The sequence below is a fragment of the Streptococcus cristatus genome, assembly GCF_001588905.1.
Taxonomy (GTDB): Bacteria; Bacillota; Bacilli; order Lactobacillales; family Streptococcaceae; genus Streptococcus; species Streptococcus cristatus_N.
This window is the reverse complement of sequence record NZ_LAWH01000008.1, coordinates 1-51,483: the sequence shown is the minus strand read 5'-3', so window position 1 is coordinate 51,483 and position 51,483 is coordinate 1. Positions and strand designations below refer to the sequence as shown.

Genomic DNA, 51,483 nt, shown 5'->3' with positions numbered 1-51,483 from the left:
ATCAGCTTTTACAGCCCTACTCAACTGTGCGGAGGTGGGACGACGAAATCGAATTCTAACCAATTACCGATTTCTGTCCCACTCTCTTTTTTCATTCTAACTCCCCTTGACCTCAATCTTGAGTCTGCTTTGACGACCATCCTCACGGCTGGCGCAAAGGTAAAAATTCAATTCTTGCTGACCTGTGAAAGCCAAGGTTGATAAGGTCAGCTCTTTGTTGCTCTCGCCCGAAGCAAAGCTCACATCCCAGATTTGATCCTCATAAGCCGTTCCGTGCGTTCCTGTGCCAGGCTCCGTAACCAGTCGAATCTGCTCCGCCTGCTCCAGCCCATCTAAACGACGTAGACTAATCTGAGTCAATTGCCCCCCGATTACTGTGTCCGCTGCTTGTGAAAGTACCAAACCAGAAGGTCTCTTCTCTTCCTCCATAATCGCTGGTGTCCTGTACACGCCCAGCTTACTCAACAGTGGCAAGGCTTGAAAATCCGTCAAAATCAAGCGCAAGTAACGAGCCTCGACCATTTCACCCAAAAGTAGACGCTTATGGCCAATCGTATGACCACGGGCAAAGACAGCCCAGTCATCCTCTTTCTTCACTTCTAGAATAAAACCTGCGATCCGTTGCCCTTTGGCAATCGGTTCTCTGATTTCTAGCAAATTAAAAGTGCAACTGCGACCGAGGTCAATCTCTAAGACATAGGAAGTTTCCTCCGCATTCGGAGCCCAGAAGGTCTCCCTTTGGCCGTCCGTCAGATTGCTTGCTGGATAGCCTGCCCTTTCACTGCTACTTGTGACTTCAGCTTCCGCAGCCAAGTCTTCATCGTAAAGGCCAGAAATCACCTGATGGAATTCCTGCAGGCGCTGGACATCAACTTCCGCCAACAAGCCCTCCTTGGTCGGAGGCACATTGAGCAAAAGCGGTGTCCCCCGCCCCACCGAAGCCAGATAAATATCCAGCAAATCCACTAAGGACTTGGGTTGCTGACTTTCATGATAAAACCAACCCGAACGCAGGGAAACATCTGCTTCTCCGACAGAATAGTGCGTACCTTCTGGATCGCCATGGCAAAGATAGACAGGCGGTGTCTGCTCACTTAGCTTTTCTGGCCGAATCTTCTGCCACAAGGGATCGCCAGCTCGACCACTTTCATTGCCAATCCAACGCAATTCAGTCGCCTCAGTTGAGAAAATGACAGCGTCCTTTTGATAGCGACGAATGGTTTCAAACCAAGCTTCAAAATCATAGGTAAGCTTTTGCGCACCTTCGCCACGCGCCCCATCCATCCAGATTTCTACAAATTTTCCTTTATTACCATAAAGCGGATTGCTCAAGATTTCTTCTAATTGCTGCTGATAATATTCATTGTAGGCTTTTTGAGTATCTACATGATAGAGCGGGCTGTGGGCATCCCAAGGCGAAAGATAAAGCCCCAAATCCATATCATACTGACTGGCTGAGCGGGAAATCTCAGCCAAGAGGTCACCCTGACCATCTCTCCACGGACTGGCAGCTACCGTGTAGTCTGTATAGCGGCTCGGATAAAGAACAAAGCCATCATGATGCTTGACCACGACAATAACCCGTTTAAAACCTGTTTCTTTCAGAACCCTGATCCACTGGTCTGTATCTAGTTTAGTCGGATTGAAACGCTTGGGATCTTCTTGACCATTTCCCCATTCCTGCTCGTAAAAAGTATTGATGCCAAAATGGATAAAAGCGGCCAATTCATCTCGATGATAAGCCAACTGAGCCGCCGAAGGCAAGGGACCAAAATCCGCAATCTCTTCCAATTTTTTCATATGTCCCGCTATTCCTCATTTCTTCCTAGTCAATCTCTTCTCTAGCTCCACTATAGCAAAAAAAGAGGACGCTAACAACGCCTCCTTTTTGACTTCCTAAAAAGCTACTCTTTCTTCTATAATTTGTGGAAGACTGAAAATCCTGACCTAGTCCTTGCAAATCCTTTTACTGATCTCTCAGAATTTCAAATTCCTTTGAGTGCCTTTAAGATCCCCTAGCATGATAATGTTGACAAAAAACTCAGTCAAGGACAATCAACGACTTAATGGTCTTGCGTTCATTCATATCTTTATAAGCTTGATCGATCTCTTCTAGATTATAGCTGGAAGTAAAGACGCGACCTGGATTGATATCGCCATCAAGAACTGCTTTCAATAAGAGTTGTTTGTCGTAGGTTGTGACAGAGGCTGCGCCACCCGCCACTGTGATGTTTTGTGCAAAGGTGGAACCAAGGGCACGATTATTATAGTGGGGAACACCAACAAAGCCTAATCGGCCGCCGTTGTGAAGGACTCCAAGCGCTTGGTCAACAGCTGCTTCTGTTCCGACACATTCGAGCGCAGCATCAGCTCCGCCACCGAGGATTTCGCGCACCTTGGCAATGCCTTCTTCTCCACGTTCAGCAACAACAGCTGTCGCTCCTGATTCAAACGCCATCTTTTGCCGGTCTTCATGACGGCTCATGAGGACGATTTGGGAAGCACCACGCATCTTAGCGGCGATAACAGCGCATTGCCCAACAGCGCCATCACCGATGACGACTACCTTGTCACCTGCTTTAACATCCGCCACACGCGCTGCATGGTAGCCTGTCGGCATGACATCAGCCAGCGACAAGAAGGACTTAAGCATCCCTTCTGAATAATCTGACGGCTGACCCGGAATTTTCACCAAAGCCCAGTTGGCATACTTGAAGCGCATATATTCTGCTTGCACCCCATCTGACCAGTTATTGCCAACATGCCGGTCACAAGTCCCGTCATATCCTGCCCGGCAAGCGTCACAGTCCCCACATCCATGGGTAAATGGAGCAATGACAAAATCGCCTGCTTTCACAGTCATTACTGCATCACCGACTTCCTCGACAATCCCGATCGCCTCGTGTCCACTGTTCATGTGCCCAGGTTTCACCTGCTCATTTCGATAACTCCAGAGGTCAGAGCCGCAGACACAGGTACGAACAATACGGATAATGGCATCATCTGGATCTAGAATTTGCGGATGAGCCATTTCTACTAGTCCAACTTGACCAGCCTTGAGATAAACTGCTGATTTCATTGCATTTCTCCTTGTGTTTTACTAACTATATTATATCACTTTTCAGATAGATAAACTAAAAAAAGCCAAAAGAGCTTTGGGGACATTTTCTTCTCCAGCAAGCGCTCAATCCCTACCTCATCGCTTTTTAAAAGTTGCTTTCTTAGTCCTCACTAGCTAAGGGCAGACTCCAGTAACAGCCGCTGAATCCATCAAAATGACCTCTAGCGTGACTCTGCTAGAGGTCTGATTCACCTTGCTGATATGGGAGCAATCAGTTTATTCCATTCGGAACTGACTAACAATGATTGTTGATTATTAAATTTTTAATTCCTTTAAGCGCTAATGATTTTCTTTTATCTTAGCATTAGAAATATTAATCACAAAGCAACTATCGGTTAACATCTCGAAGACTGAAAACCATCTAAAAGCTTCTACTTTCTATCCCACTGTCATAATCAGATAGGCTAAGCAGGCCTACCCAATGATCTAACCAATAGTCCAGTAAAGCAACGACTTATATGTTACAAATAAATATATCAGCAAAGCAAATCGAATGCGAAATTAAGTTTTTCCTTTCCCTATCTTTACTTATATTATACTCCTCTCCACAAAAGATTGCAAGCGTTTACAATAAAAATTAAAAGTTTTTGCATAATTTTATAACGAAAAAGAGCCGAAACTATCAGCTCTTCACCCTATTCAAACAAGCCATAGTAGTCCGCTATGGTCATCTTGGCTTTTTCTTCTTGCTTGAGGTCTTGGATGATCTGACCTTCCTTCATGACAATCAGACGGTTGCCGTATTTGAGAGCATCCTCCATGTGATGGGTAATCATGAGGGCTGTCAGCTGGTCTCTGCGGACAAAGTCGTCAGTCAACTCCATAAGGGCCACACTGGTCTTGGGATCCAGCGCTGCTGTATGCTCGTCCAAAAGAAGGAGTTCCGGACGCTTGAGAGTCGCCATGAGCAGACTCAAAGCCTGTCTCTGACCACCAGAGAGAAACTCAATCGGCGTATCCAGATGTTTTTCCAGACCATTGCCAATCTTATCAATGGTCTCCTGAAACTCCTGCCGATAGCTATTCAGCCGACGAGGGACTAGGCCACGGGATTCGCCACGAAACTTGGCAATCAGCAGGTTTTCCGCCACTGTCATCCGAGGAGCCGTTCCCATCTTGGGATCTTGAAAGACTCGCGACAGATATTTAGCTCTCTTTTCAGGTGAAAAGTTGGTCACATTTTCGCCCAAGATATAAATGCTACCGCTGCTCAGAGAGAGCGTGCCGGCAATCACATTAAAAAGAGTTGACTTCCCTGCTCCATTGCCGCCCAAAATTGTGATAAAATCATGCTCATGAATCTCCAGCGACACATCGTTTAGGATGACCTTTTCTTCATCAAAGCCGTTATTGACCCGCTTGCTGGCATTTTTTAATTCTACAATCGCTGTCATTTGCTTAACTTAGCTCCTTTAAAGAATGTATTTTTCAAGGTCGGAATCATGAGGCAGATCGCCAAGATAACCGCACTGTAGAGACGGAGATAGCTCGTGTTGAAGCCAAGAGCAATGACACCCCAAATCAGAAACTGGTAGGCAATGGCACCAACCACAATGGTAATCAGACGTTCAGCCAAGGTCAGGCCCCTAAAAAGGACTTCCCCGATAATCAGACTGGCCAATCCGACGACGATAACCCCAATCCCGCGGGACACATCTGCATAGCCCTCCTGCTGGGCAATCAGAGCACCAGACAAGGCAATGACGCCATTAGACAAGATCATGCCCATCAATTCCATGCGGCCAGTATTGATACCGAAACTACGCGCCATATCAGGATTGTCCCCGGTTGCGATGTAGGCCTGTCCCAGCTTGGTATCTAGGAAAAAGAGCAGAGCGACAATAACCAAACTGACAAAAATCAAGCCTGTCAGGAGATTATTGATTTCCCCAGAGAAGGGCAAAAAGTCCTGAATCTGTCGAGTTCCCAGCAAACCTAGGTTGGCCCGTCCCATGATCATGAGCATGATGGAATGACAAGAGGTCATGACCAAAATTCCTGACAGCAGGGTCGGAATCTTGCCCTTGGTATAGAGAAGCCCAGTCGCCAAACCTGCCAGACAGCCCGCCAACACCGCAGCTGCCGTTGCCAAGAAAGGGTTCACCCCCTTGGTAATCAAGGTGACAGCTACCGCCCCACCTAAAGGAAAGGAACCTTCCGTCGTCATATCTGGAAAATTCAAAATCCGAAAAGTCATGAAAATCCCCAAACCTAAAATGGCCCAGACCAGACCTTGTGAAATAATGGAAAGAATCATCTTATTGTCCTAACTAAATTAAAATCGTATTCTATTTTAACACAAAAAAGCAGCCAATTTCAATGCCGAAATACCGACAGATAAATTGACTTTCCTAGGTAATTACTGAACGACGGTCATTCGACCTGTAGCAACGTCATATACTGCTCCTGAGATCTCTACATCATCTGGGATTAGGGGTGATTGGCGAAGAAGCTCCACGTCTTCCCGCACACTTCCCTCCACATCTGTAAAAGGAAGGAAATCCTGACCGCTAACATCAACGCCCAGCTCTTGATTGAGAAAAGCAGCAAATTCTTCATTTTTGAAAGTCTGTGCACCGCAATCCGTATGGTGCAAGACTACAATTTCCCGCGTACCCATCTGCTGCTGAGAGATGACCAGCGAACGAATCATGTCCTCCGTCACCCGACCGCCAGCGTTGCGCAAGATATGAGCATCTCCCAGCGCCAAGCCCAGAGCCTGAGCCACGTGTAGCCTAGAGTCCATGCAGGTCACGATTGCCACCTTGGTCTTGGGCTTAATCGGCAGGTGGGAGGTTCCATGCAGGTCCACATAGGCTTGATTGGCCTTCATAAAATTTTCAAAATAGGACATTCTTTCCCCTTACTAGAATTTATTTGATAGTCAAACCATTTCCTACCATCTTATCATCTTTTGAGACTTTTGTCAGTTTTCGGATCTAGATAAAGCAAAAATGTCCGTTTTTTATGAAAAAATAAAAGAAAAATGCAAGAAAGGTGCGGAAATTCATCCACACCTTTCTATGAACCTTTTGCGATATAGCGGCTGAGTGAGCCTGCAAAGCTTTGAAGATTGAGACTTTGAACATAGATTTCCCCAGTGCCTCGGAAGGTGTTGACAACTCCTTCTCCCGTTCCGATCGACTGCCAGAAACCATTTTCCAGATGGATATTATAATCCAAGGACTGACTCCAAGCTACGACATGAGCATTATCAATGGTTACTTCTTGGTTATTTAGTTCAATTTTCCTAATCGATCCATAGGCATTGGCCAAGAGAGTGCCCTGACCTTGAGTCGTCATGACGAAGAGGCCACCTTGACCGCCAAATATTGCCTTGCCAACAGACTGGCGCTCCATCGTATAGTAAGCTGTACCGTCCAGAGCTAGAAAGGCACCGTCATTGAGCCGGTACTGCTTTTCTCCCAGATAAAGGGGAATAACTTGGCCGGGAACTTCTGGTGCTAAAGCTAGAAAACCGTTATCGGACTGGGCGACAGCTTGGGTGATGAAGGTACTTTCACCCGACACCATGGAACGGCCGACTGCCTTGACAAAGCGTCCCAAACCCGAACCGTTAGCATTGAGCTGAGTGTTCAAGGTTACATTAGGCGTGTGATAGACCATACTGCCACGCTGGATAAAGACTGTCTCTCCTTGATTGAGGTAGAGGTCAACGAGTGGAAATTGCATGTTGCTATCCATGGAAAATTGCATAAGAGTTCCCTCCTTGTTTTTAAGAAAATTATAGCAATAATAAAATATTTTTGCAATCTAAAACAAAGAAAATCATCCAGCAAAGACTTTTTTCAAGACTTCCCCAATTGTTGTCACACCGATGACTTGGATATTGTCTGGCACCTTGAGGCCGTTCAGAGAGTTTTTGGGAGCATATATCTTGGTGAATCCTAGCTTCGCTGCTTCGTTGATGCGCTGCTCGATGCGATTGACTCGACGGATTTCACCAGTCAGGCCAATTTCACCGATAAAGCACTCTTGAGGATTGGTAGGCAGATCCTTGTAGCTGGAAGCAATGGCTACCGCCACCGCCAAATCAATCGCTGGCTCATCTAGTTTGACACCTCCAGCTGACTTGAGGTAGGCATCCTGATTTTGCAGGAGGAGCCCCGCCCTCTTTTCCAGAACTGCCATGATGAGGCTGGCTCGGTTAAAGTCCAGTCCAGTCGTGGTTCGCTTGGCATTGCCGAACATGGTCGGTGTCACCAAGGCCTGCACCTCTGCCAAAATTGGCCGCGTCCCTTCCATGGTCACGACAATAGAAGAACCTGTCGCGCCATCCAGTCGCTCTTCTAGAAAGACTTCACTTGGATTGATAACCTCAACTAGCCCGCCAGATTGCATCTCAAAAATGCCAATCTCATTGGTTGAGCCAAAGCGGTTCTTGACTGCTCTCAAGATACGGAAAGTGTGCTGGCGTTCGCCCTCAAAATAAAGCACGGTGTCCACCATGTGCTCTAGCGTTCGAGGGCCGGCCAAAGTCCCTTCCTTGGTCATGTGGCCAACGATAAAGGTCGCGATATTATTGGTCTTGGCCAGTTGCATGAGCTCGGCTGTCACCTCGCGAACCTGAGAGACAGAGCCTTGAACACTGGAAATTTCCGGCGACATCACCGTCTGTATAGAGTCGATAATCAGAAAATCTGGCTTGATTTTCTCAATCTCCGTGCGGATGTTTTGCATATTGGTCTCGGCGTAGAGATAAAATTCACTGTCAATATCACCGAGGCGCTCCGCCCGCAGCTTAATCTGCTCAGCTGATTCCTCCCCACTGACATAAAGGACGGTGCCCTGATGAGAAAGCTGAGTGGACACCTGCAGAAGCAAGGTAGACTTCCCGATGCCGGGATCCCCGCCAATCAGGACCAAACTGCCAGGCACGACTCCTCCACCCAGCACACGATTGAACTCGTCCATTTCTGTCTTTGTCCGGTTGACATCAATCGAAGTGACCTCAGCCAGCTTCATGGGCCGGGTCTTTTCGCCTGTCAAGGAAACACGGGCATGCTTGACTTCTGAGGCCTCTACCTCCTCAACAAAAGAAGACCAAGAGCCGCAGTTGGGACAGCGGCCTAGGTATTTGGGCGAATGGTATTCACAATTTTGACAGACAAAGGTCGTCTTTTTCTTAGCGATGATAAACCTCTTTCTATATCTCTATCTCACACTCAATCACTTGGCAAAAATCAATTTGCTCATTTGGCACAAACTGACGGATCAGCATGCGATGGGCTACAAGGACTACTGTCTGGTAATCTCGATACTTTGCCATACAGTCTACAAAACGAGCCTTCATCTCCTCAGCCGTCTCATACTGAATAGGACTACTGGGGAGCAAGGCACCATTATTTTCTAAAAACAGGCTTCGAGCTTTTTCAAAGTTCCCTCTTCCCGTTTGATAAACCTGCCATTCGTGTAGCAAAGGCTCCACTCTCAAAGGAAGGCCAGTGGCACAAGCCACATAAGATGCCGTTTCTAAAGCTCGCGTCATTGCAGAAGACACCAGCAAATCAGCTGAACGCAATAAAGGATGCTGGCAAAGTTCCTGAGCCTGCCGTCTTCCCTGCTCAGATAAAGGCGCCAAATCCAGACCAAAGCCAGTATAAGAACGCTCCTCTAACTCATGGTAATCAGGCTCACCATGGCGCACAAAGATCACTTTCATCTCAATGCCCAGTAGAGCCAAATCCGCCGGTCCGCACACCGTTGGCTTCATCCCCATCCGCCATCAGAAATGGTGCGAAGACTGCCTGCACAATGCGGTCACCCACTTCCAGTACAACCTCTTGGTCCGTGATGTTCTGCATCTGAGCAAAGATATGGCCTTCATTTCCAGGATTGCCATAGTAGTCGCCGTCGATGACCCCAACGGAGTTAATTAAAACCAGGCCTTTTTTACGAGGATTGGACGAGCGGTCGTAAAGATAAAGCACCTCGCCCGGCTGCATATAGGCCTTGACACCCGTCGGAACCAGCTTAATCTCCCCCGGCGCAATGATGGTGCGCTCTGCTACTTTCAAGTCGTAGCCCGCTGCGTGAGCCGTCTCTCTCTTGGGTAATAAATCTTCATTTGGAAAGCTGGAAACCAGCTCGAATCCACGAATTTTCATACAGTCCTCTTTTCTATTTTTACTGTCCCTATTATACTAAATTCGCAAAAAACAAGCAAAAAAACCGCCGATTGGCGATTCTCCCTAGTATAGGCCTCTGATAATCTCTCCATCCTCTAGGTAGGTAAACTGCTCCGTCAAATCTGACGTGAAAACCTGATACATTTCCTGAAAGCTCACGGCCAGCGAGTAGCGGTCAAGGTCTTTGCGGTCAATCCAGAATACCTCGCCTTCTTCGGATGAGACCAGTTCTCCCTCAAAACGATTGGTCTTGTAAAGAAAAACGATATAGCGCTCATCTTTTTCAGTGTAAAACTGCTTGACACCACACAAGCGAGGCTCATAGATCGTCAGGCCCGTTTCTTCCTTGATTTCCCGTATCACTGATTTGACAAAGGACTCACGATGTTCAACATGACCGCCTGGAAAGCAGAGGCCGGTCCAATCATCATTTACTTTGTTTTGCACTAAAATGCGGTCTCCATCATAAACCATACACATATTTGTTAAAATAACTCGCTCCGCTCTTGACATCTCTGCTCCTCCATCTACCGACTGATTCGCTCGGCCTGCTGTGATTCATTATAACATAAAAGGCATCAAATTGATGAAAATCCAGATTTCTCAGCCCTTCCAGCAAAAAAACCGCCGATTGGGCGGTTCTTATAGGGAGATTATTATGAAAAAGAAAAGTTTTAGGATTTCATCAAATAAAGTTAGGAGGTCTTCATTTGATGGTTATATTATATAAAGCTTATCTTAAAATTAGCTAAAAATAATTTTAGATTTTATAATTCTTGCAAAAGATATTGAAATAGCTCTAAGTTGCCCTTTTCTTCGTTGATCAAAAACTCTGGATGCCACTGAAGGCCGATGATACGACTGCCATCCACAGCCTCAATCGCTTCGATGGTATTATCCCTTGGGTCAAAGGCAGTTGCTCGGAAATTAGGCGCCAAGTCCTTGATGCTTTGGCGATGGACAGAATTAATCTGGCTGGCCTGACCAAATAACCGCTCCACAACACTGCCTTTCTCTGTACGAATGGAGTGCGAAGTCCCAAATGGTTGCCCCTGCCAATGATTGTCAATCTGCTGATTAAGCGTGCCACCAAAAGCGACATTGACCAGCTGCAGACCACGGCAGATGGCCAAGACCGGCTTATCCTGACGAATAGCTTCCTTTAAGAGTGCCAGCTCAAACTCATCCCGAGGCAGATTGTAATCATCGCTATCGATGGCCTTTTCCTCTCCATAAAACTGTGGATGAACATTTTGACCGCCTGATAGAATGAGCTTATCAATGGTTTCTATATAGTCCTTGACCAGACTTTTATCCCCAACAGGAATCACCATGGGCAGACCGCCGACCAGCTTGATGCTTTCGGCAAATTTGCAAGATACAGATGAATGAATGTTTTTGCCCGCCTGATCCACTGGACAAAGATTAGCCGACACTCCAACAATTGTTCTGCACATAGATGATCCCTCCTTAACTTGATATAGAATATCTTACCATTCCACCTCTTAGCCGTCCAATAGTATTTTTTAAAGCTGGCCATAAAAATTTTTTATGTCAAGAACAGTTTTCCACAAAAAGGAATCTAGTAGCGACAGACAAGAAAAAATCAGCAGAAGTCCGCTGATTTCATTTTTCTAATTCAAGCATAACACTGACTGCGGCCAAGGCATAAAGCGGGGCAGTTTCAGCCCGCAGGATACGTGGACCTAGACCAGCGGAGACAGCCCCTGCTTGGCCAAAAGCTGCTATTTCATCTGGTGAGAGACCGCCCTCTGGTCCAAAGATAAAGAGCACTTTTGCGCCGGCTGCTAAGCCCGACAGAGCTCGGACCAGAGCTGCAGATTCTCCTGTTTTTGCCGATTCTTCATAAGCCACGATGATGCGGTCAAAGTCTGCCAAGGCCACCAGAAAATCTGCCTTTTTATCAAAGAGCCGAACCTCAGGAATCAGATTGCGCTTGCTCTGCTCCGCTGCTCCCTGAGCAATTTTCTCTAGCTTTTCGCTCTTTTTGGCTAGCTTTTTGCCATCCCACTTGGCCACCGACCAGTCCGCTGGAAAGGCCCAGATAGCATTGGCTCCCAGCTCCGTTGCCTTTTGGGTGATAAACTCTAACTTATCACCCTTGGGAAAGCCTGAAGCAATGGTCACTTGAACCGGCAACTCGGTATTGTCCGCCAGCTCCTCCAAAATTTCCAAACTCTGCTGGCTGGGATCCAACACCTGAGCCAGCCGTTTCACACCATCATCAAAGACCAGTGTGACTTGGTCGCCCTCTTTAAGCCGCATGACTGAAAACATGTGCTTGGACGTGTCCTTATCCGTGACCACCAGAGGAGACTGAGGAATTCCTTTTATAAAATACTGCTGCATCTAACCACCTATCACGCCTGAAATGTCCTGCGTTTTCTTAAAGACACAGGCATTCCATTCACCCTGAATCATATGCGTTTCAAGGAAAAATCCTGCCGTTTCTGCTGACTCGCGCACCATTTCCCACTTCTCAGAAATAATCCCACTCATAATCAGATAGCCCTCATCCTTGACCAGACGGTAGGCATCCTCTGTTAGATGGATGAGAATATCGGCCAAAATGTTGGCAACAATGACATCCGCCTCAATTTCTACGCCTCGGAGAAGATCCCCCGGTGCCACATGGATGTTCTCCATACCTGGATTGAGCTCAATATTTTCCTGGGCTACGCGTACTGCCACCTCGTCTAAATCATAGGCGTAGATGTCCTTAGCCCCCAAGAGAGAGCTGGCAATGGAGAGAACGCCGCTGCCCGTGCCTACATCCAGCACCGTTTCTCCGCCCCGCAAGACCTGCTCCAGTGCAAAGAGGCTCATCTTGGTCGTCGGGTGAGTGCCCGTACCAAAGGCCATGCCAGGATCCAGCTTGATAATCTTCTCACCAGCTGTCGCCTCGTAGTCCGTCCAGGACGGCACAATGGTCAAGTCATGGGTAATCCGAGCCGGCTCAAAGTATTTCTTCCAGTTGTCTGCCCAGTCTTCCTCAGCCAATTCCTGCCGAGTCAGCTGAATATCGCCCGTCTCCAAGCCAAAGCCATCCAGCTCAGCTAGTCGCTCATTGGCCTTGGCTGCAACAGCCTCTATATCCACCGAATCTGGGTAGTAGCCGGTAATCTTGACCCGCTCGCTCTGCTCAACTTCTGGAAATAGCTCGCCATACTGGTCAACCTGCCCCAGATAATCTGCGCTGTCATCAATAGCCACGCCCTGACTGCCCAGCTCAATCAGAATATTCGAGGCTGCTTCTTCCGCCTCCCGCTTCACTCCAATCGTTAATTCCTGCCACTTATCCATTTGATTTTCCTTCTCCATAAATTTGTTTCAAGACATTGTCCAACTTTTCTATTTTACCTGTCATATCCTGTTGTTTTTGTCTATTCTCTTTACCTTTTTGATAAACTACACTACCAGATAGAAGTGCAATAAAAAGGGAAAGAATATATAAAACACCTTGTGAGTTAATTCTTGTTAATTCAATAGCAACTATTGGGAGGTTAAGTACTTCAATTTTAAGCAAATTATTTCCAGTAATTTTTCCAAACAATCCAATCACTATAATTAAAATAAACAGCAAAGAAAGTCCGACTAGCCAAGAAATTGTACAGGATGATTTATCTTTATTTGACATTTTGTAATAACTATAACCATAGAAAGACGCAATAACAAAAAAGATAAAGTATAAAATATATCTAAATTTGAATATACAGAATTTAGTATCAAGTAAGCTAGTCAAGCTATCTCCGAAACATTTTTCAAGTAATACTACTAGCATAATCAAAAAAATAGTTAACATAACTAAAATTAAGATAGATTGCCAAATAGATGATTCATATGTCTGACTATTATCTTCCTGAAATGGAGTATATAACTTCTTGTTATCTCCCTGACGTTCCTCAGCATTGTTTGACATTTTATATTTCCTCTCTAATTAATAACTCAACATACTTACAATAAGCTTCTGCTACTATAGGATTATAGGTTTTGTTTTTATTTCTTTTACCGATAAAAAGATATTCTCTAGGTCCCATGGAACTTATATTTTCATAATGATACTTAAGCAAGAACATGGCAAAGAGACGTACGATTTTGGTATCAAAAACCCCTAGTGTGCTGATTTTATTTTCCTTCAGCTCCTCTGTCTCTAACACTTGGAACTGAAAAAACTTTGTTTTTTTGCTCTTTTTAAAAGACTCTTTTTCTTCCATCTGATACTTGCCACTAAGAATATAATCATCTAAATGTTTAGTCATAACATTACTAAACCAAGCAAAAGAATATTCTTCAACTGCTTTATCTTGTGGTAAGAATCTCAATGTTGCTCGTACCGTCTGTGCATGATCAAGAGTCAACTCATAGGTTGATGCAACTTCAAATAGTTTTTTACGCCATTCAGATTTAGAATCCAGCGAATCACTTAAATCACGATTTGACACCAGATACGTTACAAAAGCTGCAACTACTGCCCCTATAAAGGCAGCTAAAATTTCATTCATAATGCTCCTCTCACATTATCTTCCATACTTTTTGCTAATTAGTGTATAGCCTTACTAGGTAAGTCCTAGAAATATAGATTACTATATATCCTCCTAATACCTCGGATAAGGATAAAAGTCTGTCTCAGTCAAATCAGCTCTGCCATTTTCAAAAGCCTCAGCATTCCAAGCTAGCTCAAACTCTGCTGCCTCTGGATCTGCTAAGAAGTCCATGAGTGCATCGAGTCCAGACTCAGCTGTTTGGGTTAGAAAATCTACGAAATAAACCAGAAACTCCCGCGACAGACCCTTCTTAGGCTCGTAGGGCAGGGCTGCCAAATAGTCCTCAGCTTCAAAGTGAGACTTGGCCGGATTGTAGAAAAGCACAGCTTCCTCAAAGTAAATATCCTCAGCCGAGGCATTCCCCTCAGCATCAACCGTCTCAATAGCGCCGGGATTTTGCACCTCAAGGAGGAAGGCCACTTCCACTGCGTGATTCTTCTTGTCCCAGTTAATCTCATAGTCAAAAGGAAAGCTCTTCTCCATTTCCTCGTCCAATATCTCCAAAAAACCGTACTTAGCCATGATTTCCTCTTTTCATTGTGATAAAATATTACTATCTACAATAGTAACACAAAACGCTAAGAAAAACACTTGCAGAAAGGAAATCTTATGCCAGAAAACCTCGCCCTACGCATGCGACCGACCAGCATTGATCAGATCATCGGCCAGCAGCATCTGGTCGGCCCAGGGAAAATCATCCGTCGCATGGTTGAAGCCAACCGCCTGTCCTCGATGATTCTCTACGGGCCACCCGGCATCGGCAAAACCTCCATCGCCTCAGCTATTGCCGGCACAACCAAGTTTGCCTTTCGGACCTTTAACGCCACCGTAGATAGCAAGAAGCGCCTGCAGGAAATCGCTGAAGAAGCGAAATTTTCCGGTGGACTGGTACTCCTGCTGGATGAAATTCACCGCTTGGACAAGACCAAGCAAGACTTCCTGCTGCCGCTATTAGAAAGCGGTTTGGTCATCATGATTGGGGCGACGACGGAAAATCCTTTCTTTTCTGTCACTCCCGCTATTCGCAGCCGGGTTCAGATATTTGAGCTTGAGCCCCTCAGCAACGACGACATCCGGACAGCCATTCAGCTAGCCTTGACGGATAAGGAGCGAGGATTTGATTTCCCAGTGGAGCTAGACGATGAAGCTCTGGATTTCATTGCTATCTCTACCAACGGAGACCTACGCTCCGCCTATAATTCGCTGGATCTAGCCGTGCTTTCTACACCAGAAGATAGCAAGGGCATCCGTCACATCACGCTCGATGTCATGGAAAACAGCCTGCAAAAGAGCTATATCACCATGGATAAGGACGGGGACGGCCATTACGATGTCCTCTCTGCCCTGCAGAAGTCCATCCGTGGCTCCGATGTCAATGCCAGTCTCCACTACGCAGCTCGCCTCGTTGAGGCAGGAGACTTGCCTAGCCTAGCTCGACGCTTGACCGTTATTGCTTACGAGGATATTGGCCTGGCAAATCCTGACGCACAAGTCCATACCGTTACAGCTTTGGAAGCTGCCCAACGGATCGGCTTTCCTGAAGCCCGTATCCTCATTGCCAATATTGTTATTGATCTGGCTCTATCTCCCAAGTCCAATTCAGCCTATGTGGCCATGGACAAGGCCTTAGCTGACTTACGAAAGAATGGAAACCTGCCTATTCCCCGCCACTTACGCGACGGCCACTATGCCGGCAGCAAGGAATTGGGCAATGCAAAGGACTATCTCTACCCTCACTCCTATCCTGGCAATTGGGTCAAGCAGGACTATCTACCTGACAAGATAAAAGATGCCGATTATTTCACTCCCAATGAAAATGGCAAATACGAGCGAGCCCTTGGATTGACCAAGAATAAGATCGATGACTTAAAAAAATGATGGCATCGTTTGCAAAAAATCACATTTTTCTCTTGAATTTTTCAAAATTTATGGTATTATAATTATAGAAACGCTGTGGTGTACGACTTCACACTTAAGTGTTGACCGACTATTTTTTGTATTATTAGGGAAACAAAAGACTTCTAACAGCGTGCAAGCCGTGTCACGCGGAAGCAGCTTCAGTTAGAGCGAGTTGCCCACCTGCTTAATTGCGCGGGTTCAATACAAATCGTGAAGGTCCGGCACCAATACAGCTTTTTCTCTTGCCTCCTTAGCTCAGTTGGTAGAGCAGTAGACTCTTAATCTATGGGTCGCAGGTTCGAGCCCTGCAGGGGGCATAGAAAGTATGACTAAGAAAGCCTATTCTGTAGGCTTTTTTACTTGCTCTGAAATCATTCTGCCCCATCATTTGCCCCACATTTTTTATGAGCAATCTTTGCGAACATCTCTGATTTGAAAATTTTCTCCTCTAAAGTATGAGCCTATACTTCCACTAACCTTGAAATATCTCGATTCCCTAAAATTTTTGCGATAACTCCAAGGTCAACATCTTTGGAGCATAGAGAGCTAGCCTTTTGTCGTGATAATTGGATAAATGTTCAACTCATTTAAGAGAACACTCAAAGCTTTATTGACACTTGCAATGTCTGGTACCAAGTGAATATATCCATAATGCTGAAAAATCATTTTATACCTATTCTTGATTCCTAGCTCTTTATTAGCCTTCTCCTGTTCAATTTTTAGGACTTGTAATATCTTAATACATTCTTCGTCTATCGGTACCATCCGAATAGACGTTTTGTTTTTTGGAGGGACAAATTTATGAGAAAGGGTATTAAACCTCCTATATGTTTTTAGCAGTCCTCTGTCAAAATCAACTTCATTCCAAGTTAACGCTATTAACTCTCCAAACCTCATGCCTGTTTTTAATAGAAAATAGACGATATAAGGAACAATTGAACGTTGGTAATCAAATTTTCTCTTTACTGCTAAAAGTAAATCCAGATAGTCCTTTTCTGTATGTAAATATTTCTCTTCTGTCATCTGTTGTTCTTTGGATGAAAATAACTCGACATGTTGTGTAAAATCATCTATTAGAACTTTGTCTGCAATTGCCATTTGGATGCTCTGATGAATTCCAGTATTTAATCTACCAAGAAAATTTCTACCAACTGTTTGCCCATACTTATTCATTATTCTTTGGTATTCACTCGCACGAATTTGAGTGACTTTTTTATTTCCAAATAATCTTTCAATTGTGTTTTTACGGAGAAGATATTTTTTCTTTGTCTCTTCCGACCTACTACTCGGTAGAATTTTTAGTTCAAGCCATTCTTGATATAGATCGACAAGAGAAATATCTCTAGAAATTCTTTTCCCTAAACGAAGTTCTTGCAGAATCGGTTCAGCTTCTGACTCTGCAAGTTTTTTTGTTTTAAAACCGCTATTATGAGCAACAGTTTTTCCTTCGTTACGAATTTCATAGGTCCATAAGTTACTATCTCCTCGCTTTCGATAACGAACACTTGCCATATTACGCCACCTCTGTTCCTAGAATCTCATTTACAACACTTTTTGGAACAACCATCAAACGTTTGCGATTATAAAATGTATAGCCTCGTGATACAAGTAATTCTCTTGCCTGATGAATGATATCATTCGCTGTATGAGGGCGATAGCCCATTTCAATTAATTCTTTGTTACTAATTAAATTATTATCCATAGTTATCCTCCTTAATTATTTTCTAAATTCAGAAACTCGCCTACAAGTAGTTTTAATTCTATATTTAATTTAGGGAGATTCTGTATTAATACTTCTTTTAATTCTTCCGCAAATTGGTTCGTTTCTTCTCTCAATAGTTTGCGGACTCTTGTTTTTTTCTTTTTGATGCTGTCTGATTTTAAATTTGGAAAAGCTAATGATAACAGTTCAGGATTGTTGAGAAAGATAATTGTAAAGGCTCTTTGATCCACTCGAATATGATCTAGCTTATAAAACCCGAAATTATCAAGTCTACTCATAATATCTTGGACCATCTCCTCACCAATCGCTTTGGTTCTGAGTTGGAACTCTAGTCTCCACCAAAACGGATTCACATCCAAATCTAGCTTCTCTTCTCGCTTGTGAGCAATGATTTCTTTATTCTTATCATATAACCTAACTTGTACATTACTACCGCTAGAACCCCAATATTTCGTCTCTAATTCGCCCCCTCGACCATAGAAGACCTTATGTGTAACACCACCTTTAATATGTTGCAAATTAACGATTTCAGGCCTGTTGAAAATGTCAAATGCCAAATCAAAACGAGACAAACGTACCGTCAATGAATTCAATCTGGCAAAGTACATTAATTGCCTCCATACTTTCATTCCATCAAATTCTTTTAAAGTGTTAGGATTGAAATCAATCCGAATCAATTGTTCACCTCCATAAGTGGATAATTGAAAAAATATAATATTGATTGAATCATACTCATTAAGATCCTTAGCTAAAGCAAAGACATCATCTCGCACGTTATCATGTATTTCAAATGCGTCAACTCTTGTACTTATTGCCTGTTTCAGATTTTTGAAAATTCGTCTTAGGGAACCAGTGTCTGTATCCCAGATAACCGTTAATCTATCAATACTGACATCTAGTCGCTGTACTAATTCTCCTACATCACATCGTTCTTGAATGCTTCTTAAATCTTGTAAAGAAACCAACAAAATTGTCCCCCCTTCTTTTAGATTTTTTAGGTCTCAGAAACACCGTCAAATCAACGTTTGCTCGTTCCGTCGTTCTTTGGACGTTGTCCTAAGTGTACCTTTTTGCTGGCTGTTAGAATAGCCAACTTTTGCTTGGCTAGAAATTGTCTGGACGGCAGTCTTCGGGACTTCGCCTGACTTCCCGTCAGGCTCGCCCTTGTCCTTGTCCACACAATTTCTAGCTCTAAGGCTTCGAATAGTCATAAGTCATCGTCTCATCCTCAACTTCCTCCTCACTCACTGTCCCTAAACTTACGAGCTATTTTTTTGTATTATTTATAACTTATTTATAAGTTATAAATATATTTTATAAAAAATATTTTAAATAGTCAACTAAAAACTTGATTTGTAAGTTTATAGGTGATAAAATAAGTTAAAAATAAAAGAATAGGAGTTTTCCATGACCTTTATTATTCAAAATTTTGGACCCAATTTGGCACGCCTACGCATAGAAAAAGGAGTAAGTCAAACTCAACTAGCTGAAGATTTAGGAATTGGTAAACAGTCCATCTCTGATTACGAAAAACAAAAAAGCTATCCTACCTTTGCAAATTTGGATAAGATAGCAGAATATTTTAATGCAACTCCAACCCAACTCTTTGGAACGAGTAAAGAGATTGAGTTAGAAAAGAGTGTTCTTGAATCTAATGAATACTCTGATAAAGTAAGTGAGATTTTAAAAGCTGTCAAATACATCGAAGATTTTCTAGAAACTGATGGACAGTACTTAGAGGATTTACTTTACTTAACAAGAGGCAACCAACTATACACAGAAGATGGAGATGAGTTGTATATTGATCCAACTTCTCAGAAAAGAACACTTCATAACCAATATGAACCTGGTTTTATTGTAGCAAGGGATAAATCTCCACTAGAACTCTTAATTGAAAATAAGGAATTGTTTGATAAATAGAAAAAGCGAGGATAACCTCGCTTCAGATTGAAGTTAAAATCTTTAGAAGACACTTTTATAAGGACTTTGTCTTCAATCTGTGAAAAGGAGTGAAAACTCCTTTTCTTTTTGTAAGTCAGACTGAAACTTCCAAATTGTTTATTTATTTTATTGACATTTTCTATAAAAATAAGTACAATAGTTTTATTAGCAAACTATACTATACTATATAGAGGGTATTGAAATGAAATTTTCTAATCGTTTACTGCTATTCCTTGCAGGAGTTGTTTTTGTCCTTTTAGGACTTTTCCTATTTACAAACCCAGTAGCTAATCTTGTTGCTTACAGCTGGTGGATTGCATTTAGTTTACTGGTTTCTTCTATAGCAGCTATTTTAGGCTATTTCTCTGCACCAAAAGAGCTTCGCTCACCTGTTTATCTTTTCCAAGGATTTGTTAGTCTTCTCTTAGCTCTTTACCTCGTTGCTTATGGCTTTTTGACCCTGCCGGTCGTCATTCCGACCATTGTAGGAATTTGGTTAATTGTAGAAGCCATTATTGCTTTCTTTAAAGGCAATCGTATAGGATTGATTTTCCCTATTATTGGTAGCAATATCACGTGGGTAGCCTTGCTTGAATTTTTACTAGGTCTAGTGATTCTGTTCAATCCAGTGGCTACAGGTGTCTTTGTCGTTTATGTCATTGCCTTTGCATTTTTAGTTACTGGCTTCACCTACATTATTGAGGTCTTTCGTAAATAGTCTAGTTGCTATTTCTATCGCATTCAAAAAAGCTGGGAAATCATATTCTCAGCTTTTTTGTCTCTTTAATTATCACTTTTTCGCATTCCATTCTGCGTAGAATTGCTCCAAGTATTCTTCCAAAAAGTGATGGCATAGTGCTCTAGCATTCGATAAGTTGCAATAATAACCGGTCGAGAACGGGGCATCGACTCAATCATACCGAAAATAAAAGAGCGAATGTTATCTGCAAAAAGAAAGCTTAGATTCTTTGCGATTTCAACAAAAAAAGCACTGTTTGTACTGACCCCAAAAAGTTAGACAAGTAATTTAAGTGAAGGATTTAGTTCTGTATTTCACAGGACTAATGTAAGTGGCTCATTTGGACTATCCTCCTGTTTTGTTTTGTCACTTACAGTATAGTCCTTTTAGGCTTTTCTTGTATTTTGAGTTTAACTAGCACCACGGGTATTATTTTTCCTTTTACTTACCAGATAGAAGTTAAAACTTAATTGAAAAGAACCATTTAATTTAACTAATGAGAGAAATTTTCGAAAAAAAATTAACAGACTGAAGAGACTGAGGTAATTAGGAATCGGTAAACAGTCCATCTCTGATTACGAAAAACAAAAAAGCTATCCTACCTTTGCAAATTTGGATAAGATAGCAGAATATTTTAATGCAACTCCAACCCAACTCTTTGGAACGAGTAAAGAGATTGAGTTAGAAAAGAGTGTTCTTGAATCTAATGAATACTCTGATAAAGTAAGTGAAATCTTAAAAGCTGTCAAATACATCGAGCATTTCCTACATACTGATGGACAGTACTTAGAGGATTTACTTTACCTAACAAGAGGCAACCAACTATACACAGAAGATGGAAAAGAGTTGTATATTGATCCAACTTCTCAGAAAAGAACACTTCATACCCAATATGAACCTGGTTTTATTGAAGCAAGAGATAAATCTCCACTAGAGCTCTTAATTGAAAATAAGGAGCTATTAGATTAAATAAAAAAAGCGAGGATATCCTCGCTTTTCTATTGTAAAATCTTATTCTTCAGTTCTTCCGGTTGCTTAGTTGCATTGAACTCAACTCGTTTTGTTGTTCCATCTTTCTCAGTATGATAATAACTTGAATGTTTCAACACCCATTCTTTATTACCAATCATCAAACACTCCGCCTGTAAGTTGGTACATGAGGTAAATGTGTCCAAGGTTTTTACAATTCGCGCCACATAAAGTTATTTAAGCATATCCTTTTCTTTCATTACCATTTTCTGTTATAATGTATTGTATTTCTAAAGTAGAAAGGTATTAATATGACAACTCTTATTAAGCATAAACGTGTAGAATTTTCAGAACTATTTTATGACCTAGTGTTTGTTTTTGCAATTTCAAAAGCAACTGCTTTAATTCACCCTCTTCATAGCGGTGTTGTGGCTTGGGATTCTTTACTTGATTTCTTCATCTCTGTCATGGTTATCATCAATTCCTGGATGATTCAAACCATTTATACCAATCGCTATGGAACAAACTCGTTATTTAACATGGTAATCATGTTTATCAACATGGGACTTATGCTCTTTATGTCCAATATGATTGGATACAATTGGAAACAATGGTTCTATTATACCTGTTGGGCTGTTGGTACATTGACCCTTACCTTATTTTTTCAATATTTGGTTGAATTTTTTAGAAAATCAACCGATAATACTGATCGGGAAAGTATCAAAGGTTTTCTATGGTTAACAGGTCTAGGAAGTTTAGGAGTCTATCTGGCAGCTCTTTTTCCTATTTACGTTGGAGTCTATATCTTTATTGCTAGTATTCTGCTAACATTTATTGTGCCAATTTTCTTGATTACTAAAGATGAGCATTTCCAGGTAAATCTTCCCCATTTAATCGAGCGCGTCTCCCTTCTTGTGATTATTACGTTTGGAGAGATGGTTGTTGGGCTAGCTAGCTTCTTTACAGTCGAGAATTTCTCGATTTATTCGGTTCTCAATTTCGTTATCATGCTTTCCCTGTTCTTGTTTTATTTTGGCGAATTTGACCATGCTATTGATGAAGGATCTAGTCAAAAGGGATTATTTGTAATTTATAGTCACTATCCTATTTTCATCGGGCTTATGTTGATGACAGTTTCGATGGGTTATCTCCTGAATCCCGAGGCTAATCTTCTCGTTGCAATCAGCTTCTTTTATATCGGAATTGGCCTCTTCCAAGCTGCTGTCCTAGCAAATGGGCCCTATAACAAAAACTATCTTCGCTATCCGAGAAGTTACTACTGTGCTCAAGCGACACTCTATCTGGCTGCCTTGATTCTCTCTTTGCTTTCCGCTTCTAATCCTATAACAGTGTTGAGTATTGCAACCATTTTTACTCTAGCTATAGCCATTCATTTTATTTATTTTTATGTGACACAGAATAAAAAATATTCCAAATCTAACTGGGGGTTCTTTTAATGAGTTTATAGCATTAAAAAAGCCTTGGTTTTCCAAGGCTTTTTTTTCATTAATTTGTTTTTCCATTTTATCCTCCGATTTGAACTCGCACTGACATTTATTTATAACAACACTATATATCTAGTATGGCATAATCATTAGGTATTATAGATTTTCAAACCAAATGTGAGTCATTCGTTTTTGCCCCACTTTTGCCACGTTTTTAAAGCCTGACAGTGAAAACACCTAAAAGTATTTCCCTAAAATCAGCTATATTTCAACACTTTTGTTTATTTTCAATATGAAAAGTTCTTACAAATTCATGCAGGGGGCATAGAAAGTATGACTAAAAAGCCTTGGAATCCAAGGCTTTTTCATTATTTTACAAGCTTTCGTCCCATTATCCGTACAATAAAAAGGCTTCAAACCATTGTTTTGGATCAATAGTTTGAAGTCTTTTTTACTTTATTGTTTTCAAAAAAGTTGTACTTTCTTTGATGTGTCCTACATCATGCCGCCCATCATGCTTGGATCCATAGCTGGTGCTGCTGGCGCAGGTTCTGGCTTATTGGCCACAACAGCTTCTGTTGTCAAAATCAAGCTAGCAACTGAAGCGGCATTTTGCAGGGCTGAGCGCGTCACCTTAACTGGGTCAATGATTCCAGCTTCAATCATGTTCACCCATTCGCCAGTCGCTGCGTTAAAGCCTGTACCAGCTTCAGAGTTTTTCAGGCGGTCGATGATGATAGAGCCTTCAAAACCAGCATTCAAAGCGATTTGACGGACAGGCTCTTCCAAAGCGCGGAGGACGATGTTCCGGCCAGTCGCTTCATCGCCTGTTAAGTCAAGGTCAGCTACTGCATCTAATACGCTAACAAAGGCTGTACCACCACCTGACACGATCCCTTCTTCTACTGCGGCACGAGTCGCATTAAGGGCATCTTCAATGCGGAGTTTCATTTCTTTAAGTTCGGTTTCGGTTGCAGCACCGACCTTAATCACAGCTACACCACCGGACAATTTAGCCAGACGTTCTTGCAATTTTTCTTTATCAAACTCAGAAGTTGTACTTTCGATTTGCGATTTAATAACGGCCACACGGTTAGCAATGGCTTCTGGATTACCAGAGCCTTCCACAATCACAGTGCTATCCTTGTCAACAGTTACTTTAGAAGCTTGTCCAAGCGCTTCAATGGTCGCATCTTTGAGCTCCAGACCAAGGTCTTCTGTAATCACTGTACCACCAGTCAAGATGGCAATGTCTTCCAACATAGCCTTGCGACGGTCACCGAAACCTGGTGCTTTAACAGCCACGACATTAAAGGTACCACGAATCTTGTTAAGAACCAGTGTTGGCAGAGCTTCACCATCCACATCATCTGCAATGATCAAGAGCGGACGGTTGGTTTTCAAAATACTTTCCAACAATGGCAAAATCTCTTGAATGTTAGAAATTTTCTTGTCTGTAATCAAGATATAAGGGTTGTCCAGATCAGCCACCATTTTTTCGCTATCCGTCACCATGTATTGAGACAGGTAGCCACGGTCAAACTGCATTCCTTCTACGACATCCAGCTCTGTTTCCATCCCTTTGGACTCTTCGATGGTGATAACGCCATCGTTGCCAACTTTTTCCATAGCTTCAGAGATGTACTCGCCGACTTTCTCGCTGCGAGAAGATACGGCAGCAACCTGAGCAATTGCTTCCTTGTTAGAAACTGGAATCGCAGTTTCTTTCAGAGCGCTGACAGCAGTCGCAACTGCTGCTTCAATTCCGCGGCGGATACCGATTGGGTTGGCACCCGCAGTCACGTTTTTAATCCCTTCTCGGACGATAGCTTGGGTCAAGACAGTAGCAGTCGTTGTTCCGTCTCCAGCGATATCATTGGTTTTTGAAGCCACTTCTGACACTAGCTTAGCACCCATATTTTCAAAATGGTCTTCCAGTTCGATTTCCTTGGCAATGGTCACACCGTCATTGGTGATGAGGGGTGAACCAAAAGATTTTTCCAAAACGACATTGCGACCTTTAGGGCCCAAGGTTACCTTGACAGTATCTGCTAGAATATCCACACCACGAACCATTGCGCTGCGTGCATCTGATGAAAATTTAATATCTTTTGCCATTTTTAAACCTCTTTCTTAGATTTTTACTCCACAATTGCAAGAATGCTTGCTTCCCCAACAACCAAGAATTTCTCATCTTGATCTTTGACTTCAATGCCAGCATGACTTTCAACTAAAACCTTATCACCTGGCTTGACACTTGGTGCAACCAACTCTCCGTTCAACGTACGGATTCCTTGGCCAACTGCAATAACTTTTGCTTCTTTTGTCGCGTCCTGTCCTGCACCAGCAATGACAAAGCCACCAACTTTCTGTTCTTTTTCTTCTACTTTTAAGACCACACGGTCACCTAATGGTTTTAACATCTTTTTCCTCCAAAGATTGAATTTTAGCACTCTATGACATCGAGTGCTAATCTATAGTTATTATTTTATCACTTGGTCAGAAATAGTCAAGAAAAAACTTTGCCGAATGACAAAGTTTTTGGGGAAATTAATTGGAAACATTATTGAGCTAACTTCAGTTTCTCTTCAAAATCATCAATCACTTTTTGCAGATTTAGTCTACCCTTGTAGATGCCATAGCCAAAGACCAGCATGACAAGAATTCCCAAAATAGCTAAGATGACTCCTACGATAAACAGAAGCAGATTAGTTCGATGAAAGAGATAAATCAGGACAAAACCGATACTGGCAATGGTAAAGAAAAGACTAAACCAGCGTCCGAGATTTTCAATCATATGCTTCTGGTATTGAATTTCTGTTTCATAGCCTTGAATCAATTCTTGTTCTGTCATGATTTTTCCTCTTTTTCTTAATATTGGAGACCTGGGTTAAAGAAGCCAGCCAGTACTCCAAGAAAGGCGATAACAACCAGAATGAGCATCACTTTGATTGGAGAAAGGTTCTTCTTGGCCATGAGCCACCAGCAAAATACGATAAAAACAGCTGTTAAGAGACCTGGGTAAACACCGTCTAATTTATCTTGTAAGACAAGGTAAGGCTCTTTTTCACCCGGATTGGTCAATTGGAAGGCAGTTTTGATAGGTACCCAAGTTGCTGCAACAGCACCGATAACCATTCCGCCGACAATCCCAACAGATTTACGGATAGCTTGCCCTTGTTCTCCTACTAGAAATTCAACGGCCTTGTCTCCCAATTCATAGCCTTTAAAGTAAGCGAAACGCATACCGAAATAAGCCAGCAGATTCCAAACTAGGATATAGAAGATGGCACCGACAGGTGAGCCTCCATTTGAAAGCCCCATTGAAATCCCTAAAATAACTGGAATCAAGGTTCCAACGATCAGAGAGTCACCGATACCAGCAACCGGCCCCATCAAGCCAGCCCGAAGTCCGTTGATGGTTTCGTCATTTACTGCTTCTGCACCATTGGCACGCGCTTCTTCCAAACCAGCTGTGATCCCAACGACCAGAGTACCCAGCTGAGGTTCCGTGTTGAAGAAGGCTGTATAAGTGTGCATAGAACGCGCTTGCTCTTCTTTTGTATCGTACAATTCTTCCACGATTGGTAGCATAGAAGTCAAGTAACCAAAAGTCTGCATGTGCTCTTGAGAGAAGCAGGTCAAGTGACCATAGTACCAGTGGTGGAATGATTTGGTCAGTGTTTTTTTAGATATTTTTTTAGTTGCCATCTTAGATATCCTCCTCGTCATCATCGTCAAAATCACCTACTGCCACAGCACTAGCTTTGACATTTTTCGCCATCTGTACTTCATAGAAGAGCAGGGCAAAGATCAGTGATACAACTGCACTAGACACAAGGTTGAGGCCAAGTGAGGCAGCCAAGGTAAAGCCAACGAAGAATGGGACAAAGTCTGTCACTTTTTCAACGATTTGTTTCAAGAGAATCGCAATACCGACACATGGGAGGAGAGAACCTACTGTGAAGAGGGTTTTCATTGGTAGACCATCCATTGGGAGGGCATCTTTCAGAGCTGTAACAGCATCAGCACCGTAACGGCAAAGAATCAGTGTTGGCAAGAAAGAGAAGAGGAAGTGGGAAACCCATGGCAGATACCAGTCAACCGCATACAATTTTTTGTATTCTCCCTGTTCGACCGCTTTCCAGCCCATGTGTTGCCATACCAAGTTCATTGTTGCTGTTCCGTAGAAGAGAACAGTTCCCAGCGTACCAACCAGCACACCCATTGATTTTGCAAAGTCAGCAGCCTGCTGAGCATCTGAAATCCCTTGTGACTTGATCGCAACCATTGCCAAAGGAATACCGATATAAGAAACTGCACGGACATCGGCAGAAACAGTACCGCCAGGGGTTACCAGTGCGATATACACCAACTGCATGGCTACCCCACAGATAATCCCGAGGCTCACATCTCCTAAAATTAAACCACAGACGAGTCCTCCGACAAGCGGACGTCCAAGTGTATAGTTACCAATACTTGAGCCACCCATACCCGGCATAGAAGACAAACTAGCAAAGATACCGAGGATTGCGGCTTGCAACCAAGAAATTGTCATAATCTTTCTCCTTTAAGTAAGATCGAGCAGTAGCAGGAGCTCGGTTCCAACTCCTTCAAATAGACCTTGCTTGGCAAGGCTATCGAAAGTCCAAAACCGTGTCCCGCTTAACTTCTGCCCCTGTTTAAAAACCAAATTTAGATTTGAAATCGCTCCAGTAACCGATGGAAACATCTGGAAGCAGCTGGAATTTTACCTTGTAGCCTGCTTTTTCAATCGCTTCGATCGCTTCAGCTTCTTCTTGTGTGATGGATTGATTGTTGCCCAGCTTGACAGCTCCTGGACGGTCATTGGCTGGTCCGACGATGATTTCTTTGACATTACCTGGCACAAAGCCTTGGTCCACCAAGATTTCTTTCATATCAATCGGATTTTTGGTAATCAAGAAATAACGGCTGTCAGATTCGGTTACCTTGCCAGATTTTTCCTTGAAGGCTTCCTTGGTCCAAACGAAAGTTTTCTTGTCAGAAGCCCCTTTGTAGGCTTGAATCAAAACTTTGTTGCTGGCTGCTGCATCATTGATTGCAATCAGCCCATCACAAGGATATTCCTTAGCCCAGCGAGTGACCGTTTGACCGTGGATCATGCGGTCGTCAATCCGTACAAATGTTACTACCATTTTAAATCTCCTATCTAAGTTAGTAAATGAATAACTTTTTAAATGTCGTCATCTTCCTCATCGTCATCTGATGAGACTTCAAACTCCTGTAAGGCTGCTGTCGCTTCTGAAAGAATCGTCTGTGCAAGATCTTTGCCTTCCAGCATATCCTTCATCACAAGGCCAGTGAGCCCCATCGTCAGATTCAGCCCTCCAAGAATGACTGTCGAATCTAATTTGCCTAACTCTGCTAGGACACTAGCCGCTGTGGTCAAAGGACTGCCTCCTACAATATCGGCTAAAACCAAGACTGAATCATCTGCTTCTAAACCTGCCAAGGCTTGGCGGAAATCAAGAGCAAAATCATCTACTGATTTTCCCTCTTTCAGACCCACGGCGATGATTTGGTCTGTTTTATCACCAGCAAACATCTTCAAGGAGCTTTGTACGCCTTCAGCTAGCCCCCCATGACTGACCAGTACAAGATATTTCATCTTTCCTGCCTCCTTATTTTCTTGATTCTATTGTACACAAAATGAAATCGCTTCCCTATTGTCAAATGTCACTTTGAAAAGATGACAAATGTGAGTTTAGATGTGACAAATGTCATATTGGTCTAGTCACCCGTGGCTTTTTTTCTAACTTAATTAGAAATAAAAAAGAAAGCAGAAAATTATCTGCTTTCTATTTCTATTTGAATGCTCGGCAAGGCACTGTCAATCTCTTGATTTCCCAGAGCTTCCTTAATCAAATAATCAAGCCTTTCCAAGGTCTGCCGATCGACTTCTTGTCCAATATCTATGATAGAACGCTCCATCATACTATTTAGCCTCTCAGAAGTCAGAGAATCCAAGCCGAAGTCATCTGCCTGCAAGATTTTTCTGGTTTGCTGACTTTTCACGACAGAGGGCAAGACTGATGTTCCCTGCGATTTTTCAAACAAGGTCTGCTGGCTCTCTTTGTCTTGTGACAACAAGAGCATAAATTCCCAAGCCAGCTTCTCTTGCTTAGTGTTGGAAGACATGCCAAAGAGGGAAGTCTTGACCTGCGTTCCCATCACCTTGCTATTGGCTGTTGGCATCGGGATACAGGTCCAAGAAAAGCTAGAATATTTGGCAACATGATAAGGATAAGGCTTGTAGGTCCGATACTGGGCTAGACTCATAGGATAGAAGGCTACTCGCCCCTCATCAAAGTCATGAGAAGTCACCTTATAATGCTGGCTGAGCATATCTAACTTGCTCATAAAGGCCAAGGCTTGGTGCAACTCTGCGCTGTCTACATTGATACCAGATTTATCAGTAAGATGGCCGCCGTAAGCTACCAGAGCCTGCTGCCAAGTATAATCTGTAATACCGTACTGATCCACCACACCATCGCCATTGGTATCCTTGGTTACTTTCTTGCAAATCTCATAGAAATCTGCCAGGGTCCAACCTGACTCAGGAATGCTGATTCCTTCTTTTTCAAGCAGGTCCTTATTGACACACATCATGATAGGATTGCTCTCAACTGGAAGAGCATAGCTGACTCCCTGATATTGTCCAGCTTCATAAGCGACGGGATAAAAGGCTGTCCGTTCATCATCCGTTAGGAGGGTATCCAAGGATTTGAGGGCACCAGCTGAAGCCAACATGCTAAAGTCATTTTCTGGCACCATGAAAAGATCTGGCTGTTCGCCTTTTAAAACCTGCTCTGCCAACCAGTCAGCGTAATCCTTCTTGGGAATCCCGCTTTCGTAAACAACCTTAACATGAGGATGTGCCTTTTCAAACTTTTTAATCAGGCTGTCCATGGCCTTGTTTTCACGACTATTTGGAACATCCCAGCTAGAGCCCGCATAGACACCGATGCGTAGGACTTTTTCATGACTAGACGACCAAAGTGCAAAGCTTAAAATACCTGAAACAAGAACCAAAACAAGAACAACCAAATGTCTAAGTCGCCACTTCATTTGTCACTTCCCTTGCTAAAGTCTCGCTGGGTGACTCCGGTCTGCACGGCCCAGATAGCCAGCTGAGTCCGGTCGCGCAGATTCAGTTTAGATAGAATCCCTGATAAGTAGTTGCGCACGGTCCCTTCCGACAGATAAAGCTTAGCTGCAATCTCCTTATTAGAAATCCCAAAGCCAATCTGCTGGATAATCTTCCACTCCGTCCGGCTCATGTCCTCTACATTTTCCTCTGACACCGTGATAGCAAAGTTGGACTGGGCCATCTGTGAAAAGATTTTGAAGACCTTGGTGGCAATATTAGGATTAATCATAGCTCCGCCTCGATAGACTGTCTGAATGGCTTCGTGGAGCTCTTCTGTCGAAACCCCTTTGAGAATATAGCCAGACGCGCCGTATTTGAGAGCGGAAAAGATAAATTCATCGTCATCAAAGGTCGTCAGAATGATAATCTTAACATCCGGATACTGTTCCTTGACAGCCTTGGTACAGAGTACACCGTCCATGATCGGCATACGGATATCCATCAAAATTACATCTGGACGTACCCGATGAAGCTTTTCCAAAACTTCCTTGCCATCTCCAACTGTCCCGACTACCTCGATGTCAGCATGAGCGGACAGGATGATTTGCAGAGACTCACGAATCAAGGCCTGATCGTCTGCAATTAAAACTTTAATCATTCCAACCTCCTATTTTGGGGATTTCAATGTAGGTATAAAAGCCATCTCGATTTTCAAAATGAACCTTCCCACCGATAATAGCCAACCGTTCCTGCATTTGCTTCAAGCCATAGCCATAATGCAATTCATCAAAACCTACACCATCATCTCGAATGGTCATAATATAATTTTCTTTTTCTAACAACTCAATCCAAACGGTCTTGGCGTGCCCGTGACGCACAGAATTGGTAATTGATTCCTGCACGATGCGAAACACAATATCTTCTTTGGCAATATCTAAATCGATCGTATCCCATTCATAAAGAAAATGGATATCCAAGTTGGAAATGGCTTCATACTCTCGGATAATCTTTAACAAAGCTTCTTTCAAACTATTATTCTCCAAAGTTCCCGGCCGCATTTTATTGAGAGAACCTCGAACATCCCGAATCCCGTCACGAACGACGACCGAGACATTATTGAGCTGCTCCTTGGCCCGCTCGGTATCAATATCTACTAGTACCTTGATGGCATCAATTCCCGCTGAGATACCCGTCAAAGCATGGCCCAGTGTATCATGAATCTCACGAGCAATCCGCTTTCTTTCTCGGTCTTCAGCAATTTTTTCTGATAAGGCTAGATAGCTGTTCAACTCCCGATTGGCCTGGGAAGCCATGCGAAGTTCCTCCTCAATCCGGTGCCGCTCTGTAATCGCCGACATGATATAAAAGAGCAAGGAAATCATAAAGACAACAATATTTAAGGAGAAAAGAAAGTTCTTACCAAAAAGCAACAGCAAACGTATAGATTCTGGATAAAAACGAATATAGGTATCCAATGAAGGCAGTTTGACAAAGAGTGACAGCAGGTCGTAGTTTGACAATAGCAACATACTGAAACTCAAGATAATAAAGGAAAACCAGTATTTTTTATCCTTGGAGGCATTGAACTCCTTAGATCCATAGAAAATATCTGCAAAAACGAGAAGAATCAGCCCATTGTAAGACGAATGCAAAGCAGTAAAGATGACCAGCATCAGTAAAATCTCAATCATGGTCACCTTATCATAAACGGATAGCTGATTGGGATGCTTTTCCCGATAGTACATCACCAGCAATAGGCAGGCATAAAAGATAATGGAAATCAGAAAAATGAAACTGGGAGATCCTGGAATGGCATCTAAGCGCTCCAAAAGCGAGTGACTGAATCCTCTTGTTACGACATAATTAGTTGCAAAGAGGTAAATCGAAGCATTATAGACAATGGCTATAAAATTGATGACCATCAGAGCTATTTTACTGTAAAAAATGCTTTTGTTTGGTTTCATTACTGCCACCCTGTAATTGTATACTCGCTGATATTGTCCTTGTTTATCAAACGGACTGGTATCAAATACTGGCTATCACAGGACTTCTTTTCCCGCAGCAGCTCAATCACTTCTGCCACCTTTCGTCCCATCTGAATAGGCGACTGGGCCACTGTTCCTTGAATGTCATTCGTATTGGCTAAAAAATTCTTAATATCTGGAGAGCCGTCAACCCCATAGATATAAATTTTTTCTGCAACACCTTGATCTTTGATTGCTGCCAAGGCACCGATTGCTGCACGGTCATTAAGAGCCATAACAACGTTAAATTCCAAGCCATTATCCAAGACATTTTTGACCTGAGGCATGCTTTCTTCGGTCTGTCCCAAAGTCTCCAGCTGAGAAACGGTTCGATAGCTTGAGTGTCCCTTGATCGTATCCAGAAAGCCCTGTAGCCGGTCCATAGCTGAGATGGCATTCTGGTGTTCAAGCAAGAGAATATTCGCCTCGGGAAGCCGACCCATCATATCTTTAGCAATCAAAACTCCCGCTTGATAGTTATCCGACACGATAGTCGTGTCAACGACTACTTGCTTGCTCATCGGCGCATCCACCACGATAATGCGGATGCCAGCTTTTTTAGCTTCATTCAAAGCCCTGATAATATCTGGACTATCACTCTTTACTGGGTTGATGACGATGACATCCACTTTCTCTTTGATAAAATAAGCAATTTGCTGACTCTGCTTTTTTTCATCCAATTCCGAATCACGAACATAGAGCCGACTCCCCTGTTGATTGGTTTTTTTCTCCAATTCAGCATTCAAGGTTTGATAAAAATCATTGTTCATGGTCATATAGGTCGCCCCGATTTTCATTTGATTGCTATCGGGCATACTAGCCTTAGAATAAATAAAAGTAAGGCAACAGATTACCAGCACAAAAATAGACCAGAGAGCACATTTCTGGCAAGTCTGAATCCTCTTTTTCCCCTTACTTGATCCCATTTCTATCTCCTAGTCACCTATACTTATTAACACTTCACTTACGTTTATTATATTATAATCAAGCGAAAAATCAAAACGTTTCTTGAATCCTGTAATAAATGAATAGCAAAAACAAAAAACAAAGGCATTCTCATGGAATACCTCCGCTTCTGTATATATTTATTCAAATACAAATTGATTGTGGTAGAGCTCAGAATAGAAGCCGCCTAGATGCAGCAATTCATGATGATTGCCTCTTTCAATGACTTCCCCATCTTTTAAGACAATAATCTGGTCCGCATTTAATATGGTCTTTAGACGGTGAGCGATGACAAAGCTGGTTCGACCTGCCACAATGGCCTCCATCGCGCTCTGGATCTTGCTCTCGGTTACCGTATCAACGTTGGAGGTGGCCTCATCCAAGATCAGTACTTGAGGATCGGTCAAAAGGGTTCGAGCGATCGAAATCAATTGCTTTTGACCTGTTGAAAAGATGTTTTGATCATCATCTACGATTGTGTCGTATTTATCAGGCAAGCTTTCAATATACTCGTGAATATGGGTAGCACGCGCAGCAATTTCAACCATCTCCTGACTGGCATCCGGCACTCCAAATCGGATATTGTCTCGAATGGTTCCGCTGAACAAGACAGAATCTTGCAAAACGATACCGACATGACTGCGCAAACTATCCAAGTCATAGTCTCGGATATCGCGCCCGTCAAATTCGATACTGCCCTTATCCACATCGTAAAAACGATTGATCAGGTTCATAATGGTCGTCTTGCCCGATCCTGTCGGTCCTACAACAGCTATCATCTTGCCTTTTGGCGCTGAAATGGAAACATCTTTCAAAATCGGCTTACCTTCGACATAAGAGAAATCCACATGCTTTATCTCGACGCCTTCTTTCAGCTCGGTAAAGGCTGGAGCATTCTGCGGGCGCACTTCCTCAGGCGCATCAAACATTTCCTGAATCCGATCTGCACCAGTGAAAGCCAGCTGCAGGCTTCCCCAGCTTGCCGCAACCTGAATGATGGGCTGATAGTATTGTTGAGAAAACTGTGTAAAGGTTGAAATCAGACCAATGGCTACTGAGGTCTTTACATTAGAATCATTGAGCATAATGGCTGAGCCCACAAAAATCACGATAGCCGTATTGATCAGGCTCATTCCGTTCATGACAGGAAAGAGCAAACCAGCAAAAGCGCGTCCTTTAAAGGTTGCTGACCGAACCTTATCATTTTGCTGGACAAAGCCTTTGATAACTTCTTCTTGCATTCCCTGCACAATAACTGCCTTCTGGCCGGAAATCGTCTCGTCCATATAGGCATTGAGCTGACCGACTTCTTTTTGCTGCAAGTCTGTGTACTTACGAGCCAGCTTGACGATAGACACCAAGACAATGATGGCTACTGGCGTACTGGCAATCGTCACCCAAGCCAAGGTCGCATGCCGTATAAACATGATGATAATCAGACCGATGTAGAGAGCAATATTGCTCATCACTTGGACTAGACTCTCGTTGAAAGCCTGCAAGATATTATCCAAATCGCTGGTAAAACGCGACAAGATATCCCCATCTTGATGGCGGTCAAAGAAGGAAACGGTCAAGCGAGCCAATTTCCCAAAGAGCCCCTTGCGCATTTCATTGGTTGAGTAGGAAATGATCCGACTCATCAGCAGCATGTAAATCAAGCTCGATAGCGAAAGGAAGATGAAAGCCAGCGCTAAATTCCACATGATTCCTTGGAAAGTGGCAAAGGCTGAAACATCACCTGAAGCAAGCTTGCCACTCGCAAAAGCACTACCCAACTCCACCAGCTCACTGATGGCTAGACCTGTAAAAATCAGAAAGAGAACCTGTAAAACCGTCGAGATGACAATCATAATCATGACGACCAAAAAGGCCAGTTTATACTGCTTGAAATATTGCCAGAAAAATTTTGCTGTCTTCATCTTAGTCCTCCTTTCCTTTTTGTGTCTCATAAATTTCTCGGTAGACATCATTTGTAGCAACCAAGTCTGCGTGTCTACCTTGGCCAATCAAGCGCCCTTGATCTAGCACCAAAATCTTGTCCGCATGAACCACAGAGCTAATCTTCTGGGCAATGATGATGGTCGTTGTTCCCTTCAAATCCTTGTTCAGCGCCTCTTGGACCAACTTTTCGGACTTGGCATCCAGAGCGGAAGTCGAGTCATCTAGGATAAGAATATTGGGATTGCTGACGACACCACGCGCGATCGACATTCTTTGCTTTTGTCCGCCGGAGAAATTATTTCCCCGTTCTTCGACTCGGCTGTTGTAGGTGTCTTCCATTCGATTGATAAACTCGCTTGCCTGAGCAATGCGCGCCGCCTGTTCTAACTCTGGCAGGCTGGCATTTTGCTTCCCTTGACGCAGATTGTCCGCAATCGTCCCCTTAAATAAAATAGCTTTTTGCAGAACGATGGAAACATTTTTTCTCAGCGAAGCTTCACTAATGTCGCGCAAGTCCTTGCCACCAATCTTGATAGAACCTTCCTGAGGATCAAAAAGGCGTGGAATGAGCTGGGCCAGAGTTGATTTCCCTGCTCCCGTCGCTCCGACAACACCAATCATCTCTCCTGGTTTGACTTCAAAGCTAATATCCTTGAGCATAGGCTCTGTATCTGTCGGATAGGTAAAGGTCACATGGTCAAAGACCAGACTACCTTCCAAATCTTCTTCAGCTTCATTCTTGAAGGTCATCGCTGGCTCTGTATCCAATACCTCCTTGATCCGCCGAATCGACACCATAGCGCGCGTAACGGTATTGCCCAAAAAGCCAACCATGATGATGGTAAACATGATTTGATTCAAGTAAGAAATGAAAGAAACAATCGAGCTAACCAAACCTGGATCCATCTGTATCATGCTAGACAAGAGCCACATGGTCAGATAGACAGCCCCATAGCCGACGATCATCATCATCGGTTGAACGATCGAAAAGGCATAGCCAATAAAGAGATTTTGCTCCAAAAGTTCATCTGAAACTTGCGTAAATTTCTGATACTGCTCTCTCTCCTGCACGAAAGATTTGACGACACGGACGCCACGCAGATTTTCTTTGGCAATCGAATTGATCTTTTCTAAGAGAACTTGGAATTTGGCAAAGCGTGGCCCCATCAAGCCCATCATCACTCCTGTCAAAAAGAAGACCAAAAAGACCATCAAGACAATGACCCACCACAAGGAGGGAATGGTCACCACCGCCAAAATAAAGGAACCTAAAAATAAAATAGGCAGGCGGAATAAAATCTGGAACATCATCATGACCAAATTTTGCACTTGGTTGATGTCATTGGTCATTCGGACGACTAGATTCCCCGCATTGAACTGTTCAATATTGGCATAAGAGAAAGTCTGAATTTTCCGAAAGGTTTTTTCCCGTAAATCTGACGACACACCTTGCGCAATATAGGCTGCCAGGGTCACATTTGCCCCGCCAGCGAGCAAGCCAACCAGACCAAAGCCCAGCAACCAGGCTCCCAAACGATAGATTTCTTCCCGATTTCCTGACAAAAGAGCATTCAAGACATCTTTGAAATACAGGGGCTGCAACAGCGAGCTAGCCAGCATCAGCGATGTCATAAGAAGAGATAGAAAGATAAATAATTTATAGGCTGATAAAGCTTTTCTGAACATAATTCCTCCTCGTAGATTTTTAACTTTGTTTAGCTTCCTTACTATATCATAGATAAAAACAATGTCAAGTAAGAAATTTCAACTATTGTATGGTACAATATAGTAAATAACTCTAAAAGCAAGTGAGTCCTTTTGTGGGTCTCGTACAAGGAGAAAAGATGGATAAACAACGAATTGCTGTGGTTGGCCCCGGTTCTTGGGGAACGGCTCTATCGCAAGTCCTCAATGATAATGGCCATGAAGTCCGGATTTGGGGCAATATTGCAGAGCAGATTGACGAGATCAATAACCAGCATACAAACAAACGCTATTTCAAAGATGTGGTTCTAAGCGAGGAAATTAAGGCTTATCATGACTTGAACGATGCTCTAGAGAACGTAGATGCTGTGCTTTTTGTCGTACCGACCAAGGTGACCCGTCTAGTAGCCAAACAAGTTGCGCAAACCTTGGATCACAAGGTAAAAATCATGCACGCATCCAAGGGATTAGAGCCTAACAGCCACAAACGAATTTCGACTATTCTGGAAGAGGAAATCCCTGCAGAGCTGCGCAGCGAGATTGTCGTTGTCTCAGGCCCTAGCCACGCTGAGGAAACCATCGTCCGCGATATTACCCTGATTACCGCAGCATCTAAGGACCTCGAAACCGCTAAATATGTGCAGGAGCTCTTCAGCAACCACTACTTCCGCCTCTACACCAATACCGATGTCGTCGGAGTAGAAACAGCAGGTGCTCTCAAAAACATCATTGCAGTCGGAGCTGGAGCTCTCCACGGACTGGGCTATGGTGACAATGCCAAAGCTGCCATCATCACACGCGGTCTGGCTGAAATTACCCGACTGGGTGTCAAACTTGGAGCTAGCCCTCTGACTTACAGCGGTCTTTCTGGTGTCGGCGACTTGATTGTCACAGGAACCTCTATCCACTCTCGCAACTGGCGGGCTGGAGATGCGCTGGGGTGCGGCGAAAAACTGGCTGATATTGAAGCTAATATGGGCATGGTTATCGAAGGAATCTCTACCACCAAGGCAGCCTACGAACTAGCTCAGGAGCTCGGTGTCTACATGCCAATTACCCAAGCTATTTACAAGGTCATCTATGACGGCCATGATATCAAAGATGCTATTCATGATATGATGAATAACGAATTCAAAGCTGAAAATGAGTGGTCTTAATTCATAGTATTTTTTATAAAGGAGAAATTTATGCCAAAAGTCAGAAAAGCAGTCATCCCTGCAGCCGGTCTCGGAACCCGCTTCTTGCCAGCCACTAAGGCACTGGCCAAAGAAATGCTGCCGATCGTTGACAAACCAACTATTCAGTTTATCGTCGAGGAAGCTCTCAAATCTGGAATCAAAGACATTCTAGTTGTCACAGGGAAGTCAAAACGCTCCATCGAGGACCACTTTGACTCCAACTTTGAGCTAGAATATAACCTCAAAGAAAAGGGCAAGAACGACCTGCTCAAGTTGGTGGATGAAACCACTGGTATTGGCTTGCATTTCATCCGTCAGAGTCACCCACGTGGACTCGGGGACGCCGTACTTCAAGCCAAGGCCTTCATCGGAAATGAACCTTTTGTGGTCATGCTAGGTGATGATTTGATGGACATTACCAATGACAAGGCAGTGCCACTCACCAAACAACTCATGGATGACTACGCAGCAACCCACGCATCTACCATTGCAGTTATGCAGGTTCCTCACGAAGAAGTCTCTGCTTATGGCGTTATTGCACCGCAAGGCGAAGGCGTCAATGGCCTCTACAGCGTTGAAAAATTTGTTGAAAAACCAGCACCAGAAGATGCACCAAGTGATTTGGCCATTATCGGTCGCTACCTGCTCACGCCAGAAATTTTTGAGATCTTGGAAAAACAAACTCCTGGTGCGGGCAATGAAATCCAACTGACTGATGCCATTGATACCCTCAACAAGACTCAGCGCGTTTTTGCCCGTGAATTTAAAGGCGACCGCTATGATGTCGGCGACAAGTTTGGCTTCATGAAAACTTCTATCGATTACGCCCTCAAACACCCTCAAGTCAAAGACGATTTGAAACAGTACATTATCGATTTAGGCAAAAAATTAGATAAGAAAGCGAAAAAATAATAGAAGCGCTCAAGCAATAGATTAGCTAATGCGTCAGCTTTTATCATCGTACAGAAAAACACCTAGTAAATCTAGGTGTTTTCTTATAAGCTATTCACTTACTTATTGTCTTGGTTGGAAGAGTAGTTAGTGTTAGGGAATGATTCTACATTCTTGAAATTTTTTCCACCTTCCGAACTTGCCGCATATCCAAAGCGGTTATTTGGATTGCCTGCTGTATTAACAACTGTGGTTTGTGGAGTTTTTTCTGGCTCTGAACTAGGGGCTTCACCGTAAGATTTTGGTTGTTCAAAGACTTGGACACTTGTTATCTTACCTTTTGTAGCCGCATAACCAAAGCGGTTATTTGGATTGCCTGCTGCATTTGCAACTGTTATGACTGGAGTTTTTTCTGGCTCTGGACTAGGAGCTGGATCTTCTGGCTTCTTCTCTGGTTCTTGACCAGGAGCTGGTTTCTCTGATTCCTTTTCAGGTTCTTTTTCTGGAGTAGATGGTTCCTTATAATCATCAGGAAGAGACGCTCTATATGGATCATCTTTACGTCCAGCTGCTGCTAATTGAGCCTGCATTTGAGCTTCATAGTTCTTGAAATATCCAAATAGACGCTCAGATCTAGCTAAAGCTTCATTGGTTACTTCTGATTCTGCAGCCTTCGCAGCTTCTTCATTTCCTTTCAAAGCAGTATATTTATCATCTCTTGCTTTTTGCTCAATAATCCATTGTTTTTCCAACTCTTTCCAATGGTCTTGAACACTCTTGCCAAAGATATCTTGATTCTTGATAGCCATTTGGTCAATGTGCCATACTGTCCAGTACCATGAGTTTGGATCATAAGTAGCTGTCTGTGGCTTGAAGGCCTTGTAAGTATCCTGAACGTTACCGTAGAAAGGCACGTATGGTGTATTGCGTGATGGTCCCAAACCGAGCCAAACTTTACCACCGAAAGATTTTGGCAGTTTCGGATCAATTTGGTAGACATGAGCATCGATAACATTTTCATTACCTAGGGCGTATTTGTACTGATCTTTCCGAACAGCATCATTAGCCCCATCATCACCTTGTTTCTTAACACCAATTTGATCATCGGGTACGAAACGGCCATTCAGATGTTCAAAGCGGTTCCGTTGCAAAGCAAAGGCATCTTCAAGAGTGAATTTCTTGTTTGGATCTGTTGGGGAGCGGAAAAGTTCGTACTCTTCATCTTCGTAAGTAATTTTAGATTTTGGATCAAGAAGTGTGATTCCTGCATACGTACGAGAACGGTCGCCTTCTGCATATTTTTCAGGTCCGTATGATTTAGCAATGTGGAAATTGCCATCTTTATCTGTCTTGTAGTTTCCTGCTTCTTTGGCTACTTTCTCTACATCTTCAGAAGCAATAACATTTTCTTTGTCCTTCAAATCTACATGACCAAGGTAATAAGTATTAGCAAAAACTGCATACTTATCTTCAGGCACTTTCACGGCTACGTATTGGTGGCCAGACAAGATTTCCATGTACCAAGTCTCTTTTTGATCGGCAACCACCACTGTATTCCCTTCAGCAGAACCCTTTTCTTTAATGACTTTTCCAAGCAACTCGATTGCTTCACGAGCTGTTTTGGCACGAGGCAAAATCACATCTAACATAGCAGCTTCGGCCAGCCCATCTGCTTTTAAAGGATCTTTTTCAAGGACCTTTTTATTTGGGATTGCTGTGACTGTGGATGACATAGAAACACCTGCTTCATTAAAGCCATGTTCTCCAAAAGCACCGTTACTACCATCACCACGCGCAGAATCATAGGTTGCAGTATATTTCATTTCGCTGGCTGCACGTGGATAGGTGAAACCATTGGACTCATCCACAATCTGGTCGCCTTCCTTATATTTTTTGGCTTCCACAACAACATAGTTTTTGTTGTGCTTGCCACCATTCGGGTAGTAAGGATAGTCTTCTGTACGACCAAAAAGTGTTGATCCATCCTTAGTCAAATGCCGACCAATAATGAAGCCACAGCAGGCTTGCACAGCTTGGATAGGTAAGAGCATGATTGCCATTAATGAAATAGCAATTTTAAAGATTGTCTTCTTCATTATGAACTCCTTTTTATTTTTGGGGAATACCCCTGATGTTTATAGTAATAGTATAGTCCTTTTTAGGTCTTTTTGCAAGCGCTTACAAAAATGTTTTTTTATACCTTTTACAGATAGAAAATAGAGAAAACATACATTAATGAAAAAGTAGAGATAGAAATATTACTAGTTTATTCCTAATTTATCCATATTATGCCTCTTTAAAGTAAAATTCCTTGCTTTATAAAAATCATATTTATAAAAAGAATACCGCTTTAAAAAGCGGTAATTGAATTCATTTCTCAAAAAATTGGTCGTTGAAAAGTCAGAAAAATCAAAATAGCTGCTAATCCAAGGTAGGCTGCCAGTGCTAAAAATCGTTGAGTCTTGCTAAAAGCGTAGCGCTCTCCCGAAACTGGTAAGATCACAGCTCCTAAAGCTCCGCCAACTAGACCGCCCAAGTGGCCTGCAAGGCTAATTCCCGGTAAAAAACTCATGACCAGATTGACAGCCAGTAGGCTCATATAGGACTGACCCAGCTGCTGCAGATAGTAGTTTCGCGTAGCATAACGAAGCACAACAACGGAAGCAAAAAGGCCGAAAAGAGCAGTAGACGCCCCGGCTGCCAGGCTATTGGGTGAAAAATAGACCACAAATAAATTCCCCATCACGCCTGACATCAGGTAGAGTATCAAAAATTTCCATGAGCCAAAGATAGCTTCAATCTGCCGACCAAGGAAGTAGAGCGTCAGCATATTGACCACAAAATGCTCCAAACCAATGTGGATAAAAATAGCAGCAAAAACCCGCCAAAACTGCTCCGGCAGCGCTTGAATCGTGTAACCGTGCACGGCTCCAAAGTGATACAAGGCTTCGGAACTGCTGTATTGAAAACCGTAAGAAAGAAACATCAAGACAAAAACAAGGCTCGTTAGGATAAGCAGGATGCTTGTCACAGGATAGTCTCTATCAAAGATCTGCTTCATAAATAAGTAACTCCTTTACCGCAACATCATGTTGAGCTGGTGTAAATTCTGCCTGTTGGACTGCATAAATAGTGCTGATGCTTGCTCCTTCATAATCAGCTAGATAGCGATCATAGTAGCCGCCGCCGTAACCAATCCGAAAACCTTGAGAACTGAAGACCACACCCGGCACATGAATCAGATCAATTTCTGTCTTATCCACAGCCTCTTTGCTCATTGGCTCCATAAGACCAAAAGAGCTCTTTTGAAGGCGGCTTTCATCATAGTCCACAAATATCATCCGACCCTGGCCATAGGTCTTAGGCACCAAAACCCGCTTACCATCCAACTGAGCCTGCTTGATAAAGGCTGCGGTAGAGACTTCATGCGGCATAGAAAGATAGGTAGCGATAACCTGAGCTTCTTGATAAGCTGCTGAACTGAGCAAGTGCTGGGTCAGCCAGCTATCTGCCTGCTCTTTTTCTTTTACCGACAGTTTTTTCATTTGCTTTAGTACAGTTTGTCTCAGCTCTTTTTTCATGCAGGTCGTCCACCTTTTTCTTATCTTTCGTTGATTTTATAATCTAGGAATTTCCCAATCTTTTCAATAGCAAAGGGCAGTGCTGCCTCGTCCGGTGTCATCTTGGGATGATGGAGGGCATAGGGACTATCCACTCCCAGCCAGAACATGACGCCCTTGACCTTGCTGAGCAGATAACCGAAATCCTCGCCTGTCATAGCCGGCTCAATATCAATCAGCTGCACGCCTTCTTCCTTCTGGAAAAAATCCATCAATTCGTCTGCCAGACCAGGATGGTTTTCCACAGGCAGATAGCCACCTTGTTTAAGCTCCAAGTCCAATTCCAGACCGAAACTTTGGGCTATGCCATCTGCTATTTCCCGTAAGCGCTTCTGAGTCAAGAGATTCATCTCCTGAGTCAGAGTCCGAATGGTGCCATGCAAAAAGGCTGTTTCTGCGATGACATTGTTGGTCGTGCCAGCATGGAGCGAACCAAAGGTTACAACCGCCCCCTCGATAGGATTGACATTGCGACTGACAATGGTCTGCACCTGGGTGATAAAGTAGCTAGCCGCCACCAAAGCATCATTGGCTTCATGAGGAAAAGCCGCATGCCCCCCCTTCCCCTTAAAAGTCAGCTTGACTTCACAGGTGCCAGCAAAGAGCGTTCCTCTGTTGGTCGCAATATCACCGACCTTGAGGTCCGGCCGCACATGGAGACCGTAAAACTCATCTGGCAACCAGTCACCAAAGGCACCATCTTCATACATGAGCATGCCGCCAGCTTCATTTTCCTCAGCAGGCTGAAAGAGAAAGAGTAGATTATGGGTGGGCTGAGTGCTCACAGCTTGTTCCAGCAGGCCTAGAGCGACCGTCATGTGCATATCGTGTCCGCAGGCATGCATCCGACCTTCATGGGTACTAGCAAAGTCCAGTCCTGTATCCTCCACAATCGGCAAACCATCAATATCTGTCCGCCAACCAATCGTCTTATCCGGCGAACTTCCCTTGATAAAGACCAAAATACCTGTCCGCCAAGTTCGGATTTCCACAAAGTCTAGACCTGCTGTCAGTCCATCAATGACCTGCATCAGGTAGGCATGAGTCTTGTATTCTTCCAGACCGATTTCTGGTATCTGGTGCAAATCACGGCGAATGTTCAGATAATCAAGCATTGTTTCTTTCCTTTAAAATCCTGTCAGAACAAACAAAGAGTCAGACCGCCCCGATGAAGTTCAAGGGCGGCTATCTTTTAACCAATATTAAAGAGTACGCAGAGCGTCTTCCAGGACTGTCTTCTGCTGGGTCTTCTCGTCAATGGTCTTGATAACTCGAGCTGGAACACCAGCAACTACTACGTTTTCCGGAACATCCTGGGTCACAATCGCACCAGCCGCAACAACGGAACCACTGCCAATTTGTACACCTTCGATCACAACCGCATTGGCACCAATCAGCACGTTATCTCCGACCCGAACTGGCTCAGCACTAGCAGGCTCAATGACTCCCGCCAGAACAGCACCAGCACCGACATGGCTGTTTTTGCCAACAATCGCTCGGCCGCCCAGAATGGCACCCATATCAATCATGGTCCCAGCACCAATCTCCGCACCGATATTGATGACTGCCCCCATCATGATGACAGCATTATCACCAATTTCGACTTGGTCACGGATAATAGCGCCCGGCTCAATACGGGCATTGATGTCGCGCTTATCCAAAAGCGGCACCGCTGAATTGCGGGCATCCTGCTCTACAACATAGGTCTTATTTTCCTCTAAGTTCACTAGGAGCGGCTTGATTTCTTCCCAGTCTCCAAAAAGAACATTGCCTAACTTCACAACAGACCAAGGGATTGATCCGTGCAATTCTCCATCAAAAGTTACCTTGACAGGAGTTTTTTTCTTGGCATCAGCGATAAATTTGATAATTTCTTGAGCGTTCATTTTAGTAGCAGACATGGCGTCACCTCTTTGTTCTTTCTATTCTTTGTTGGGAGAAGATAGTCCCTCTCCTATCTCTTTTATTTCTCTATTATAACACAATTCGGCTATACAGTTAGGACTTTAGTAGCAGCTAGTATGCTATTTGGACTCTTGGAGTTTATTCAGATGAAGTTGGCCTTCCTTATCTCTTTTTCCCATCTTTCTATCCTTGTCTATTTAAGAAAAATTCCGCGCTCTCTAGTCTAGGGTATCAGACCGTACTTGTCATCATACTGGTGAGGCGGTAAGTCCCATTCACTTCGTCAAAATACAAAGAAACAGACATCTTCTCCTTAGTTAGATAGCTCATACTAAAAAAAACAACTTGCTTTTTAAGCGTTTTATGAGCATAAATACTCTTTGGCATCCCCAGTTCTGCAATGGCTTGCTTGACTTCCATTCCTTCTCGATCACTTTTGGGAATGAGCAACCGATAATCATCAACTGTCTTCGTAATTGATTCCCCAGCATTCTGGAAGAAATCGGCAGATACACTATAGAGCTCCATTCCTCCTCCAGTACTCCTAAGATGCATATTAACAACTCCTTTTCTTCCTACTAAATTGTAGGAAAGTATCACCAATTTACTGCCTTTCACGCGATTATCCACACTCCCAGAGCTGGCTTTCCCATACTTCTCAACGATATCCTCTGGAGACACATTAGGTTGGTTCATGGTTTTAATCAACTCGAATATCTCTTCGAATGGAAAATCGACCTCTCGATTCTTTTCAATAAAAGCTGAATTCCCCTCCGTCAGGATCTCAATCTTATTTTCTGATTCTGTCGGAACAGTATTAACAGACGATATAGCTGATTGATTTCCTTCTGACTTAAAAGCTGGTCTCATATACATCATCAAGAAGCTAATCAGTCCCACTAGACCTGCAGCAATCACTAAGAGTGAGGCATAACGAGATAGCACAGACTTTGCTAAAAGCTGGCCATTGGGATTGCCTGCTGACTCTGTTCGCCGCTTTTCTTTACTTGAAAACTCAAAACCCGACTCTCGAGAGCCATCATTAGAGAAGGCTCTCTGCTTTTTTTGGTCTAAACTTGACCTTTTTCCCCATTCTCTTTGGACTTTTCTTCCTTTTCCCATCCTCATCTCCTCCAAGGAACCTAAGTTCCTCTTGTTTTTCTAGTAATTCCTGTCTTTCCTCTAAAAACAACTTCTGCTAAATAAGCCAAGCTCTAGCACCAAGCACTTCCTATCAATAGACACTCTTCCGAGTCAACTCATAATCACCTGTTGGACTTAAGACAAACTCTAAATAGAGATATCTTCCATCTTTTAGTTTATATTTGATGTAAACTGTCGTTTGATTCTTATAGTCCGCCGACTTATTGATAACTTGTGGCACACCAAATCGTTCCAACACTGCTTGTAAATTTTTACTTGGTGCTGATTTATCCACAGTAAAATCCTGAAAATCTTCCTCAGTCCATAAATCCGAATGAGTTGATTGAGACTGGCTAAGCAATCCTTCCCCTCGAATTGTATTCAGCCGATACTGATCTCCGATAAGATTGAAATAGAGCTTGACGATTTGCCCTCCACCTGATGAGAGATAAAAAAGGTAGAGAGCCTTTTCTTCTCCATCTTTGGCCACACTTCCCGAACTTGCTTTTCCATATCGTTCAGCAATTTCCTCTGCTGTCGGAGACAGTTGCTCACTCGCCCCTTGCCCAGGCGAAGAAACGTGCAGAGCTAGGACATCCTCGAAAGTCCAAGTCATATTTTCTGGCTCCTTGTCAGCACTAGAAGCCGACGATGCCGACTCCTCTTGATCCGAAACTTCCCATTCGCTAGACGAGTCTGCAACGTAAGCAGAAGCTATATTTTCTTGGCTCGATTCCCAGCTTATTTGGTCAATACTTCTGTCACGAGTGCCCATATTTGAAAGAAAACGATAGAGCAAAAGAAGGGCTAATGATAGCAAGACCAGACTCGCCAAAGCAGCAACTAGAAACTTAACATTCCCCTTCTTTCTTGTTCTAAGCCTACTCGATTTCCAACCAGTTTTAACTCCAAACTGATTCTCTCCTAGCTTTTCTTTCCTTGTTTCTTCCTTTGTCTGTTCGAGGGCAGCTCCTCCCCGTTCCCGCTGATTCTTGACCGACGAAGTGTTTCTAGCTTTAAACTTGGATTTGTGCTCCCGCCTCAATGCTTCTAAATTTCTATCTCTCACCTTTTCACCTATCAACTAAATACTTGATTGCTCATTCCCTTTCTACAAACGGCTGATTCTCCTGCTAGGCAAGCGCTACTGAGCACCTGCATCTCCCGCTTCATTTCCCAAACCCGAACTATCTGTTAATTGATAGCTCTGAGACTTATTATTTTCAAAAGAAAAACCGGCTTCCTGCCCATCCTCTAAACGGTAATAAATCGATAGAGTAGCATTGCCCAAGATTCCCCCATTCCAATCAAGGCGCTCTGGAAGTCCCAACTGACTGACAATCTCTTGATAGGTCTTTCCTTTCTCTATACCAGCAAGTTCTTGACGAGTGAGTTGAGCATTTCGGTTTGGTAGATGCGCACTACTGAGATGAGCACATTTTAGGGACTGCAACTTAGGAGTTTCAGACGGTCCAAAATAGCTCTTAAAAGAGAGGTTAACTTTCGCTTCCGTCCCCGCTTGTGAATAGTCTAAAGCTATCGTCTTGATTAGATCATCTTGTTCCATTTCTTTACCAGACTCAGCTTTCCCTAACTTTGCAACCACCTCGTCGACCTTTGTCAGATTTGGAACCGATGAAGTGAAGTCTGAGAACAAGGAAGTAACATCATCATAGCTAATATGAAACTGATACTCTTCTTTTTTAGCAATCCATTCTGGACGATTATCAGATTTCAAATCTTGATCCTTTCCATATGAGTCTAACATACGAGAAATAGCTGCAGCTTTTTCTTTATCTTTTACCTTTTCCATCTCTAGCCACGTTTTTCCAGCCTCAGCCAAAAAAGTCAAAATCCCCAAACTGGAAAGTACCATCACCCATATCTTAGAAAAGAATCCTAGTTTTTTCTTCTTAAACTCTACTTTATCTATCTCTCTAGCAAGCTCATTCGAGCTTATTCGCGGAGAAAGCTTTGTCTGCTTTGGTTCAACAAGGCCTGACACCGGCTGGCTAGCTTGATTTCCACCAAGGACTTGGTTTTGTTTGTTAGCTTTCAGTGATTCTAAGCTAGAAATGAGACGCTTCAGCTCTCTCTGCTTTAATTCCAACAAATTCTGCGACAGAAGCGACAGAGGCTCCTTTACCTGCTGAGCTCCTTCTAACTGCTCAGAAAACACTGGCTGGTCTTGAGGACTTGGTTTAGCCCCATAGCCGGTTTTGTCTTCTATTGAAGAGACGGCAGACAACTCATTGCTTGAGCTCTCTATTGGAAAGGCCGCTTTTGATGGAGGCGAAACAGATGGACGAGGATGATTTTCTTTTGGTCCTCCCTGCACTTCTTTCAGTCCAGCAGATGGTTTGATATCTTTGTCTTCCTTGGTTTTCCATTTGGATAGAAAGGATGGTTGGCTATTTGCTGGCTTTTTCGTTTGGGCCTTCTTGAATTTTGATTGATGTTTCTGCCTCAAAGCTTCCAGATTTCTCTTTCCCATAACTTCTCCTCATCTATTGGCTCTTCTATCATTGAAAAGACGACTCTATTAACTTCACACTGACTCTTCGCTGAATGCTGCTATTCTCTTTTCTATAACCATACCAGTCAAATAGCTACGCAAACTATCAGATTTTCTACCTTGTGTACTTAACTGTTTCAAGACAATAGCCTACCCTGAAACTTGTCATGCTAATATAACTTTATTCCAGTATATCATATTTTGAACCAGCTTAGCTTGAAGGCACACAAGCAAGAAGGCACAAACTCTCGTCCGTGCCCACAAAACCAACTATATATGACTATTTTTGTTTCACTTTTTCAGCCAATAATAACTTCATCCGAACTCCTTCCCAATCTTGGTCCTCTGCTTTTCCAGAGCCGCCCAAATAGTAACAAGCTCAATTTTTTGATAAAAGTCTATCCCATTGCTACTGCATCTTCTCTGATTGTAACATATAATCAGGGAAAGGAAAACCATCGCTGAGTGGACAAGTAAGGAAAAAGCCAGATAGCAGGCTGGCTAATAAAGCATGGTAACAGTTGATTTTTAAAAGAGCAAAAAACCTCCCCAAAGGGAGGCTGCGTTCTATATTACAAACGTGCGTTGAGTTCTTTGCTCAATTCTTCAAATCCTGGTTTACCAAGAAGGGCAAACATGTTGCGTTTGTAGGCTTCAACACCTGGTTGGTCAAATGGGTTGATGGCATTCAAGTAACCTGAAAGGGCAATGGCCAATTCGAAGAAGTAGATAGTGTAGCCAAGAGTGAAGGCATCTTGCTCTGGAAGAGTCACGTACATGTTTGGTACATCACCGTCAGTGTGGGCAAGAAGAACACCGTCAGTCGCTTTTTTATTTACAAAGTCAACGTCTTTTCCTTGAAGGTAACCAAGTCCGTCAAGGTCTTCTTCCAAGCTAGGGATGATCACGTTCTTGCGTGGTTTGTCAACACGGACAACTGTTTCAAACATGATACGAGTTCCCTCTTGGATAAATTGACCTAGTGAGTGCAAGTCAGTTGAGAAGTTAGCTGAAGTTGGGTAGATCCCTTTTTGGTCTTTTCCTTCTGACTCACCAGCCAATTGTTTCCACCATTCTGAGAAGTATTGAAGTGATGGCTCATAGTTTACCAAGATTTCAGTTGCATAACCTTTACGGTAAAGGATGTTGCGAACGGCTGCGTATTGGTAAGCTTCATTTTCTGAAAGTTTGTCTGAAGTGTAATCTTTACGAGCTGCATTCGCACCTTCCATAAGGGCTTTGATGTCTGCACCTGATGCAGCGATTGGAAGCAGACCAACTGCTGTCAAGACTGAGAAACGTCCACCGATGTCATCTGGAACTACAAATGTTTCCCAACCATTCGCATCTGCTTCAACCTTAACAGCACCTTTTTGGCGGTCAGTTGTTGCGTAGATACGTTTGTTGGCTTCCTCTTGACCGTATTTCTTAACCAAGAGTTCTTTGAAGACACGGAAAGCGATCGCTGGTTCTGTTGTTGTACCTGATTTAGAAATCACGTTTACTGAGAAATCTTTGTCTGCTACGTACTCTACCAAGTCAGCAAGGTAAGTAGATGAGATTGAGTTTCCAGCGTAAAGGATTTGCGGCGCTTTGCGTTCTTCTTTTGTTTGCAAGTTAGCAAAGTGGTGGTTCAAGAAGTCGATGGCCGCTTTAGCACCGAGGTAAGATCCACCGATACCGATCACAACCAAAACATCGCTGTCTGATTTGATTTGCTCCGCAGCCTTCAAGATGCGGTCAAACTCTTCGCGGTCGTAGTTCTCAGGAAGGTCCAACCAACCCAAAAAGTCGCTTCCAGCACCAGTTCCTTTGCGGATCAATTCGTCTGCTGCTGTTACTTGTGATTGCATGTACTCCACTTCATGTGGGGCAACAAATTTATCTAAAACTTTTGAATAATCAAATTTAATATGTGACATGATATTCCTCCATTTTTTCTTCCACTCTATCATATCGCTTTCATACTTTTTTAGCAAGTAATTCCTTCGATGAAAACGCTTTAATATAAAATTTTGTTAATTTTTTTACAATTTTGCAAATCCTAGACCAGAAGCGAACGCAATCGTTTGCGCAATCTGCTATTTTTACCACAAAATCCCTGTCACCAGTTTCATGGGTAGGTTGAGATTCAAAGATTCTGTCCCATCAGAAAAACTGTGTCGATTGCTCTAAGATTCATCTGCGACTTTTAGGCTTGATTTTGTAGTTTTCGGAACCTAGTTCTCACTTTGCTCGAACTGCGTCAATGCCTCTAAACTCATCTGCGACTTTCAGTCTTGATTCATCAAGAGCAATAGAAAAGAGCACACAGCTCAAATCGCTTAGGGCTGCTGGATTCCTCCCCTGACCCGCTTCACGCAGAACTGTTGCTCCACTAATTAGTATAACACAAACTTTCTTTTTTGGCTAATTTTCTCTACTTTTTCCTGCGATTTCTGAAAAAGTTCTGCATAATCGCCACGCATTCTTCTTCTAAAAGACCACTTTCAACCTCTACGCGATGATTCAACCGCTCATCCGTCAGGATATCGTAGAGACTGCCCCCAGCACCGAATTTCTGGTTTTTCGCCCCATAGATCACCTTGGGAATGCGAGCCAGACCGATAGCTCCGCTACACATGACGCAGGGCTCAATCGTGACAAAAAGTGTCGTATCCAATAGGCGCCAGCTATTTTCACGCTGATTGGCCTCTTCAATCGCCATGATTTCCGCATGCATGACCGCCCGCTGCAGCTCCTCACGCGCATTATGCCCGCGTCCGATAATCTGACCATTCTTGACCAAAACACAGCCAATCGGTATTTCATCATTGGCGAGGGCAATCTCCGCCTCCTTCAGCGCCTCCCTCATAAACATTTCTTTTTCCTCTATCGTGTAATCCATCACTTTCCTCTTCCTTTCAGTTTCTTTGTTCATTATACCACAGGCAGCTTATGACTCACAAAAAAGCCGCCGATTGGGCGACTCTTATGGGAGATTATTATGAAAAAGTTTAGGAGGTTTAAACAAAGTTAGGAGGTCTTTGTTTATGCTTCTAGTATAGCCGGCCTATCTTAAATAAAGCTTAAGCTTTTTGAATATTGATGATTTTAGCAATTTCTCCAACCTCTTGGACAATATAGGTGGCGCCGGCTTCTTCCAATTCTTCCTTGCTACCAAAGCCATAAAGGACACCGATAGAATCAAGCTTTTGCGCTTGAGCCCCAAGCACATCGTGCTCCCTGTCTCCAATCATGATGGTATGCGCCAAATCTGTAATCCCATTTTGCTCTAAGGCATACTGGATAACATCGCTTTTTTTACTACGTTTTCTATCCATGGTCGCACCAGCGACAAAGTCAAAATCATCATACAAGCCAAAATGCTTGAGAATCTGAATGGAAAATTCTTCAGGTTTTGACGTAGCTACAATCAACTGTTTGCCAGCCTGCTTCAGAGAAGCCAGCAAGTCAGGAACGCCTGGGTAGACCTCGTTTTCATAAAGGCCTTTTTCGGAAAAGTACTCATGATAGTAATCAATGGCCTTTAAACATTCTTCCTTAGAAAATCCATAAAAGCGCTCAAAAGAATCCTGCAAGGGCGGACCGATGAAAACCCTCAATGCCTTCTTGTCTGGCACTTGAATCCCATATTTTCCTAAGGCGTAGGCCACTGAGTTGGTAATCCCTTGTTCTGAATTGGTCAAGGTACCGTCTAGGTCAAATAAAATCGTTTGATACATTTTTCCTCTCTCTGCTTTCAAAAAGAGGCTGGGACAAAAGTCCTAGCCTCTCAATTGTCTTTGGATTGTCGAGCAAGACGCAGTGGTTGAGTGGGCTCTACTAAGCTGATTTCATCAGCTTCTACAGCCCTACTCAACTGTGCGGAGGTGGGACGACGAAATCGAATTCTAACGAATTACCGATTTCTGTCCCACTCTCTTTTTCATTA

General features: G+C 43.2%; 50 protein-coding genes, 1 tRNA gene, 1 other RNA gene and 1 pseudogene. 8 read left to right on the top strand and 45 right to left on the bottom strand.

Annotation, left to right across the window (positions count from 1 at the left end):
* Window positions 1-96 precede the first annotated feature (96 nt).
* The 16 genes from A0765_RS01765 to A0765_RS01690 all read right to left on the bottom strand — a co-directional run bounded on the left by A0765_RS01765 (window position 97) and on the right by A0765_RS01690 (window position 14,357).
* A complete protein-coding gene (locus A0765_RS01765; protein WP_062004375.1) occupies window positions 97-1,800 on the bottom strand; it encodes an alpha-L-fucosidase in 1,704 nt (567 codons plus the stop codon).
* A 241-nt stretch (window positions 1,801-2,041) separates the two neighbouring features.
* Entirely contained in the window at window positions 2,042-3,079 is a 1,038-nt protein-coding gene (locus A0765_RS01760) for an alcohol dehydrogenase catalytic domain-containing protein (RefSeq protein WP_062004374.1), read from the bottom strand.
* A gap of 677 nt (window positions 3,080-3,756) precedes the next feature.
* Window positions 3,757-4,515 carry an ABC transporter ATP-binding protein gene (locus tag A0765_RS01755; protein WP_005591610.1) on the bottom strand — a complete coding sequence of 253 codons (759 nt, stop codon included), beginning with the start codon at window positions 4,513-4,515 and terminating at the stop codon, window positions 3,757-3,759.
* Complete coding sequence (locus A0765_RS01750; protein ID WP_062004373.1) at window positions 4,512-5,378, bottom strand: ABC transporter permease; 867 nt, start codon at window positions 5,376-5,378, stop codon at window positions 4,512-4,514. The genes A0765_RS01755 and A0765_RS01750 overlap by 4 nt, the downstream gene beginning before the upstream one ends.
* 102 nt (window positions 5,379-5,480) lie before the next feature.
* Window positions 5,481-5,975: a beta-class carbonic anhydrase gene (locus tag A0765_RS01745; RefSeq protein WP_062004372.1), complete on the bottom strand. Its 495-nt coding sequence runs from the start codon at window positions 5,973-5,975 to the stop codon at window positions 5,481-5,483.
* A 167-nt stretch (window positions 5,976-6,142) separates the two neighbouring features.
* Window positions 6,143-6,838 (bottom strand): TIGR00266 family protein, encoded by a 696-nt coding sequence (locus tag A0765_RS01740; protein ID WP_005591607.1) that lies wholly within the window; start codon window positions 6,836-6,838, stop codon window positions 6,143-6,145.
* Window positions 6,839-6,910: 72 nt separating this feature from the next.
* Entirely contained in the window at window positions 6,911-8,278 is a 1,368-nt protein-coding gene (gene radA, locus A0765_RS01735) for a DNA repair protein RadA (RefSeq protein WP_081108111.1), read from the bottom strand.
* A 10-nt stretch (window positions 8,279-8,288) separates the two neighbouring features.
* Entirely contained in the window at window positions 8,289-8,855 is a 567-nt protein-coding gene (locus tag A0765_RS01730) for a histidine phosphatase family protein (protein WP_257000784.1), read from the bottom strand.
* A complete protein-coding gene (locus tag A0765_RS01725; RefSeq protein ID WP_062004369.1) occupies window positions 8,806-9,249 on the bottom strand; it encodes a dUTP diphosphatase in 444 nt (147 codons plus the stop codon). Before A0765_RS01725 ends, A0765_RS01730 begins: the two co-directional genes overlap by 50 nt.
* An 84-nt stretch (window positions 9,250-9,333) precedes the next feature.
* Complete coding sequence (locus A0765_RS01720; protein ID WP_062004368.1) at window positions 9,334-9,783, bottom strand: 8-oxo-dGTP diphosphatase; 450 nt, start codon at window positions 9,781-9,783, stop codon at window positions 9,334-9,336.
* Window positions 9,784-10,037: 254 nt separating this feature from the next.
* Complete coding sequence (locus tag A0765_RS01715) at window positions 10,038-10,727, bottom strand: gamma-glutamyl-gamma-aminobutyrate hydrolase family protein (RefSeq protein WP_062004366.1); 690 nt, start codon at window positions 10,725-10,727, stop codon at window positions 10,038-10,040.
* Window positions 10,728-10,896: 169 nt separating this feature from the next.
* The gene (locus A0765_RS01710) at window positions 10,897-11,640 is read right to left on the bottom strand and encodes a 16S rRNA (uracil(1498)-N(3))-methyltransferase (RefSeq protein WP_062004364.1); all 744 of its coding nucleotides are present in this window, start codon (window positions 11,638-11,640) and stop codon (window positions 10,897-10,899) included.
* Window positions 11,641-12,594: a 50S ribosomal protein L11 methyltransferase gene (gene prmA, locus A0765_RS01705; RefSeq protein WP_062004362.1), complete on the bottom strand. Its 954-nt coding sequence runs from the start codon at window positions 12,592-12,594 to the stop codon at window positions 11,641-11,643.
* Complete coding sequence (locus tag A0765_RS01700) at window positions 12,587-13,210, bottom strand: hypothetical protein (protein WP_062004360.1); 624 nt, start codon at window positions 13,208-13,210, stop codon at window positions 12,587-12,589. The genes prmA and A0765_RS01700 overlap by 8 nt, the downstream gene beginning before the upstream one ends.
* Before the next feature lies 1 nt (window position 13,211).
* A complete protein-coding gene (locus A0765_RS01695) occupies window positions 13,212-13,793 on the bottom strand; it encodes a hypothetical protein (RefSeq protein ID WP_062004358.1) in 582 nt (193 codons plus the stop codon).
* Window positions 13,794-13,886: 93 nt separating this feature from the next.
* Window positions 13,887-14,357, bottom strand: coding sequence for a DUF3013 family protein (locus tag A0765_RS01690; protein WP_062004356.1), 471 nt, complete (start codon window positions 14,355-14,357; stop codon window positions 13,887-13,889).
* An 87-nt stretch (window positions 14,358-14,444) separates the two neighbouring features.
* Here A0765_RS01690 and A0765_RS01685 point away from each other — a divergent pair, with 87 nt between their 5' ends.
* Both A0765_RS01685 and A0765_RS01675 read left to right on the top strand, forming a co-directional pair.
* Complete coding sequence (locus A0765_RS01685) at window positions 14,445-15,713, top strand: replication-associated recombination protein A (RefSeq protein WP_062004354.1); 1,269 nt, start codon at window positions 14,445-14,447, stop codon at window positions 15,711-15,713.
* 265 nt (window positions 15,714-15,978) lie between these two features.
* A tRNA-Lys gene (locus A0765_RS01675) sits at window positions 15,979-16,051 on the top strand.
* A 144-nt stretch (window positions 16,052-16,195) separates the two neighbouring features.
* On the opposite strand, the pseudogene A0765_RS01670 reads toward A0765_RS01675, so the two are convergent.
* The 4 genes and pseudogenes from A0765_RS01670 to A0765_RS10415 all read right to left on the bottom strand — a co-directional run bounded on the left by A0765_RS01670 (window position 16,196) and on the right by A0765_RS10415 (window position 18,668).
* Window positions 16,196-17,246: pseudogene (locus tag A0765_RS01670) on the bottom strand (tyrosine-type recombinase/integrase).
* A 1-nt stretch (window position 17,247) separates the two neighbouring features.
* On the bottom strand, window positions 17,248-17,436 hold the full coding sequence (locus A0765_RS01665) for a DUF3173 domain-containing protein (protein WP_000369785.1): 189 nt from the start codon (window positions 17,434-17,436) through the stop codon (window positions 17,248-17,250).
* An 11-nt stretch (window positions 17,437-17,447) separates the two neighbouring features.
* Window positions 17,448-18,425: a replication initiation protein gene (locus tag A0765_RS01660; RefSeq protein WP_062004352.1), complete on the bottom strand. Its 978-nt coding sequence runs from the start codon at window positions 18,423-18,425 to the stop codon at window positions 17,448-17,450.
* Window positions 18,426-18,470: 45 nt separating this feature from the next.
* On the bottom strand, window positions 18,471-18,668 hold the full coding sequence (locus A0765_RS10415) for a hypothetical protein (RefSeq protein ID WP_002927025.1): 198 nt from the start codon (window positions 18,666-18,668) through the stop codon (window positions 18,471-18,473).
* A 196-nt stretch (window positions 18,669-18,864) separates the two neighbouring features.
* On the opposite strand from A0765_RS10415, the gene A0765_RS01650 reads away from it, so the two are divergent.
* From A0765_RS01650 to A0765_RS01635, 4 genes are all read left to right on the top strand, one after another.
* Entirely contained in the window at window positions 18,865-19,377 is a 513-nt protein-coding gene (locus tag A0765_RS01650; RefSeq protein ID WP_002919839.1) for a helix-turn-helix domain-containing protein, read from the top strand.
* Window positions 19,378-19,600: 223 nt separating this feature from the next.
* Complete coding sequence (locus A0765_RS01645) at window positions 19,601-20,116, top strand: DUF308 domain-containing protein (protein WP_062004350.1); 516 nt, start codon at window positions 19,601-19,603, stop codon at window positions 20,114-20,116.
* Window positions 20,117-20,689: 573 nt separating this feature from the next.
* Window positions 20,690-21,106 (top strand): helix-turn-helix domain-containing protein, encoded by a 417-nt coding sequence (locus A0765_RS01640; protein ID WP_071788307.1) that lies wholly within the window; start codon window positions 20,690-20,692, stop codon window positions 21,104-21,106.
* A gap of 311 nt (window positions 21,107-21,417) precedes the next feature.
* Entirely contained in the window at window positions 21,418-22,563 is a 1,146-nt protein-coding gene (locus A0765_RS01635; protein WP_062004348.1) for a low temperature requirement protein A, read from the top strand.
* A 483-nt stretch (window positions 22,564-23,046) separates the two neighbouring features.
* Here A0765_RS01635 and groL read toward each other — a convergent pair whose 3' ends face one another.
* From groL to A0765_RS01570, 13 genes are all read right to left on the bottom strand, one after another.
* Window positions 23,047-24,669 (bottom strand): chaperonin GroEL, encoded by a 1,623-nt coding sequence (groL, locus tag A0765_RS01630; protein WP_062004346.1) that lies wholly within the window; start codon window positions 24,667-24,669, stop codon window positions 23,047-23,049.
* A 23-nt stretch (window positions 24,670-24,692) separates the two neighbouring features.
* Complete coding sequence (gene groES / locus A0765_RS01625; protein WP_048766103.1) at window positions 24,693-24,974, bottom strand: co-chaperone GroES; 282 nt, start codon at window positions 24,972-24,974, stop codon at window positions 24,693-24,695.
* 140 nt (window positions 24,975-25,114) lie between these two features.
* Window positions 25,115-25,405, bottom strand: a complete 291-nt coding sequence (locus tag A0765_RS01620; protein WP_005591588.1) for a hypothetical protein — start codon at window positions 25,403-25,405, stop codon at window positions 25,115-25,117.
* Window positions 25,406-25,422: 17 nt separating this feature from the next.
* Entirely contained in the window at window positions 25,423-26,262 is an 840-nt protein-coding gene (locus A0765_RS01615) for a PTS system mannose/fructose/sorbose family transporter subunit IID (RefSeq protein ID WP_039975565.1), read from the bottom strand.
* 1 nt (window position 26,263) lies between these two features.
* On the bottom strand, window positions 26,264-27,109 hold the full coding sequence (locus A0765_RS01610) for a PTS mannose/fructose/sorbose/N-acetylgalactosamine transporter subunit IIC (protein ID WP_005591586.1): 846 nt from the start codon (window positions 27,107-27,109) through the stop codon (window positions 26,264-26,266).
* A gap of 124 nt (window positions 27,110-27,233) precedes the next feature.
* Window positions 27,234-27,728, bottom strand: coding sequence for a PTS sugar transporter subunit IIB (locus A0765_RS01605; protein ID WP_062004344.1), 495 nt, complete (start codon window positions 27,726-27,728; stop codon window positions 27,234-27,236).
* Window positions 27,729-27,766: 38 nt separating this feature from the next.
* On the bottom strand, window positions 27,767-28,201 hold the full coding sequence (locus A0765_RS01600; protein WP_062004342.1) for a PTS sugar transporter subunit IIA: 435 nt from the start codon (window positions 28,199-28,201) through the stop codon (window positions 27,767-27,769).
* Window positions 28,202-28,380: 179 nt separating this feature from the next.
* Window positions 28,381-29,661 (bottom strand): ABC transporter substrate-binding protein, encoded by a 1,281-nt coding sequence (locus A0765_RS01595; protein ID WP_062004340.1) that lies wholly within the window; start codon window positions 29,659-29,661, stop codon window positions 28,381-28,383.
* A complete protein-coding gene (locus tag A0765_RS01590; RefSeq protein ID WP_045500388.1) occupies window positions 29,658-30,341 on the bottom strand; it encodes a response regulator transcription factor in 684 nt (227 codons plus the stop codon). The genes A0765_RS01595 and A0765_RS01590 overlap by 4 nt, the downstream gene beginning before the upstream one ends.
* Window positions 30,334-31,647, bottom strand: coding sequence for a sensor histidine kinase (locus A0765_RS01585; RefSeq protein WP_048766093.1), 1,314 nt, complete (start codon window positions 31,645-31,647; stop codon window positions 30,334-30,336). The genes A0765_RS01590 and A0765_RS01585 overlap by 8 nt, the downstream gene beginning before the upstream one ends.
* Window positions 31,647-32,633 (bottom strand): substrate-binding domain-containing protein, encoded by a 987-nt coding sequence (locus A0765_RS01580; protein ID WP_062004338.1) that lies wholly within the window; start codon window positions 32,631-32,633, stop codon window positions 31,647-31,649. The genes A0765_RS01585 and A0765_RS01580 overlap by 1 nt, the downstream gene beginning before the upstream one ends.
* A 159-nt stretch (window positions 32,634-32,792) precedes the next feature.
* The gene (locus A0765_RS01575) at window positions 32,793-34,571 is read right to left on the bottom strand and encodes an ABC transporter ATP-binding protein (RefSeq protein ID WP_062004336.1); all 1,779 of its coding nucleotides are present in this window, start codon (window positions 34,569-34,571) and stop codon (window positions 32,793-32,795) included.
* A 1-nt stretch (window position 34,572) separates the two neighbouring features.
* Entirely contained in the window at window positions 34,573-36,279 is a 1,707-nt protein-coding gene (locus tag A0765_RS01570) for an ABC transporter ATP-binding protein (RefSeq protein WP_062004334.1), read from the bottom strand.
* A 158-nt stretch (window positions 36,280-36,437) separates the two neighbouring features.
* Here A0765_RS01570 and A0765_RS01565 point away from each other — a divergent pair, with 158 nt between their 5' ends.
* Together A0765_RS01565 and galU are read left to right on the top strand one after the other, a co-directional pair.
* Window positions 36,438-37,454: an NAD(P)H-dependent glycerol-3-phosphate dehydrogenase gene (locus tag A0765_RS01565; protein ID WP_062004331.1), complete on the top strand. Its 1,017-nt coding sequence runs from the start codon at window positions 36,438-36,440 to the stop codon at window positions 37,452-37,454.
* A gap of 30 nt (window positions 37,455-37,484) precedes the next feature.
* Entirely contained in the window at window positions 37,485-38,387 is a 903-nt protein-coding gene (gene galU, locus A0765_RS01560) for a UTP--glucose-1-phosphate uridylyltransferase GalU (protein ID WP_062004330.1), read from the top strand.
* Window positions 38,388-38,485: 98 nt separating this feature from the next.
* Here galU and A0765_RS01555 read toward each other — a convergent pair whose 3' ends face one another.
* The 12 genes from A0765_RS01555 to A0765_RS01500 all read right to left on the bottom strand — a co-directional run bounded on the left by A0765_RS01555 (window position 38,486) and on the right by A0765_RS01500 (window position 51,274).
* On the bottom strand, window positions 38,486-40,462 hold the full coding sequence (locus A0765_RS01555; protein ID WP_062004328.1) for a C69 family dipeptidase: 1,977 nt from the start codon (window positions 40,460-40,462) through the stop codon (window positions 38,486-38,488).
* A 281-nt stretch (window positions 40,463-40,743) separates the two neighbouring features.
* Window positions 40,744-41,427: a rhomboid family intramembrane serine protease gene (locus A0765_RS01550; RefSeq protein ID WP_062004326.1), complete on the bottom strand. Its 684-nt coding sequence runs from the start codon at window positions 41,425-41,427 to the stop codon at window positions 40,744-40,746.
* Window positions 41,411-41,947 carry a 5-formyltetrahydrofolate cyclo-ligase gene (locus A0765_RS01545; RefSeq protein WP_062004325.1) on the bottom strand — a complete coding sequence of 179 codons (537 nt, stop codon included), beginning with the start codon at window positions 41,945-41,947 and terminating at the stop codon, window positions 41,411-41,413. Before A0765_RS01545 ends, A0765_RS01550 begins: the two co-directional genes overlap by 17 nt.
* 20 nt (window positions 41,948-41,967) lie before the next feature.
* On the bottom strand, window positions 41,968-43,101 hold the full coding sequence (locus A0765_RS01540; protein WP_062004323.1) for an N-acetyldiaminopimelate deacetylase: 1,134 nt from the start codon (window positions 43,099-43,101) through the stop codon (window positions 41,968-41,970).
* Between the two features lie 87 nt (window positions 43,102-43,188).
* Entirely contained in the window at window positions 43,189-43,887 is a 699-nt protein-coding gene (gene dapD / locus A0765_RS01535) for a 2,3,4,5-tetrahydropyridine-2,6-dicarboxylate N-acetyltransferase (RefSeq protein WP_062004321.1), read from the bottom strand.
* Between the two features lie 235 nt (window positions 43,888-44,122).
* Window positions 44,123-45,013: a hypothetical protein gene (locus A0765_RS01530; protein ID WP_062004319.1), complete on the bottom strand. Its 891-nt coding sequence runs from the start codon at window positions 45,011-45,013 to the stop codon at window positions 44,123-44,125.
* A 112-nt stretch (window positions 45,014-45,125) separates the two neighbouring features.
* Window positions 45,126-46,103 carry a hypothetical protein gene (locus A0765_RS01525; RefSeq protein ID WP_068981944.1) on the bottom strand — a complete coding sequence of 326 codons (978 nt, stop codon included), beginning with the start codon at window positions 46,101-46,103 and terminating at the stop codon, window positions 45,126-45,128.
* Between the two features lie 75 nt (window positions 46,104-46,178).
* Entirely contained in the window at window positions 46,179-47,528 is a 1,350-nt protein-coding gene (locus A0765_RS01520) for a hypothetical protein (protein WP_062004315.1), read from the bottom strand.
* A 593-nt stretch (window positions 47,529-48,121) separates the two neighbouring features.
* Window positions 48,122-49,471 carry a glucose-6-phosphate isomerase gene (locus A0765_RS01515; RefSeq protein WP_032911308.1) on the bottom strand — a complete coding sequence of 450 codons (1,350 nt, stop codon included), beginning with the start codon at window positions 49,469-49,471 and terminating at the stop codon, window positions 48,122-48,124.
* Between the two features lie 366 nt (window positions 49,472-49,837).
* Window positions 49,838-49,936: signal recognition particle sRNA small type (gene ffs / locus A0765_RS01510), an RNA gene on the bottom strand.
* A gap of 32 nt (window positions 49,937-49,968) precedes the next feature.
* Entirely contained in the window at window positions 49,969-50,436 is a 468-nt protein-coding gene (gene tadA, locus A0765_RS01505) for a tRNA adenosine(34) deaminase TadA (RefSeq protein WP_179856133.1), read from the bottom strand.
* A gap of 181 nt (window positions 50,437-50,617) precedes the next feature.
* A complete protein-coding gene (locus A0765_RS01500) occupies window positions 50,618-51,274 on the bottom strand; it encodes an HAD family hydrolase (RefSeq protein ID WP_062004311.1) in 657 nt (218 codons plus the stop codon).
* Between the last annotated feature and the right edge of the window lie 209 nt (window positions 51,275-51,483).

Coding starts and splice junctions, on each gene's coding strand:
- A0765_RS01645 (WP_062004350.1), top strand. CDS start 19,601: ATGAAATTTTCTAATCGTTTACTGCTATTCCTTGCAGGAGTTGTTTTT.
- A0765_RS01555 (WP_062004328.1), bottom strand. CDS start 40,462: ATGAAGAAGACAATCTTTAAAATTGCTATTTCATTAATGGCAATCATG.
- A0765_RS01730 (WP_257000784.1), bottom strand. CDS start 8,855: ATGAAGCCAACGGTGTGCGGACCGGCGGATTTGGCTCTACTGGGCATT.
- A0765_RS01745 (WP_062004372.1), bottom strand. CDS start 5,975: ATGTCCTATTTTGAAAATTTTATGAAGGCCAATCAAGCCTATGTGGAC.
- A0765_RS01610 (WP_005591586.1), bottom strand. CDS start 27,109: ATGACAATTTCTTGGTTGCAAGCCGCAATCCTCGGTATCTTTGCTAGT.
- tadA (WP_179856133.1), bottom strand. CDS start 50,436: ATGGATTACACGATAGAGGAAAAAGAAATGTTTATGAGGGAGGCGCTG.
- A0765_RS01710 (WP_062004364.1), bottom strand. CDS start 11,640: ATGCAGCAGTATTTTATAAAAGGAATTCCTCAGTCTCCTCTGGTGGTC.
- A0765_RS01580 (WP_062004338.1), bottom strand. CDS start 32,633: ATGGGATCAAGTAAGGGGAAAAAGAGGATTCAGACTTGCCAGAAATGT.
- A0765_RS01515 (WP_032911308.1), bottom strand. CDS start 49,471: ATGTCACATATTAAATTTGATTATTCAAAAGTTTTAGATAAATTTGTT.
- A0765_RS01620 (WP_005591588.1), bottom strand. CDS start 25,405: ATGACAGAACAAGAATTGATTCAAGGCTATGAAACAGAAATTCAATAC.
- A0765_RS01765 (WP_062004375.1), bottom strand. CDS start 1,800: ATGAAAAAATTGGAAGAGATTGCGGATTTTGGTCCCTTGCCTTCGGCG.
- A0765_RS01500 (WP_062004311.1), bottom strand. CDS start 51,274: ATGTATCAAACGATTTTATTTGACCTAGACGGTACCTTGACCAATTCA.
- A0765_RS01530 (WP_062004319.1), bottom strand. CDS start 45,013: ATGGGAAAAGGAAGAAAAGTCCAAAGAGAATGGGGAAAAAGGTCAAGT.
- A0765_RS01615 (WP_039975565.1), bottom strand. CDS start 26,262: ATGGCAACTAAAAAAATATCTAAAAAAACACTGACCAAATCATTCCAC.
- A0765_RS01605 (WP_062004344.1), bottom strand. CDS start 27,728: ATGGTAGTAACATTTGTACGGATTGACGACCGCATGATCCACGGTCAA.
- A0765_RS01570 (WP_062004334.1), bottom strand. CDS start 36,279: ATGTTCAGAAAAGCTTTATCAGCCTATAAATTATTTATCTTTCTATCT.
- groES (WP_048766103.1), bottom strand. CDS start 24,974: ATGTTAAAACCATTAGGTGACCGTGTGGTCTTAAAAGTAGAAGAAAAA.
- A0765_RS01715 (WP_062004366.1), bottom strand. CDS start 10,727: ATGTGCAGAACAATTGTTGGAGTGTCGGCTAATCTTTGTCCAGTGGAT.
- A0765_RS01740 (WP_005591607.1), bottom strand. CDS start 6,838: ATGCAATTTTCCATGGATAGCAACATGCAATTTCCACTCGTTGACCTC.
- A0765_RS01590 (WP_045500388.1), bottom strand. CDS start 30,341: ATGATTAAAGTTTTAATTGCAGACGATCAGGCCTTGATTCGTGAGTCT.
- groL (WP_062004346.1), bottom strand. CDS start 24,669: ATGGCAAAAGATATTAAATTTTCATCAGATGCACGCAGCGCAATGGTT.
- A0765_RS10415 (WP_002927025.1), bottom strand. CDS start 18,668: ATGACTATTCGAAGCCTTAGAGCTAGAAATTGTGTGGACAAGGACAAG.
- A0765_RS01700 (WP_062004360.1), bottom strand. CDS start 13,210: ATGTCAAACAATGCTGAGGAACGTCAGGGAGATAACAAGAAGTTATAT.
- A0765_RS01595 (WP_062004340.1), bottom strand. CDS start 29,661: ATGAAGTGGCGACTTAGACATTTGGTTGTTCTTGTTTTGGTTCTTGTT.
- A0765_RS01755 (WP_005591610.1), bottom strand. CDS start 4,515: ATGACAGCGATTGTAGAATTAAAAAATGCCAGCAAGCGGGTCAATAAC.
- dapD (WP_062004321.1), bottom strand. CDS start 43,887: ATGTCTGCTACTAAAATGAACGCTCAAGAAATTATCAAATTTATCGCT.
- A0765_RS01520 (WP_062004315.1), bottom strand. CDS start 47,528: ATGGGAAAGAGAAATCTGGAAGCTTTGAGGCAGAAACATCAATCAAAA.
- A0765_RS01650 (WP_002919839.1), top strand. CDS start 18,865: ATGACCTTTATTATTCAAAATTTTGGACCCAATTTGGCACGCCTACGC.
- A0765_RS01760 (WP_062004374.1), bottom strand. CDS start 3,079: ATGAAATCAGCAGTTTATCTCAAGGCTGGTCAAGTTGGACTAGTAGAA.
- A0765_RS01550 (WP_062004326.1), bottom strand. CDS start 41,427: ATGAAGCAGATCTTTGATAGAGACTATCCTGTGACAAGCATCCTGCTT.
- A0765_RS01585 (WP_048766093.1), bottom strand. CDS start 31,647: ATGAAACCAAACAAAAGCATTTTTTACAGTAAAATAGCTCTGATGGTC.
- A0765_RS01690 (WP_062004356.1), bottom strand. CDS start 14,357: ATGGCTAAGTACGGTTTTTTGGAGATATTGGACGAGGAAATGGAGAAG.
- A0765_RS01565 (WP_062004331.1), top strand. CDS start 36,438: ATGGATAAACAACGAATTGCTGTGGTTGGCCCCGGTTCTTGGGGAACG.
- A0765_RS01540 (WP_062004323.1), bottom strand. CDS start 43,101: ATGCTTGATTATCTGAACATTCGCCGTGATTTGCACCAGATACCAGAA.
- A0765_RS01685 (WP_062004354.1), top strand. CDS start 14,445: ATGCCAGAAAACCTCGCCCTACGCATGCGACCGACCAGCATTGATCAG.
- galU (WP_062004330.1), top strand. CDS start 37,485: ATGCCAAAAGTCAGAAAAGCAGTCATCCCTGCAGCCGGTCTCGGAACC.
- A0765_RS01665 (WP_000369785.1), bottom strand. CDS start 17,436: ATGGATAATAATTTAATTAGTAACAAAGAATTAATTGAAATGGGCTAT.
- A0765_RS01635 (WP_062004348.1), top strand. CDS start 21,418: ATGACAACTCTTATTAAGCATAAACGTGTAGAATTTTCAGAACTATTT.
- A0765_RS01545 (WP_062004325.1), bottom strand. CDS start 41,947: ATGAAAAAAGAGCTGAGACAAACTGTACTAAAGCAAATGAAAAAACTG.
- A0765_RS01600 (WP_062004342.1), bottom strand. CDS start 28,201: ATGAAATATCTTGTACTGGTCAGTCATGGGGGGCTAGCTGAAGGCGTA.
- A0765_RS01575 (WP_062004336.1), bottom strand. CDS start 34,571: ATGAAGACAGCAAAATTTTTCTGGCAATATTTCAAGCAGTATAAACTG.
- A0765_RS01750 (WP_062004373.1), bottom strand. CDS start 5,378: ATGATTCTTTCCATTATTTCACAAGGTCTGGTCTGGGCCATTTTAGGT.
- A0765_RS01720 (WP_062004368.1), bottom strand. CDS start 9,783: ATGTCAAGAGCGGAGCGAGTTATTTTAACAAATATGTGTATGGTTTAT.
- A0765_RS01695 (WP_062004358.1), bottom strand. CDS start 13,793: ATGAATGAAATTTTAGCTGCCTTTATAGGGGCAGTAGTTGCAGCTTTT.
- prmA (WP_062004362.1), bottom strand. CDS start 12,594: ATGGATAAGTGGCAGGAATTAACGATTGGAGTGAAGCGGGAGGCGGAA.
- A0765_RS01725 (WP_062004369.1), bottom strand. CDS start 9,249: ATGAAAATTCGTGGATTCGAGCTGGTTTCCAGCTTTCCAAATGAAGAT.